The sequence below is a fragment of the Paenibacillus sp. ISL-20 genome (assembly GCF_018613005.1).
In the GTDB taxonomy this organism is placed as follows: Bacteria; Bacillota; Bacilli; order Paenibacillales; family Paenibacillaceae; genus Paenibacillus_AQ.
In genome coordinates, this window is sequence record NZ_JAGGRD010000006.1 from 57672 (window position 1) to 115342 (window position 57671).

Genomic DNA, 57671 nt, shown 5'->3' on the forward strand with positions numbered 1-57671 from the left:
ACCATAGTCCAGGTCCGATTGTTCAATTTCAGCGTTATTGTAAGCTTCCACCCAAGCATTAAACTGATTGGACGTCATCCATTTTCTATCGAGTTCATGTATAACTTTAAAATGTCTTACCAATCCAATTTTCATAGGGCTCCTTAGGTCGTTTATTCTCGACTAACCGTGCCAAAAGAAATCTTCATATTCGGTGCGTAAGCTAACCACGAATCGCTATCAAACACCTGAAACAGCTTAAGTTCGGCGGCATATTGGGCTTGTGCTTCTTCCACTGATAGACCTCTCTGTACCAACTGCTCCACTACCTTAACCGAATCCTCGAGTTCCTGCCCAATGCCTTCTTCCTTCAAGGACTGAAAAAGCCGATCTTTCTCTGCAGCCTCCATATTCTGGTCCAAAAAATTCACTTTGTCACTGACTCGGCACTCCACATTCCGTAATCCCAGTTGACTTAGGAATATCGGGAGCTTCATGCCGATGTTTCCGTCTTTTCCGCTATCTTTGGCGCTCTCTTCATACAATTTCTGTAATATGCCTAGAGGGACAACTTCAGAATGCTGGATTTCATCAAAGCCATAATTTGCCGTATTAGCAATCCAATGGGGCTCAAAACAAATGACTCGGCCACCGTCCAGTACACTATCGATCATTTTTTGAAGAATCATCCGAGGGTTTGCCATATGTAATAAAAATGCATGGCAGATCGCAACGTCATACTGACGATGCACAAACATGTCCTCAATATCTCCTTGAATGAATTCAGCGGAATAGGGCAGCTTATCAAACACCTCTCTTGCTTCCTTGATCAAATCTTCACCTTTGTCTATACCTGTATAGGTTGACCCTTCGGGTAATAGCGGGAGAAGCTTCACTCCAAGATACCCATAGCCACAACCATAATCCACAATGTTAACGGGGGCATTCAATTTCCAGACGTTCTTCACTAGAAACTCCAAATAATCATCGTTGTAATATAACCATCTGGTATTTCTCAAATATTCGATTTTAGAATCCCAGTAATATTCGGACATCATCTTTACTTCCTTCCAGCATCAAGATTCCTAACTAACTCCGTCCGTATCAAGCCTTGCCTTATGGATCACTTCACGAATGAAATCAGCCTTGCCGTTGGTATAGGCCACGCGGTCATGTTTATATTGACTCTCAAGAACTTTTTTTAAGGTAGAATACTGATCCCTTGTATCCGGATGGTTTTTTAAATACTCCCTGAATAAAATCTGGTCGTTCCACTGTTGGCCTTGATACTTGTAAACATGAAGATGATGGGTCCCCGCCCGCCATTGCCCTCTACGAAAGAAGAGTCGCTCCGGAAACTCCGGTTTAAACACATATTCATACCCGATCCTGGCCAGATTCTCTATATATTGTTCATTTACTAGAGTTAAACTCAAAACACCAGCCATCATATCAATGATCGGTTTCGATCCTAAACCCATCACAGACGTGCTCCCGATATGTTCGATATGGAAATCAAGTCCCTTCAGTGCTGACTCAATTTCAGCTTTTCCCCGTTCAAACTCGTCTTTCCAGTCCGGATTGTACGGTGTTACAATAACTTCTTCCATGTGAATATTCCTTTCGATACATGATAAACCATTACGCAGCCCTTATATATTCCGTCTCAGCTTAATTTCAAACTCCGGCTTCCACCTGCCCACTTGGAAAAACCCACCCGTTACGGTCCTTCACCAACAATATTTCACCGCGTTCATTCTCAACCACGCCGCCTACAGCGACATATGTGTTGGCATCATCATGACAACAGCCCCCGATAGATAAGATATACTTCAATTTTCACAAGACAAGGCCCCTTAGATTTCGTTATAATTCACAATGCTTCCGGGTTCAAAATCCTTGTCGATGATATGTAGCAGATGCGCCCCGATTTCCTCTGTAGATAGCAGCTGTCCAGACTCATGCGCATGGGCGAAGGCTTTGGCCATTTCAAACTCCTGCTCATTTTTCCCTCTGGCCATTCTTTGCATATCCGTGTCCACCATTCCAGGATTGACCGCAATGATCTCCACCGGGTTCTGCCGGTTCCTTTTCTCGGTCCCAACACTCTGCGTAAACATATTGATCCCGGCCTTCGCTGTGCAGTATACGCTCATCGTAGGTGCTGGATATGTTCCGGAGCCAGAAGAGATGTTGATGATTTTCTTTCGAATGGAGAGCCCCTCCGTTTTCTTGATGAAGCAGGACGTTAAGATCATCGGCGCAATCAGACTGATTTGCACATTCATATGAATATCTATCGCATCGCATAGTTCAATGGCCTTCAGTGGTTCAAGCATGGACGCATTATTGATAAGGCAGATCATATCCGCATGATCGGCATCAATCTCGTCAAACACTCTATCCACAAGCTCCTCCAGACCCAACGTATCGCTCAGATTATATACATGGTGACTGTATTTTGGATAGCTGCTCAATCTCTCGGACGTTCCTCTCGCGACCCCATGCACGACATGGCCCTTCTCTAGAAGCATGTGGGCCAACTGCTCGCCGATTCCTCTCGAGGTTCCCGTTATTATGAAATGACCTCCACTCAATGTTTTAACCTCCGTTATTCTAAAAAGATAGCTTCATAATATATTCTTCCACTTCTTCACCACGAGCATGGGCATAGCCCTTATCTTCCCCCCAGATGATGAAGCCGTTTTTTCCCAGGATCCGAATCGAGGCGATATGATCTTTAACTGCGCGTGCATACAATGGACGGGTTTTGATATCTCTGATAAATAACGAAAGGGCTCTCGTCGCTATGCCTTTCCCCCAATATTCGCGCCCTATCCAGTAGCTAACTTCGGGCTGACCCATATGTTCGAAGAATAAAATCTGCCCGGCTACTTGTCCCTCATATAAAACGGTTTTCTTGATGATGGTCTCATCGCCTAAGATTTTGGCCCAATTCGAATCAAAAGCTGCCTTATCCGAAGGATCTTTCGCTGTAAAAGCCGCCATGTAGTTTGCCTCCGGGTCTAGTTGTTGCTCAAAAAATATGGCAAGATCATCTTCGAACACATCTCGCAATAGCACCTCAATCATCACTAGTCACCCCAGTCGCCTATTGTTTTCTTCCATCGTCTATAACCTAATGGATTTCACATGAGACATCGGTTATCCTGCAACCATCGCACAATTTCCTAACTGCATTGTTATGTGAACCCATAAGAGGCAGGAAAAAATCGCAATCGGTGAGAAATCATAATAAGAAGGATATGATACGATTGCATTACATTCTATTACCTGTGATGAAGGAGTTGAAATTATGAAGAATAGGGTCCAAAAGATTTCGCCAAACTTGTGGTTTGATCACCAAGCCGAGGAAGCAGCCCAGCATTATGTCTCTATTTTTAAAAATTCGCAGATCGAACGAATCACGCGTTACGGTACAGAGAAGAATGACAATCATGAGTTTGCCGAAGGTGCGATCATGACTGTGGAATTCCTGCTGGAAGGCCAACATTTTGTTGCCTTAAATGGCGGTCCGCATTTCAAATTCAACGAAGCCATTTCATTTATTGTTCATTGCGAGACACAAGAAGAACTGGACTATTATTGGGAGATGCTAGCTGAAGGCGGTGACGAGAGAGCACAAGTATGCGGTTGGTTGAAAGACAAGTTTGGTGTATCGTGGCAGATCGTCCCGGCTAACTTAAGCGAAATGATAACCGACCCCGATCCGGCAAAATCGGAACGAGTCATGAAGGCTTTGCTTCAAACGAAATCAAAAATCGATATGCAGACGTTGCAACAAGCATACGAGGGGTAAGGAAGGCTGCCTTTAGGGTAGCCTTTCCTAACCGTTGAAAGCTCTCTATCAGATCGAGGCGGGACATTAGTGATTACATCATAACTCAAGTTCATGCGTGACTAGTTCATCATCCGCATTTTCCTTAAAACCTAAATTCTTATAAAATTCAGCTGCCTTGGGATTGTCCGTTTTCAAGACGAGTTTAGTATAATGGCTGCTCGCCATATGAATTACCGCTTTGACCAACTTTCTCCCGGCTCCATGACGCCGAAATTCCTTTAACACATACAGTCTGCGGATCCTGCCGATGCTTCCGTCAGAATGCGGATCACGATTTAACCCGCAAATGCCAATGACTCTATGACCAACTCGACATTCAAACAAGGCTTCAGCTTCATGCTGAAACGTATTGATACCCTCTTTATATTCATTCACTAGCCTATGGATATTCCTGAATCCTTCTTCCTTGCTTTCAGTCAGGAGCTCGGTGATGTCTACTGCACCCAGGTCGGAAACTTCGTGAACGATCATGTTGTTCATGGTATGTCATTATCCCCTGTTTCCCTGCAATTTTTATTATTTGTGTAGAGTCTAGTATTTAAAAAAAGTATTTAGAATGCCAATCGCTCGTAATTGATAATCCTTGTTATCTTCCGTATATATTTGTTCGACTCCCATATAAATGGCAGCATGTTTTATATGCCCTGACTTAAACCGGATGTCCTTCCCGGATTTACTACATTTATTATCTATCCCTGTGTTTACGCACATAATTCCATATTCCTTCGACAACCATCTGTTGTAATCGGCCTCATTGGGGCAGGTAACTGCTAAAATGATGAGAACCAGTACCAATATTGCAACCATTCTTCTGATTACTTTGTTCATAACCCTTATCGTTTCTGCCCAATATACAATAAATGAGATGAGACCCCCAAAATGCTTGGGTTCTCCGCTTCCTGGTAGATCAGGTTCATGACTTCTTGGAATTCCTCTTCCCCACGGGACCGCCAATAATCGAACTGCTCTGCCTTGAAGGAACCTGCTATACTTGACGAACCTATCAATTTGATCGTCTCGAAGCCATGCGATTCCATGAACGGCTTAACGTCCTCCAAGTTATAATAATACGCACCGGTAAATCTTCCTTCATCGTTATGATTGAATATCCCGGTCCTAACAAATTCCTTAATGCTGCTGATATTATCATTCGGTTTCCATTGTTCCGGAAATGATAATGATGTCATCAGATGCCGAATTCGAGTCATGAATGCCACAAATACATAACCGCCTGCTCGGGTAACACGATTCAATTCTCGGACAGCCGTAGACCGATCCGATTCTGTCTGTAAATGGTATAACGGTCCCATCATAAGTGCACCGTCAAACAACTCATCTTGAAATAGGCTAAGATCGTTGGCATTGGCACGGTGAAACCCCTTGAACTGGCCTGTTAACTTGAATTCTTCGGCTTTAGCAGCCGCAATCTCGACTAATCTTGGCGTAAGGTCTGTTAAGGTCACATCGTAACCGTTCTTCGCTAATTCCATCGAATACTTCCCAGGTCCCGCACCGTTATCCAGCACATGACCTTTCTCAGGCAGCATACTCAAGATATGATGCAAATTGACGATAAATTCAATGGGCTCCCTATCCAAGCGCCCCCATTCATCGAAGGCATTATAATAATCTATCACTTTGTTCAACTGATTCACCCCTTCACTTACCTGATTAACCCTTACTCGTCACTTCAATCCATCTAACGATGACTTCTTTTAATTGTTCTTTCTTCTCCTCCAGATCGTTTAAATTATAAATCTTCACGATTGCCCGATCATTAGAGGCCCATTCCAATAGAGTATCCTCAGGCATGGCTCCCTTGATGTCATGAGTTTGAACTTTTGGCCCACAATGAAAAATGATGCGAAAGAAGCCTTTCCCTTGTAAATTTAAAGTGATCCGGTCTTCGCCCTGAACGCAGAAGCTGGGTGCATTCCATTTGATCTGCTCGGTTATCTGATCATCGACGCTTAATATGAAGCTTCTTACTTCCTCAATTTCAGCCTTTAATGGATGCTCAAGATGGTGAAGATACTCCACGACTTGTTCGTGACCTGTTAATTTTGCCATCCATAACTCCTCCTCATATACTAAGGCAATTGAAGGAACTCATTTTACCCAGGTGGAATTCATTCATAATTTCCTTGCCGTCAAGATCGGCTGATAGAAACCCGATTCCGAAGGCATATGCCATCTGATATCGGTGAATCCCGCTTCCTCCAATATTGCACTTAATTCCGTTCTCAATAAAGCTCTATAGGATGTGCTGTTGACTTGAGTCTTCCATGACCCATCAAGCTCTTGCATAATAAATTGGTTGGTTATATAGTGATTGCCAGCTTCAGCCCAATCCCAGACTTGAAAAACGATACGTTTTCCTTCATCCATAACTCGGGGCAACGTGGAGCGCTGTCGATTCTGCAGAATCTCGTCATAGTCCCTCATCGATATAATCAGTAGCCCCTTGTCTCTAAGCTTCTCATAGAAGTTCCGGCAAGCCACGCTTAATTCTTGGTCGTCCAGTAGGTGGGGAACAGCATTGTCAGCAGACAAAACGACATCGAATTGTCCAGGAACATCCTTATCCAGCGTCCTGAAATCCGCGACTCCAAAACGAACATGTACCCCAAACTTGTCAGCTTCCCTCTTCGCTCGCTCAACCGAATTGGGGCTAATATCTGTTGCCGTTACAGTAAAATCATGCTGCGCTAATCCCAAAGCCTGTGTTCCTATCCCACATGATGCATCCAGGAGATCGATCGGACCCTCATGGCCCTCTGCGTATAACGAACGAATAAACTTATCGAAGAAAGCCCCCTGCCATTGAACCGTTTCAGGCCAATTCTTAAATATCAGGTGATATGTTTCCGATAGCTCATTGTAAAAATACAAGCTTGTGTCCTTCAACCTTATCCCCTCCTATGAACAATGCATGTTTTTATGCGAGTATTTATAACCCAATTCTAGATAGAAAAATTTTCCTTCCCCCTATAATAGATGATATGTGCCCAGGAGGGAACCAAAAAAACCTCCAATTAGGAGGTTCTCTTGTGTAAATACGACTGGTTCATATGAATTCTCGTTATTCCGGAACCATTCTTCGTATCGATCACCCGAATCTTCCGGATGGCTTCGTATTATTCGCTCATAACTTCGATATGATCCACGCGCAGCTCAACACTTTCCACACTTGAAACCTCTCCTGAAGCTTCTGCGCGAATGAGTATGATTAGGATTCTGCGATTATAGGCATAAGCACAGTAATCAACAGAGTCATCAATAGAAAGGAAACGGAAAATATATGATACCCCAATTTCTTTCGAAGGCAAATCACCCCGATCAAAACGGCTATTAGGGGCAAGCCGAGTAAAAAGTGCAAGATGTATTTCAAAGTAAAGCCGCCAGCCAGATGGTTCATGTAGAATATAATTCCGATAGGCAGCCAGATCACTGCCAGTAAGAGTCCAAAGGATATGGGGACTAACGCCTTTTCAATAAATTTGCCCATTATGCTGATAATCTCCTTGGATTTCAGAATCCTTAACCAAGCTTCGTCTGACTTAAGGCCCCTTACAAATATGCTCCACACGGTAGATGAACTCCCCTGCAAGTTCCAATTGTGAACAGGCGAATTCCATATCCCCATGACCTGCAATGGCGTAATCCACGTTGCCAAGTGTAGACATTAATATGCGGGCGGACAGTGCAAATCCAAAGGCATCCCGGTCTGCCACAATGTCGGGACGGCTTATCATAAACCGGAATGTTGGCTCCTGCTCCCCTTTAAATAAAGCCAGATTTGCCACAAATGAAGCCAGATCCCAGTAACGAGGCATCAAGGATACATCTTCAAAATCCGTCCAGAGCCAACCTCTGGGGCTCGGCATTAAATTGCGGGCATGCGCATCACCATGACTGGGGATTAACAGCAGGGATTCTGAACGCATCTCTTGATCTACTTCATAAAACTTGTGGAGTAATCGTTGTATCTGATCATCTGGGTGATCGCTTAATCGCGTAACCGATTGTTGGGTCCTGTCCCATACACCCAGAATAGGGAGTTCTCCGGTATATTGTCCCATGGCAAGGGTCAATGTATTTACTATGTTGACCGCTTCGCTCGGTGAAGGGAAAGGAAGTGCTGTTTGAGGGACGTACTCCCAGAACGTCATCCAGTACCCCTCCAGCTCAACTGGACCTTCTTGCGAGAGATGCACAGGCAGCAGCACTGGAACTCCCTCCTCGTGAAGATGAGAAGCTACGCGCAGCTCTTGTTCTAGTTTCTTGCCGATATGGGGATCTTGGTCGGGTGTGAACGCAGCAACCCGAGCAACGATCGGATGAGGGGCCAAATGAATGATGATATTTCCTCCACGGCTTAAGATCTTTGGCATAACTTCAGTCAGGCCGAAATTCGCTGCAGCAGTTTGCAAGTGGGAACAAAGACTGTCCATGGCTGACAAGGCAGCACCTCCTTTAAACGGTAATAGCATCATCTTAAAGTTCTCATCGTCTACTTCATTCTAATACTTCTACGACAATGATTATTGGGGTAACAACCTTTTTCAATCCGTTCAACACCTTTAGGATTCTATTTCACTCTGCCAGTGAGTTCCAGAGCTCCTCATACTGAAAGCAAAACCCGGCCTAAGATATTTCCTATCTAAGTCGGGTCATGTGGTGTTTGAGTATTTTTTTCTAATGAGATTAAATCGTAACTCCCTCTTCCCGATACGGCTTCAACAACGCCTCCCTCATCGCTTCATCCGTTTCAATCAAGGCACTGATCTGAATCGGGGTTTGTTCGACAAGCTTACCGTCCTTATATGTACAGCGATGATCATAGCAATTGGGATCATGCAAGATAAGTTCGAGCGAACCCGGTATATTGGCTGCAATTCCAACATTCGCATCGTTCGTTATCCATTTAACGGGTTTCCAATCCAATATGCCTTCAGCTGTCGTGATTGGAGTATGGTAGATGTAATCCTCAGATACCTCTGCTAGATATAAATACATCCCACCCGTAATAGAACCGTTGACAGACCAAGTTACTACGCCTTTAAAAGTTAGACTATAGTCTTGTAGATGTGTCTCTTCTTCCATTTCACGTAACATCGAGTCTCGTGGGGTTTCGTTCGCCTCCAGCTTGCCTCCCACGCCATTCCAGCACCCCATCCAGGGCGGGGATTTACGATTCAACAATAAAACCTCATCACCGCGCTGAACAAAACAAATATTGTATTTAATCATTTGAAATGGATCCCCCTTCTGCATCGGTTGCTCTTATGTTAAGCTTCTGGTCTTATCTTCGATTGGCTTCTGTTCATCTTCATGTCAGTTTACTTTGACAAAACTCCATTTCCTGTTCGAGTAAGTTAACCAAATCTGGTACTCAGTGATTTCATCTCTAAATTCATATACCTTATCCATATCCAAGTAATGCCCTACGGCAGTAACAGGTACGCTTATACTCGCTTTGCTTTTAACGATTTTCGAGAAATCGATGAATAAGCCTTCCTTAGTCGATTCCAGAAGCATGGCGGCTATGTCATCTGGAAGGTCTTCCATTTTCCGACGTGTTAATCTATGTAATTTGGACACGATGACCCTAGACAACAGAGTCTTATAATCCTCAAGGTCAGATACATACAGCTTATTGAACCATCCATCATCATGCGCGTAGTAAGCAAACCTAGCTTTCGGTATTTCATGTAAGGGCTCGGCAAAATGAGCGAAGGTTAATAATTCCGCAATTTGTAGTTTGGTTAATTTGACCAGATCTTCTTCCCTATCAAAATCAACCCAGCAAAAATCTCCATAATCGTATACGCTATCTTCCACTAATCCATCAAGTTCTTGAGATGTCACATAATCTAATCTGGAATGGATACTCCACTGGGCATCTTCGAACTTGTGTTTAAGAAGAATCAAATTCTCCGGTCGGTTACTTACACATGACATAAATTCATAAAATTCAATGCCGTAGGAATAAAAGTACAGGTTATGTTGTTCCTTCCCATTCACATAGATCAAATCTCTAAGACTTTGTTTAGACATGATGACCTCTCTCTAATGCTATCAATGTATAGTCACTCCAAGCAACTACTCCCTCGAGTACAAGAGCGCACCACCAGACCCCAGAATAACGAAATGTTGACCGGACGGGGAAAAACCGCATTTTATTTTCCCATCCAGCCGGTTCAAATCGATTATCGCGGCATGTTTGAGATATTCATAGTTAGGGACAAACACCCGATCCAAGACTACGGAAGCCCTTGGCCACCAGGGGTAAATGACTTCCAGCAACCAGCCATCGTTCGTAATATGAATCCCGTCTCCAGACTCAAATCCAAATATAGAAATGTCCTGTTCGTTCTGCGGAATACGAAAACTCAAGTAATTATCGCTAATATGATCATCCGTTACATTAGGATCCTGGTCTCTGTGCAGTCGGTTCCCGGACCTGGCCTGTGTAATGCTGTAACCGGAGCTGCTGATCAGAACAAGGTTCTCATCGGCATCCCATCCGTACGCAATGCACCCCGCAGCCGGAATAATAACCTCGTGACGCCAAGGATGGGGTGGTTTCGTAGGTTCTTTGGCTTGTGCCTGGTGCAGCAAATCGATCTCAAACTTCGTTCTGATTTCTTTTTTTGAATGTTTAAAAGGGTTCATCTCATACTCCCACATTGATCTGAATTAAGGCGAATACGCACATTCCTTCTCTGCTGGTTAGCAAGACTATCCTCGCTCATTAAAAACAATATCACGGTTTAGGATGATGAGTCATCTCCTGTAGTCTTATGTTAAGCTCATCCAGTGATCGCTGCATGCGCTCCATCCTTCTCAGAGCAGAATACTGATTGCTAATAATCCCGGCCAAGCCGACTATCATAACGATAATAATCAAACCGATCATATGTAGAATGCATCCTTTCCGTTCTTAGATTGATCTCTAATAATATTTGTTATCGGGTAACATCGATGCATACGTCCCCGGTTTATCAATTAAGGAAAATAAAAAATTATCCCGATAGCATCGTCTTGCTATGCGAAGGCGGATCACTACCCAACTCCCTGCGATGAAGAATAGGATTCATTTCACTTTGATCGATGTGTAATGTTCCATCAGCTTGTTCTGCCTCATGATTAAATACCAAATACCCACCAATAATTCCATTACCTGACTCCAGTATATATCCAACAATCTGATTGTACGTCATTGTTTTTTCTTGCAGAATATATCCTGTTTCGATAACCTCTTTATCCAAAAATGGTGTCAAGTCCACATGACCCAATTCTTTAATATCTTTCACATGCGACTTAAAGGATTGTAAAGTATGAGCAGCGTATTTTGTTTCGGACCCAAATCTATCAATGTTCCATCCGTACTCATCCAAATATTTAATATGCTGTTCTTTATGAATTTCTATGACGACCCCACCATCCTCTTTATTACAACCAACAAGGATAGCTAACATTAGAATGAATAATAACTTTAATTTCAATTTTCCGGTCCTTTCCTGCATCAGGATTATGTATCCGAATGTGAAGCCTTTAATTCCTCCTATATAAAACGGCTACGAGTATCCCATATATGCGGGTCCAATTTTACCGCTTGCGTAAAAGTTGTCGTCAATGCGTACCGCCCACCGGATTCCGCAGATTGATAGGCACCGAACAGAATCTCGTGCACGTGCAGCTGCTGTTTCGCAGATTGGACGGGCTGTTCACCCGTACGAAGGCAGCGAACAAAATGGGCAATAACACTCTCATCACGTTGTTCCGCAATTTGACGATACGGCACATAACAGTTATCATTCCCCCGCCAATTAACTGGCTCCGCAACTGGAACAGCGTCTCCCAATGTGTGAACTACCAAAGGATATCCACCGTCATTCATAGCTATAGTGCCTTTTCGTCCGTAGATCAGCGTATTATTCTGCTTGATGGACATTCCCCATAACGAGCGAATAACGGCATGCTGCCCACCTGCAAATTGAAGGATAAGGGTTGCATTATCATCCACATCGCTGTTCACCTTCTTACCATCGCCAACGATGCGATTGGGAATCAGCGTGTTGACTTCAGCCATCACACTTGTAGCGGGGCCTAACAAACCGATCAGACGGCTAACAGGATAAGCCAGGCAATCCAGTACCGCACCTCCATGCGCTACGGATTTATCATAATACCAGTTATCACGCCATGGACCGGGAAGGGAGAGTTGTGCTTCCGCACCTGTGATTTTTCCAATGTATCGCTCATCAATGAAATCGGCAGCAGCTAGAAAGATGGGGTTCAAGTCAAAAGGCAGGCTCATGAAAATCAGCCCCTTCTCCTCTGCCAGCGTAACCATACGCTTACAGTCTTCAAATGTGGTCGCCATCGGTTTCTCGTTCAGAACAGGCAATCCCCGTTCCAGCGCAGCCAACACGGGCTCAGCATGCATGGAATGAGGAGTCGTAACCACTACACCATCCAAATCTTCTCGTTCCAGCATGAGTCGATAATCATCATACCACCCCGGAATTCCATATGCCGCAGCCTTCTTCTCCGCATTCTCCAAATGTCTGGAGTATGTTGCTACAATCTGCACACCTTTAAGCATTGCCGCCTGTTCAAAATAACGATTGCTGACATGGCCGCTACCGATCATGCCAAGCTTAATCTTTTTCATGGAAATATAACCCCAAACACTCGTAAAATGTTTCATTAAACATGGTCTGATCTTCACTATAATTCTCCGTATATTTGTTCAACATCCGAACCCCTACTGCATTGAACTCAGGGATAACTACGCAATGACAGCCGGCGGCTCCGGAAGCATAAAACCATTTTTCTTGAAAATACCATCCAAATATCCGGTGTTGATCTTGTGTGTCAGATCTTAATCGGTTAATCAAACGAAATACTTCACTGGATATGAGTTGTTGGTTATGAACGGCTCCCTGATGTAAATGCAGGTATCCCCACATCGCCAAATCTTTGGCGCTGGCATACAAATTCCGATCGTGGCCTTCATCGGCTTCTATTCGAATGGATGCATACCCATCCGCAGCCTGAAAATCACATACTAAATTGGCGTACGGCACAGACACCCACTCCGAATGGTTCAGCTCCAGTGGTTTAAATACGCGTTCTGTTATTAATTGAGAGATCGTCTTGCCTGTTATCGCTTTTATTAGTTTTCCTGCAACTTCCTCGCGTTCGATTCGCTGGGGACCAAAGTACTTGACATTGGTTTTGGTTGCTAAATCGCGGATGGTCACTCCTTTTAAATCGCTTGTTGGCATATCCTTAACGATATCAGAGACAACCGTATCGATGGAGATGCTCCCTTCTGTAACCGCAATGGCCGTTGCCATGCCAACGTATGACTTTCTGATGGAATATAGATTAAACATAGAATCCCCGGTTACCGGCAATGCACCGCTCTTAAAATGATGCTGTCCAGAATACCATTCCGTTACGGCATGACCATCTTGAATGATGAACAAAGCGGAGGCAGAAGCACCATACTTTTCCTGAGAGACTTGAGTATATGAAACTAGGTTCTGGAACGGATCACTCATAGAAAGTCCCTTTCAAACGACATAACCCGTCCTTTAGACCATGCTCTTCTCAGGTCGGGTCAAACGTCGTCTTATTATTTTATTTCGTTGCATAAATCGATAGCCACTGAGGATGCGTTGTAGGGTGAAATGCGGATCCCGGTTGTTTAATGATGTTGGCTATGACCTCTTCGGTTCGAAATCCTACATACCACGAGTCTGACCATTCATCCCAGGATCTTTTAATGATATCCACATGTTCCTTCATCTTGCAACCTCCTTGCCTGCCAAACACAAGCGTTTCATAATTAAACATTTATATCGGCTATTATGCTACAACCCAGCCTGACAGGATATGGAGAATTTATATGTAATTGAACTCTACCGACAAATTTAGGAAACGGGTAAACTAATGAATGCAAGATAGATGTCACTACACGTAAGAACATGAATTGTTCAGAGAAGGAAATAAAACCGTCCAATAGGCCGTTTTTTGATTATGGCTTTATGAATGTGCAACTTGCCGTTACTTGTGATACGGTTCCCCGAATTGTATCTAAACACAAAGTACAGTTTGACCATAAAATATATCAGTATATAAAGACAAAGCCACTCCTGACAATGGAGTGGGTTTCTTTGGATAGAACTTCTCTTTTATTGATGTTTAATCTTGCTATACTCACTTTCTATTTCATCAAATTCTTCTCTTGTTATCCCCAACAAAATATTATCATAAAATTTTCCATCCATATAAATAATTCTTCTTCTTCGTCCCTCTTCAATGAATCCAAGATTTTTATGGAATTTAAGTGATGCTTCGTTTATTTCAACACAGCTGGAATTGCATTTCTGCATCCGTAATTCATAGAAGCCATATCGCATAATAATTCTTGTTGCTTCTGATGCGTATCCATTGTTCCTATAACCTCTATGCACTCCCAAGCCAAAACTAAACACTCCATTTTTGTGGTCTAAAGAATTTAAGTTAATGAGTCCAACTAACTGATTATTTGATAGCGTTTCGATAGCAAACATCTTTCTATAATTGTCTTTGAAATTATCATACTTATCCGACACTTCGGCAACGTCTATATCATTCTTAGGAAGTTCGATACCCCATTCCATTAGCCGAATTGCTTCACTATCGGTGCTTTCCAATTTCCATTGTTCCCAATCACTTCTTTGAGTTGCCCTTAGTCTAATCTTAGTACCTTGCCAAAAATAACTTGATTCTATGATTGTCATTCATTTGTTCCCCCAACACATATTTGAATCAAATGGAACTTACATCCTTTTCCATTGTACCATATGTTGGACTTGTCAATTTGTCTTTTCGTATCATATTTTACTAATAGTCGGTCGATGGGTGTGCCTATAGCATATCTGAAAACAATAACCACGAAAAAGGTATAAATCATCCCTATCTACATGGAATTAATCTCTAGGCTAGCCAGAAGGACTTACGACTTTCTGTATTTGAGAAGGTATATAATGAATGGAAGGCAGGGCAAATCACTGCAAGGGGAGCTATGAGAAGACTTGATATGAAGCCTAATACTACTTCAATGGCTCCGATCGCCAACAGCCTGTTGAATCACTCTATTTTGCTCTCGTTTCCCGTCCATTTATGCAGCACAAGCGCGGCACTGAAGATGATGAAAATGGCAAGAATCCTTCCATATGCTAAGGCTGCTGCTCGCGTTCCATCACCTCAAGCGCCTCGAGTTTTTGCTTATACTGACGTATTAGATCTGGATCGGGCCCATCACGGTGCTTTTCGATGAACGCCTGAAGTGCCAAGCGGTATTCTGAAATGAATATCGGATTGGTGGGGCTTGTTGCAAGCTGGGCTTCGGCTTTTGCAACTGGTTTCAGGTCTTTATTGAGTACCCATTTCTTCCCATAATCTGACTTGTCGCTCATGATGAGGATATTACCCTCGAAACCTGGAACATATTTGGCAACGAAAACTTCACCCTTGGGCGGAATAAGAATGGCATTGCGCAGTGGATAGATGCTGGCAGACATGGTAGTAAAATTCGTCACCACATCTTCCCCCTCGGAGGTTTTAAGGACTGCTTCGTACTCCCAAACATATTGATCATTGTACAGGGAGTTTGTTTCCTCTGCATAAACAACAACTGCAGTACCTTCCGTGCCAACGGCGTTAAGAAATAATGCATTTAGGTGATGCGTGAAGAAGATGTTGAACATTGCTACCAGAAAGCCTAAAATCGGCAAGATAAAAAACCATTTTCCATGGTTACGCCATATCGACAGGAGGATACCCATGGCAAAGCTGAAGAACAAGATTATCAAAAATGACCAGATCGGGTGATGCGTGAGGAAATACAAGACGGCCGAGATCATATACATATATATCACTCACTTCCTCTCATGACGCTCCTTATATCTGGAACCTTTTGACCACGACCTCGTCCTTGAAATGATTGGGTAGAAAGCGAATCTCCACCAGTTGCCCTACCCCTCTATTTCTCTATAAATGCTCAGTGCCTTCTTCATCTTCTCTGTGTACTCCATGGATCGGCTCGAATTTAATAGCTTAACATCCTGACGCCCGCTGGAGCTGAGCAGATCCTTGTCACTTAATACCTGAATGAGTCTGTTCACGGTTCCATTACTGCCATCGATAATCCGAATGTGTTCCAGCAGCAGATCCGATAAGATCCTCTTGTAAAAAGGATAGTGGGTACAGCCCAAGACGATAGTGCCGTACTCATTCATATCGAAGGATTCGAATTGTTTGGTAAAGTAAGCATTCATGACCTTTTGATCGAAATTCAAAGCCTCACAGTGCTCTACCAGCTCCGGCAGAGGCAGAGAGTCCACGATATGCATGCTATCGACTCGTCGAACCAGATCCCTGTACTTCGATTCCTTTAAGGTCAGCGGCGTGGCAAGTACCAGGATTCGCTTCCCGCTGGAACGATTGATTTCGACGGCCGGCTTTACGGCCGGCTCCATCCCGATAACCGGGATCGGATAAGCCTTTCTCAGATCGGAAATCGCCATGCTTGTAGCCGTGTTGCATGCAACGACGATGGCTTTGACTTCTTCCTTCATGATCGTTTCCATCGCATGATGGATGTAAGATTTCACGTCTTCCTTGGCTTTGGTACCATATGGCACATGAAGGGTGTCCGCATAAAACAAAAAGTCTTCATGCGGCAGCTCCTTCATAGCCGCCGATAACACCGTTAAACCGCCTAAACCTGAATCAAAAAAAGCTATTCTCATGTTTTTCACCTATCGTTGTATGTTTTTCTGTCAGCATCCTTACGTAAATATCCTTATACATTATACTCCACTGCTGCAATCTTCGCAGGGCCATCTGTACGATTGGAATCGTAAGTGGATCAGGTTCAAAATACAGAACGACCCAGCCTTATTGTAATCTCAAAGGCCGGGTCGCGTGCGTCGTTTCTATGCAATTCTGAGAAAAACACGTAACTTCCTTCGCAAACATTAAGAAATGCGTGTTTTACTCAAAACATTTCAACAATGCCAAGGCCTCTTCATGATCGGGTTCCAGAACAAGCGCCTCACGCGTGTATTCCAGAGCCTCCTCGTCAAGACCAAGCTCATAGCAGCAGATCGCCAAGCAATATAAAACCGTTGGCACCGGCTCGTCTTCATCCGTCTCCACGGATTCCTTCAGGAAGAATCTCGCATCCTCGTACATATCCATCTCGAACAGCACCAGCCCCGCGTCCAATGCCAGATCATAACGCTGCTCCATCACATAGTACGATGACCACATCTTATATATGCCTGTTCGGATATCCAGCATTTCTTCGTCATTGGCATCCGGCAGCAGATTCGAGATACGCTTCGCGCTTTGAATGAAGAACTCGGCGTCATACCCGCCCAAACGCCAAAAAGACAAAATTTGCTGCATACCCATGCTCTCAATATTCCGGTCGATCCATTCCTTCATACTGAAGAATTCATCCGGTCCGAAGCGTTCGATAAATTGGCGGTAAGCGATCCGAGTATTGGCATAACTCGTCGGTGCTTCCAGCATGAGGATACAGCCAACGTTAATATTTTTATAATGCTGCGTGGGGAAAATCGCCTCTGCGCCCCTTTGCTCAAACACATGCTGAAACGCATGATAATTTGCTGTTAAAGAGAAGCTGCCATGGAAAATTAATTGCGGCGGTTCGGCGAACTTCCAATTATCGATATGATGATCTCCTTTATCCGCTGTGAGAAGCATGAAACCCGACGTTGATAACTGATTCAGACGCTCCATGCAGGTCAAACCCGCCTCTGGAAACAGGATATGCGAATCCTCCAGCTCTTGCTGGTAGTGGGCAATCACATCGCGGTACCGGTAGGTATCCTCCTCGTATCTGGGTTCACGGCGATGCTCGTATGCCAGTTTCATTCGTTCCAGCACTTCAGCTGGCTTGAGTTTGTTGTGCTGCTCCGGAAATTCGATGACAACATCACTATCGTAAATCTTGCCTTCCCCCACATAGATCAGTTCTTGCGGAATGCCGTCAAAAAAATAGTTAGCGACAACCAGCAGCGGCTGCTTCAAATCTCCAGGACGTATCGTTGTCTTCGATACCACCAGGTTCAATTCCGTGTCATGCACGGCATCGAACCTCGCGAAGTCCAGCAGTCCCTGTTCAATATAGGATTGCATGGCAGGATGTTGATTCCATGCTGTAACATTTTTAATCGGCAGATCGGTCATGACATAGCGGAAAGGGGGCAGTGCTATACCCGCAAAATCTCTCAGCTCGCACAGCTTGTGCAGCACATGATAACCAAGGCGCCCGGCTCCGGCTCCCAATTCCAGAATTGTTACAGTTTCGGTGAGATCACCTTTATCGGCGCGGTCCCGAAGGAATCCGAATATAATTTCGGCGTAAGCTGTAGCAATCATAGGGTTGCTCGTAATATACTGCGGAACCTGGTCATTATTCCAGGCTTTCATCCCCAGTTCTTCGTAATAAGTCCGCTGTAGTTCCCAAATGGGTGCTTCACTGTAACGGAAGCGTTGTTGAATATTGTCCGTCATTCTATATAACCCTGCTCTCTCTGTATCATTAAAGTACACTCTGATGATGTGCATGCCCATATGCACCGGTCGACCAAGAACGTCTATTGAATCGTACCATATAACTTGGTTCTACCCAAACCTTCTGATGATAAAATCCCGTGTATAAGCTTGAGCTTGATGGCGGATTCACTATTCTTAGGCGTATAGGCACCTTTCCTTCCACACCCTAATATAGTGTAGGAGAACAGAAGGGCGGGATGTGCATGGGTACGAGCATAGAACGAGAACAATGGGCCATTTTCTTGGCAGCGATCTGCGGACAGACCTATACACAATTCACCAATACGGACGGCTCATTTGTCCTTCCGCTAAATTATTCGCTCTATGACACCATTGAGGCGAACTCCTTAATCAGCGTGTCCGAGCGCTTTGGGTTTATTCTAGAGTCACCGGATGAAATTATTATCGCCTTTCGGGGCACCAGTTCAACGACAAACTGGATCTCAGATGCCATCGCCTCCCAAAAAAACTTCAAATATATTAAGGACTCTTCTCTCACACACCGCGGTTTCACTAACATCTACGCCTCTGCTCGCGGCCAGATTATGTCGGCACTTAACCAACTTCCTACCCACAAGACACTGTTCATTACCGGCCACAGCCTTGGAGGAGCGCTCGCAACCTTATGCGCAGTCGATGCAGCCGCTAACACGGACCACCAATCCCCTTATGTATTTACCTATGGGTCCCCTCGTGTGGGAGATCCCGATTTTGCCAAGGCCTTTGCCAAATATGTTCGAAGCAGCTGCCGCATTGCCAACCTGTTCGATGTCGTAACGCACGCCCCGCCTCATATCTACAAGATGCCAAAACGAGAGAAGAAATACTATTACAGCCATGTGCATACCCAGTGGCCCTTGACCTTCCAGAATGGGTCGGTGAGCGGAAACCATGTGATCGGAAGTTATTATACGGAGCTTGCCAAACTCCAGCCGCAATTTGCCGAACGCTTAAGTTCGACGAATCCCGGGTTCTGTCCGGTTGTAGAATCACCTTTGGAGAAGGTGTAAGCCTATTTTTCGGATCATAAAAGAAAGCGGATTTCTCCTGAACAGGGAATCCGCTCTTTTATTTCTTATCTAATCAAGAATAAATTACACATGAGTACACGTTTACATCGGGAACAAAATCTTCATTTCAGCTTCATTCGGTCTTCTGCCATAATCCGCGATTTCGAAAGGTTCTGCGTATTGTACGCTGGCTGCATGGTCTTGGCCATATTGCTTCGCAAGCGAGGGCAGCATTTCGTCCGAGACGCTCAGGAACCGATCCCAATACTTTAGAATAAAGTCCCGCTTCTCTTCCCAGGTATTCGGTACCGCATCCAAGAAGCCACCCTGCCAAGGTGCAAACTCATAGAATTGGGAAGCGTGGGCATCACAGGCCAGCAATTTCTTCTCGATCACGCTTCCTGCATCGATAACAATATCCGATTGATACGTCGCCCGTGCCGCATAATCCGGCATCAGCAGAAATATCGGCGATTTCTTCAATGACGGCACTTCAGGGACGGCATTAGGTACGTTCGCAACGAAATCTGCCGCATCCCGCACTATCTTCCCGACATTACGGTTATCCACATGACCGGGACCGTCCGGATGGAATGTAATGACGATATCCGCCTGCCAGTCACGGATTTGACGGATCACTTCCTTGCGTACTTCGGGCGTTGGCATCAATTCGCCATCGGGGATGGGCAGGACGACGTATTCCAGTACCCCTAGACGCTTTGCTGCCTCATGAGCTTCTTGAATCCGACGTTCGACCAGCTGCTGCCCGCTCATTTCATGATGACCACAGCATCCATCGGTTAGCGTTACGAACTTCACCCGATGACCCATCTCTGCATAAGCTGCCGAGATCGCGCCAGCATAGATTTCAGGTTCATCCGGATGCGCTGCAATGACAATCACATTGAGAATTTTAGACATCTGCTGCTTCCTCCTTGTAGTTTCTTGAATATACGATCGATAACATATACCGATTACTTCGTCCGTTTCATCAATGGATGATCTTCCTTCAACTCCAGTAAATCCCAGAGATTGCCGTATAAATCCTTAAATACCGCCACCATACCGTAATCCGCTTCTTTGGGCTCTCTTACAAACTCGATCCCCCGCGAAACCATTTCACGATAATCTCTCCAGAAATCGTCCGTATTCAAGAATAGGAACACCCTGCCGCCTGATTGGTTGCCTATAAATGGCTCTTGCTCCGGCTTGGACGCCTTCGCAAGTAGTATCGTCGTGCCGACCGAGCCGGGAGGCGCTACGACCACCCAACGTTTATCTTGTTCAGGCTGGTATGTATCTTCAATCAAGGTGAAATTCAGCTTTTCGGTATAAAATGCGATAGCCTCATCATAGTCCTTCACGACTAAGGCGATATGGACAATGGATTGTATCATGTTCTCTCCCCCTCCGATATGACTGTTCAATTCTTGTACGATCATCATGAAGTTCCCGTCCGGGAGCTGTACATCTCCCATAAGGACCGAATCCGAAAGGTACACTCAGAAGCCTCGTATACCACCATTCTACCGTTTTTTTCATATGGTTAACATGAATAAAAACGGAAGTTATCTTTTTCTGCTGTGTATCGATTCATACGCACAAATACGATATTTCCTACTCAACCTTCCAAGCATGTGCTAATTTTATGAGTTCTTCTTTCGCTTCTATTTCACTATCACCTATAACTTCTCCTTCAATATAATAAGTTCTAATTAATTCCTCCGACTTTCCTTTAACGGGTTTCTGAATGTATATCAAATAAAATATTTTATCTGGAGCTGGATAAACTGCCGAACCACCATGTAGAAATCTAATTAATGTAGCCTGACCAATTGGCAGGTGTACACTTTCTTTGTTCGTTATTTCCGAATGATTTCGAATGCTCACATGTTCTGTCGGACCATCTTGTTGTCCAACCATGAGCTTAATAAGATCTTTCCAAATAACTGAGTCTGTATGTTCATCTAATGTCAGGGTAACGGAGTTATTAGGGGCATTCGTTTCGTTGGATTTTTGTAGCAGAATTAAAATCATCAGAATTGAGATGAATAGAAAAATTATTAATAAGAAGGTCGTAGATTTCTTGGTCATTTTGTTACCTTTCCTTAACTGGATCCTATATGCTGCGCTCTATTGATCAACAGTATATTCTTTTATCTCTAGCATACACGCTTCATGCTGAGTCCTCTCGGGCTGATTCTGCTTCCTTTCGACCGATTTTATCGACAGCGAAAGAGCGATGTTACAAGTTAAGAACTTTTTTGCATACAACTCATCATCTACGTTTCATCAGAATTTACGCCATCCCAAGTTATGCAGTCCAATATAACGCCATTTGTATTTCCAATATCGAGCGTTGGAGTCAGCTTCACAGCTGCAAAGCCCTCCTCTGTTTCGATCAATTCCCCAACGAAATAGGCATGCCTTTTATATTCGGTCAGAAGTATCTTTTTATCATCACTTAAATTGAATTGAATAAGTGTTCCTGTTATTGTCTCGGTTCGGTACGACGATGACAAGTATGCATATGATCATGATAACGTGCCCTTTAATTCTCTCAGTCTTAACAAAATTTGAGCTGCATGCCCTTTCATACATACGCTGATAAATAACCCTTCGTTAAATCGATCCCCGCGAATATAACTGGTCATTAATTTTCTAAGGGTTTCCAGATCGGCGTTCATGATGCTGCTATCCATATAGTTATCTAAGTTCCTATAGATCTCGTTCTCCATTAACCAGTCGCTCCAGTTGAATACCATTAAGAAGCCGACATCATCTAACGCTTTACGAAAACTTCCAATTTTCTCACTTTCGCACATGTATCCATTTACTTCATGATAAAAAACGGACCCAGGATCCTGGAAATATTCGAGGTATTGGAGTAATCGATCCACGTCCGCGGAGGTTAAGTCTGCGTCATACGGCATGCAATCACCTCACTGATTCTAATTAATCCCTGCACAAGGCTCCCATGGCACCTATGGATAACCCCCCTGAGGGCACTAGTTCTACTAGCGCCCTATCGGAGATTTCCTAGCTTCGAATGTAATCATCTGATCCGCTGTAACAGGTTTATTCAACCATGCATAGTCAGCCGACTTCGTGATCTCCTCATAACCCTGCTTCTCTAGCATGAGTTCAAATTCGTGATGTCCATACCAACTTAGAGGAAACCGTTGCAGCTCGGTCTGAATCAGATTCCCTTCCTTCCACTTTTCATATTTCATAATCGACACAGTTTTCTGCTCCAGCAGATTTATTTCCGTGATTCTTTCTTCTAATATGATCACTTCATGATCAGAAGTTTCCCAAGTTCTAGTAGAGGCATGATTCGCTTCGATATCAGTAGGAATAAACAAATCCATAATTAATCTGCCACCAGGTTTCAAATGAGAATAAAAATGATGCAGTGCCGCGACTGCCTGCTCCCGACCCTCCACTAATTGAAAAGATCCGGCGGGAATGATAATGGCTTCATATGAATCCGTCAACGCAAAGTTATGCATTTCATCTTCATACAGTTTAGTTGCTAGGCTCAATTCCTCGACTCGTCTTCTGCAAGAATCCAGCATGGCTGCTGAGTTATCGACACCTTCCATATCGATCCCCGCTTGAAGCAGCGGGATTAACACCCTGCCTGATCCACAGCCGACTTCCAGCACCTTGCCTTTTACGTCTTTCAGGCGTTCTAAATAAAACTCCACGTCACCAAACGAGAAGCCTAATGGTTTACTCAGATCATACACTTCCGTACACAGCTCTCCATACAAACTATACATGGGATAAAACTCTCCATTCTATATGTATTCCTTCGCGTTATTGCCATCTAAAGCAGTATCATTACACTTCTCTTTTCTCATCCGGTCGATAGAGGATTCTTTGGTAATCCCAATCTTTAGTATCCATATCGCCTAGATACATTCTCTCATGCTCGGGTACTTGTTCATATTTCTCTCTCAGTTTTTCTCTGTAAAACTCGATGGGATTTTCTAAATATAAATAATAAGCATCCCTGCATTCTTCGAGCGCTGTTTTCTCTCCATTCAGTTTCTTGTGAAGATCCATGAATTCCTTATGTTTCTCCTCAATCTCTGCCGCATACAGCGGTTCAGATAATGTAACCTCTCCAAGTCCCACCATGCGAACAGGCAATTCCCTATCAAATGCAGTAAACAAAGTCCCGTCCTGAAACCAAGCACTTGCTTCGTCAAGATGGCACTGGACGTCTTGAGGCAGGTTGTAGATCATAACTTGACCGTCCTGGTAAACATTCAGATGAACTAAATAGTTTGCATTTTCGTATTTCATGAAAATGTTGAAGCCGTCACCCTCCACCGTCTGATAGAACAGTTCGCTTTTTACATAAAAATCAGTGGGACGGGGGGAATGGGCCACTCTTCTGGCTTCCCATTGCTTCTGCTCCCGCTCTGAAATTTCATATATATTCACGAATTCCGGATTCAAGAGCCGAATGGTCTGCTCAATGTGCTCATAGTAGCTTTCTTGATTAAATCTCCAGTTCGCTTCCTTCACTTGGAACGCACCCAGGCCATGTATAGACAGATTTTGGCCAACCGGTACGACAGGCGTCAGCCAGTTGGAGTCGATCTTGTTTTTTAAGCCCTTAAGGTCAACAAGCTCCCAGCAATTCGTCATGCCATCATCATAGATATCTACATCAATATAAAAGTACTGCCCTCCATTGCAAATCATCCCCGGGATGGTTGTACCTTCAACGATTTTGGATCTTCTAATTGTTTTCATAGCAATCACCTTTTCGATTATAGTTCATGATGCTTCCGTCTATTGCGAGCCTGGTGGCTAAACAGGATCGTAAAGTTTGAACCTGTAATCCGCATGTTAGGTGAAGCGATTAGAATCTATTTCTTTAGAGGCATTCCTTACATCATATAAGAGAGCCACAGGAAGAACTATACCATTTATATTTATAAATAATCTCTACTTAAAACGATTCCCAAGACACATTTAAGACCCTGGTGTTCTTCTTCGCATCGTAGCGAATGGAGTCATATTTAACGCTGGGTTTTTAATCGATAATGATTGATTGATCTATATGCCTAATATGCTAATGACCTTGTGATTCTGCAGTTGAAGCGCGATCCAGTCCACGAATTCCTGCATGAGCCGGATTAATTGATCCATATTCTCTTCCAGGGCCTCGATAAAATCCGTTTCAGACGAAGTAAATATGAAGCCAATATGCTCCTTCAACTCCTCCGCTTGGGGACGGCCTTTCAAAAAAATCAGGGTTTCTTCAAGTCTGTTCACGATCCGCCTCCATCTTTCTGCATCCAATTCATTGAATGCATAGTGGTCGTACGGTTCATATTCTTTTTCAACGGCGCTTTCCAGGTAACCGAAAGTCTCTTCATCCATATAGATCGAATCCACGTTCCAGCACCGATTCCGGTAAGGCCCCGGCAATACCTCTATGTAACATGAACCTTCCAGCTCATCCAGCCTGTATATTTTCATAATACCATCCTTCTTGTTCCTAGCATTCTCATTCTATTTTACATCCTAATTTCCGTTTGGTAAAAATAGCAAAAGGACTCCCCCGGCTCATGAATATCATGGCAACAGGAAGTCCCGCATTTTGGATGCAACGTTGGCGTTATACTCTTAAAAAGACAATGTAATCCGTTATGATCCCCTTGTGTCCCAAATGCCGAAGCATGGTCGTGATATTGCCTCTATGATATGTTCCATGATTTACGACCTGCTGGAGAATCTCCGAAATCGAATTTTGAAATGCTTCCCCCGCAGTGTTGTGATAAGTCACAACCTTCCCCATATCGTGAGCCGACGTTAAATATTCACGGTGCTCGGTTTGGAGCTGGCTCATGTATTGACGAGCTGCTTCCATATTTGCAAATGGTCTCGCGACAAGCGACGGAGGACTTTCCTCCTTGATTCGGGCAAACCAAACTTCCTCCGCAGCTGCAAGGTGACCGAGGACTTCCGCGATGGAGTTGAAGCCCAGATTCACTTCCTGGAGAAACACGCCTTCCGGCAAGGATTGCAAATGATTCAAAACTCTTTCGTTCGCCCAAATGTGATAGTCGTACAATTGAAGATACGGTTTGTTCATTCTGCTCTCTCCTTACTTATTCCTTATATCGGTGCTAAGAAATCGCGATGCAAGATACAACATCGATCCCATCGAATAAGCCTGCCGACTCTTCTTCCGAAGAGCGTAGCAATCGGCCCTGTATAAGCGTATTCTCCATTGGATTCGGTTATCCTTTTTTCAACGCGTTCAGAACCCCATCCACCTCTCATTCGGCAGGTTGGTGGTGCTGCAGGCTTCCCCTCCGTCGAAGCCGCCAAGAGAGTCTGCGGTCGAGGGGCTGGTTGGGAAGCCCCTTGGGAAGCCCCATGGGACCTTGTGATTCTTAGCCTTTCACCTGCAAACTCGCGATCGCTCCTCTTGTCGAGTCGGGGCCGACCTGAATGCGGAACTCGCCGGGCTCCACCACCGGCTTCAGGTCAAGGCTGATCAATTCCAGCTGCTCGCTGCCGAATGTGAACGTCACTTCCTGCGTCTCCCCTGCCTTCAAGAATACTTTTCGGAACCCTTTCAGAGCCTTCTCCGGCCGGGTCACGGAGGCGGACAAATCCGAGACGTACAACTGAACGACTTCCACGCCGTCCCGAGCTCCGGCGTTGGTCACGTCGATCCGGACCGTGGCTTCGCCACCTATTGGCATAACCTCCGGCTCGACCGTCAGGTGGCCGTAACGGAATTCCGTATAACTTAACCCGTAGCCGAACGGATATTGGGGCTCCAAATCCGTCTCCAGGTAACGCTTGCCCCGGGTCCGTCTTGCATTATAAGGAATCGGCAGCTGACCGACCTCCTTCGGAATGGACAGCGGCAGCCGACCGGACGGATTGACGTCGCCGAACAGTACGTCCGCGATCGCGTTGCCTCCCTCCTGGCCGGGATACCAAGCTTCTACGATAGCCGGAATAAACTCGTCGATCCATGGCTCAGTAATCGGCCGTCCGTTGATATAGACGACGACCACCGGCTTGCCGAGCTTTTGGAGCTCCTGCAACAGCTCCAACTGCACGCCCATCAGCGTCAGGGTCGAGCGGTCAATCCCTTCCCCGCATTCCATATCGCTCTTTGCATGCCCGCTCACGACCGAGGCACCGGTTCTGAGATCAATGGTGCCCTCCCCGAAATCCCGTGCGCTGGAGCCGCCAAGCACCATCACGATGACATCGGCTTGCTCGGCGCACGCCAGCGCCCGAGGAAAGCCTTCCCTTGAGTCGCCTAGAATGCGGCAGCCCGGGGCATACAGAACGCGTTGGTCTCCCAGCCGTCGGCGGATGCCATCCAATACCGTTACGATCTGCCCCGGCGGCTGAGGGGAGGTATAATCACCAAGCTGATGGTACGGCGCATGGGCGTTGGGGCCAATGACGGCAATGGTTCCGCAACTCGAATCCAGAGGCAGCAGGTCCCCCTCGTTCTTCAGGAGCACGATGCCTTCAGCCGCAGCCTGGTAGGCCAGTGCGATATGCTCTTTGCAGCCTATGACCTGCTCTGCCCAGGCTGGATCCACATAAGGCCGATCAAAGAGACCCAGACGAAACTTCAGTTCCAACACGCGACCGGCTGCCTGATTCAGATCGTTTTCGGTGATCAGCCCTTGCTCCAGCGTTTGGTGAAGATGTGCCCGGAACATGGTCCCAGACATCTCCATGTCGACACCAGCCTTCAACGACTGGGCTGCCGCTTCCACGCCCGATCCGGCCGTATTGTGACCGCATGCCAACATATGGATAGCGCCGCAATCGGTAATGACGAAGCCGTTGAATCCCCACGCCTCGCGAAGAACATCTTGCAGCAGGTACCGGCTGGACGTGCAAGGTACTCCGTCGATTTCGTTATAGGCCGTCATGACCGACAAGGCACCCGCTTCAACGGCCTTGCGGAACGGCAGCAGATCGACTTCGTGAAGCTCCCGAAGGCCCATATGAACGGGGGCCCCGTTGCGTCCCCCTTCGGAAGCGCCGTAGCCTGCGAAATGCTTCAGCGTAGCCAGAAGGCTGGTATGCGAATCAAGGCGCTCTCCTTGCAGTCCCTGCACGGCGGCAACCGCGAATTCGGCCACCAAATGGGGGTCCTCGCCGAAGGTTTCTTCGGTACGGCCCCAGCGGGGATCCCGTACCACATCCAGCACCGGCGAATAGGTGGCCGCTCCCCCCTGAGCTCTTGTCTCGGCAGCAACGGCTCGGCACATACTCCGGAACAGCTCCGTGTTCCAGGTGCTCCCGATCGTGAGCGGTACGGGGAACACCGTCGCCCCGATCGCCATATGTCCGTGGGAGCATTCCTCCCCGAACAGAATCGGAATCCCCAGCCGGGAGTGCTCCATCGCGTAACGCTGAATCGCATTAACCGCTTCCGCCCCTTCCCGCGGGGACAGTCCGTTTACCAGCGTCACCCCGGTCCAGGGATCGGCCCGCAGCGTACCGTACAAAGAACCGATTCCTCCCTCCGCAAGCTGCGACTTGGATTCCTCGGTAAGCTTGATCGTACCGTCGTCGTTCCTTATGTAAGCTTTCCAGCCGAACGGCTGGATCAGCTGTCCGATTTTCTCCGCCGCCGTCATCCGCTCCAGCAAGTCCTCGACCCGCCGCGAAACTGGCCATGCAGCGTCCTTGTAGTCCATGGCGCACACCCTTTCTTTTTCCAGTTAAAATCGTTCAAAATGTGATTACATACAACCGTTCGTTGAATGTTCCCCCATCCTATAGGGGTTCGGGTTTAAGCTCTTTCCCATCGGATTCAACGCCACACCGCCCAAGCAGCAGCCCTTCCGACGTTCCCAATTGAAGAAAAAGGCCCTCCGGCACGATCCGCTCGACCGGAGAACCTCCCTCTATGTATATCGTGCAGAAGGCCGCGCCGTGACTATCCAGATCAACAGAAAGAACCCTCTTCCCACCGTTTAAGGGGCGAGTACGCCTCAAGATGGTTGGCTCTGCCGGATCCGTACCTCCTCCGGCCGGTATACGGTCCGCACTTGTCCCCCGGCATCGGTCATGAACATCACGGTCCGCTCCCGTTCCAATTCGAAGGCATAAACCGCTTCGGTTACCGGATCCCTTACCTCAACTTCTGCGCTTGCCCCATGCTCGGAGACGAAGACGTACAAGCTTCCATGCCCGAATGCCAGCTTGCGGCCGTAGATTCCGAGCAGCTCGCCTCCCTTCAGCCATTCCAGCTCAGGAGAAACGGCTGCGGAGCGGATAGCTTCCGCGTACAACGCCTGGATCGGCTCCCAGCGCTCGTTCATCTCGACCGGGAGCGGGCACCAGATGAACCGTCCCGCTCCCAAGATAACCGTGATGGGCTCTAGCGTCCCATCCAACTGGCCCGCCGGACGATCCACCGCCAGCGCGTTAATCTTACGTTCGCCGAACGAAACGGCGAAATGCTCTCCCGCCAGCTCCAGCGTTTCTTCCCGAAGAACGTTGGCATTGACGGTTTCGCCGATCTCCTGCTGCAGGCGGTGCTGCGCCGGCCCCCAATACGCATCAGTGCGAAGCGGACCTGTCCACAGGACCGTGCTCCCTTCCCTTGCCAGGTCGAGGAGCTGATCAAACGCGGTATCATCGAAATTGTGCGCGCTCGGCACAATGATCAGCTTGGCCGGATAGCGCTTCAGGTCCTCCAACTGGTATTCGCCGATGCCTCGCGGATGGACGTTCATGCCGAACGTCAACGCGCGCATGGCCCTCGTCGTCGCTTCATAGACCAGCTTGCGGCTGGAAAAATCATTCGAATATGGGTAAACGACGGCGATGTCCTCAAGCTGCCGTTCATCGTCGAACAGACTGGCTGCTTCCTTCATGAAGCGGCCGAAATCATAGGACACATCCGCTTCGGGCTTCTGCGTTCCGTCCGCCCGAAGCGCCCCGATGTTGGATTCGTTGGCGTTATCCATGAAGTAGTTAATATTCCAAATCCACTGCACGGCCCCCGCGCCTCCTGTCGAAAACGCATAGGCATACTTGCGCTCCAGAATGCTGCGCAACTCTTCCTCCGTCCGCTTGGCGATGCCGTCCGGACGTTGCACGTGCATGATGCCGGTCTCCTGGATCAGATTCGGCTTGTCCGGCGTTTTCGTAAATATACCGTCCCAAGCCAGGTGATCGTTCTGCCACCAGGAGTGGACCGTCGTATAATCGACGGCGGGGCCGTAGAACGAAGGCGACGGGCGCTGGGAGCAGATGCCCTCGTCCTGCCCGACCGTTACCAGCTGGCGGGGATCGGAGCGGCGAATGGTGCCGATGAGCTCGGATGCCCACCGATTGTGCATATCCATGGTGAACAGCGTGAAATCGATCCACGGTCCCCACTTCTTCGGCTGCAGCACGCTGTTGAACAGCTTGTCGTCCGGACTCGGCGCCGGCGCCGAGTCGAAGGACGGAAGCTCGCCAGGCGTCATGTTCCAGCGCTCCTGAAGCAGCGCGAGATCATCCCTGTGGCGCTCCCGGAGCCACTCGGACCAAGCTTGCCGCTCGAACCGGTCCCCTATCGATACCGGCCCCTCGAAGATTCGCTTCGGATCGAACAGCGAAGGCTCATTGATCAGGTCCCAATGCACGTTGGTCGTGCCCCTGTGACGTCCCACGATGGAGGCGACAAAGCGCTTTTGCGCCTCCATCGATCGCGGATCCAGGTACGGGTTCACGCCTTCCCAGGCTTCGGGCGCAAACGAGAAGAACGTAAACGTCACTTCCAGCTCATGCCGCTTGGCCGTCAGGATAAAGGCATCGATCGCCCGCATAACGTCCTCGGCAGCATGACCGTCGGCGTACATGATCATCCGGTATCCTGTCCATATACCCGTCCGAATCAGGTTGATCCCCGCCCGCTTCATCTCCGCCATATCCGCATCCCATCGCTGCACGTTCGGCAGATGGAGAAATTTGCGTGCGACGTCGGAGGTCATGTACGTCATGCCAACAATCGGAACCGTCCGCCCGCCGCGGTGGAAGTAATCTCGCCCGCATTCCAGCCGTTCCCCTGCCTGCAGCAGTGGACGGTTGACGCCCCAAACCGCCTGGATCAGTTTGCGGCGCTCCCCGAACTCGGACTCGGCTTCGCAAACGATCCGGTACATGCCCGCTTCCAGCCGTATCGGCACCGACAAGCGAAGCTGCTGCAGATCCCGCTGCTCCATGCCGGCTTCCGACTTCGCATGCCCGGTCCAGACGGTCTCACGATCGTCTTCCTTTATGACGCTCACGGCAAAATGCCATGTCTGCGCCGGGACGGATGTCCGGGACAGGGCCTGCAGCTGAATCGTCAACTGCATCTGCTCGCCCGGCTCGTAGGAGGCATAATTCGGCTTCAGCCACAACTCCGTTACGCCCGTGCCCGCGTATTCTGTCAACTTCTTCAGGACATCAATCCCTTCCGTCTCCCAGAATGATGCCCGCAGCTGCTGGTTGATCAGAATCCAGCGCCCCCCGGCGTAATCGCCCTTATGCTGCTCCAGCATGACGACCGGAGCGGACCGCTCGCGTCGATCACGATCCACGCCGATCAGCAGCGGCGAGATGACGGCGTCCATCGGACCGCACGCCCCCATCTCGGCCGGGATGTCGCTCGCTTTGGTCGGGTGCAGCGTTAAGCCCCAGGTCGGCTCCATGCCGAACAGCTCCTCGCGCCCCTGCAGGATCGGGTATTCGGCGGAGGCCTTCAGGTCCCGGACGCGCGACACGTCGACCGCCAGCGCATCATGGATATCCATTCGCTGATGATAAGCCAGCTGCTCACGTTCGGCATGCCAGCTTCCGTTCAGCTCGCGGACCGGCCTGCGGAAAGGCACTCCTCCTGTATGTACCAGGCCGCCGCCGTCCTTCAGGTGGTCTTCGATGGCCGTCCAAGCCGCCTTCGGGAAGTACGGTCCATGCAGGTGAATCAGGGCATTCCAGCCCCCTTCCGCCAATCGCTCGACCACATCCGCAGCACCGGCGACCTCCGCCCATTCCCGCACTCGCTCCAGTGACTTGGTAGACGGGCGTTCGCCTTCATAAGGAAAATGTTCGTCGTAAAAAACCAGTATTCTCATCGCTTACTCCTTTCTCGCGCGCGGCTGGCCGTCGACGTATACGGATGTTCCGCGCGTCCGGGCCCAGTCGGCGATCCGGGAAGGATCACCGGTCCAGAGGCGCTCCAATCCCCATTGATTGGTCTGCGGTCGTCCCTCGCATTCGATGCGAATGACCGGAAACAGCTCGGTCGGACGTTCCCGCGGCAGCCCTTCGATCCACAGCACGTCGTCTTCCTGCCGGAACGACAGCTCCTGCCCCGTTGTCAACAGCGTCACCCGCGACACCGGTGTGACCAGATCCGCCAGTCTCAGCATCGGCCGTCCATCCCAGAAGCGAATGATGAGGTACAGCTGGTTGCCCTTCATCGTCTGTCGCCCGTAGGTGATGAACTCCGTGAGGTTCCCGCCGTCAGAGCCGTAAATGGCCTCGCCATGAACCTCTAGCCATTCCCCGATCTTCAGAGCACGCTCCACGAAGGCCGGGGGAAGCTGCCCGTCAGGCTGCGGCCCAACATTAAGCAGCAAATTCCCGCCCACGGTGCCCCCTTTCTCCGCACACTCGCACAGCATATCGAGCAGGACGTCGGCCGGACGCCATCGTTCGCCGTTCGTATATCCCCACAATCGCCACGTCGTCACCTGGCTGGATTCCCACAGCCGCTTCTGGTCCGGAACGATAACATGCTCCGGTGAGCCGAAATCGCCCAGCACCTCGGAATCGCCCGAGCCGCCACCGCCGTCCGCATGCAGCTTCTCCTCCTCGGACAGCCCTAGACGGTTGTTGACCAGAATATCCGGCTGAAGCGACTTCATACGCTCCACCAGCTTAATACTGTCCAGGTCCTCCGCAGTTCTCGGCCAGACACCGTCAAAAAAGAAATGATCGATGCGCCCGTATTTCGTGACCAGCTCCTCCACCTGGGCATGCAAGTACCGCTTCATGTCCTCCCAGCCCTCCGGATCCTTCTCCGGTCCGTCGAAGTAAGCCGGAATCCGCCAATCGATCCAGGAATAATATAAGCCAACCCGAAGTCCTTGGGCCCGGAACGCATCGGTAAACTCGCGCACCAGATCCCTGCCGGGCGCCTGCTTCGCGCTGGAGTAATCCGTCGTGGCCGTATCCCACAAGCAATATCCGTCATGATGCCGCGTCGTCAAGCAGGCATATTTCATGCCCGCCTTGCGCGCCGTGTGCGCCCACAGCTCGGCGTCAAAGAACACCGGATTCCACTCGCAAGCTTTCCGCGCGTATTCGGCCTGGTCCAAATGCTCCCGGAACAGAACCTGTTCGCCTCGTCCGTATTGGGCATAAGGCCCGAAATGAATAAACATGCCGTACCGGCTTTCCGTAAACCATTGCCAACCTTCTCGGATGGCTTGTGCTTGCTTGTTCATTGAATAACGTCCTCCTTATGCTGCTCCGCTCTTGTTGTGCGGTCAGTCTTAATTGTAATTTTTCGCTTCTTGCTCCATGAGAAGCCTCAAGGCTTCGTATGACCTTTACTCTAGCCCGGGAATCCCTGTCTTGAACACTTTACTTTTGAGAGAAAACTTTGAATTTAGCCAATATCGGAGAATTGAAGCCGTAAGGCGGCGCCCATGATCACTCCCGAATCCCCTTAGACTCGACTCGAAATTTCTCACGGCCTGCTTCATGGCTCATGCACGAAAAAAGCAATTCCTCCCCGGTACTAGCCGGAAGGAATTGCCCTGTTTAAACATCATGTTCATTGCCGCCGATCGCGTCTGCACTTACGACTGACCGGCTCTCCACTCATCGAATTGCCGTTTATATTCCTCCACGACTTCATCGAGACCGGCGGACTTCATCGCGGCCAGCATTTTATCGTAGGCGTCCTCGTATTTCACGACCCCATGCATGACCGGATAGACGCTGGTCTTCAGCTCGGCGATGCAATTGGCATACTGGGAAGCGACGTTTGCCGGATCGAAGGTGAAGCCGATCGTGATGCTGTTCACGGCATCGTCGGCAACCGTCGTGCGGCGTTCCAGCCGCGCAGGGTCCGTATTCGTTGGATAACGGTTCATCTCGACGTGGCCGAGCAGCCAGTACGGAAGCTCATAAGCCGGGGAACCGTTTTCGTTCTTGGCCAGATAGTCTTTCGTATTCTTGCCGGAATCCTTCCAATGCACGTCCTTCACGCCGCTTTGAACAAGATCCATGTTCTCCTGGCTACTGTATACCCAGTTCAAAAACTGAATGCCGGCCTCCGGGTGCGGAGACGTGGCCGAGATCCCGTTGGAATTGCGGATCGCGTAGGATCTGAATTTAGGCTGGTCGGCCAAATAATATATATCCAGCTTCGCATCCGGGAACGTCTGACGAATGGTGTCGCTCAAACCGACGTCGCCCGGTCGATACAGATAACGCCCGGCCAGCTCCTCCTGATTGATGACCTCCGTCGGCGTCGTAAGCAGATCACTCATGATCAGCCCGCGCTTGTATGCCTCGTTCATGTACAACACGTCTTTTTTGAACTCCTCGGTTTCAAACCAGGACTTCACGTTCCCCTGCTGATCGATGTATATCATGTTGTCCGCCACGGTAAACGGATAGGTGTCGTACGTCGTATGCAGGAAGTAGGCAGGCTCCTCCAGCATCTTGATATACACGTTCTTGTTGTCCTGCGGCCAGTTCTTCTGCAGCGTCTCCGCCGCATCCAGCAGCTCCCCCGGCGATGTCGGTGGCTTCAGACCGTTTTTCTCGAGCAGATCGGTGCGGATCGTGAACATGCCATCGTTATAAGCCGTATCCGCCCAGAAATTCGGCACGTACGTGATCTTGCCGTTGATTTTCGACGACTCCCAGATCCAGTCCGGCATGGAAGCTTTCAGCTCGCTGCCATACTGATCCAGCAGATCATCGATCGGAATGATTCCGCCGCTGCCGGCAAGCACCGTCGGTCCTTTTGTATCGTGCATGATGGCAATCAGCTCGAACTCCTCGCCCGTCGACATCATGAGGTTGGTCTTCTGATCCCATACGTCCCACGCGATGTAAGTCGGTTCATACGTGAGGTTCAGACCGTCGGCCTCCAGCTTCTCGTTGATCGCTTTAACCGCCGTTTCCAAATCCTGCGGCGCGGAGCCCGGAAGCAGATACCGGACCGGCAGCTTGTCCCCTCCGCCGTTCTCGCCGCTCGCCGATCCGTTCTCGCCGCCGGCATCACCCCCGCCGGAGCAGCCTGCGATTACGGATACCATAAATATCGCGGCTAGCCATAGTGTTAGCGCTTTCCTTTTTTTCATGTGTGTCTCCCCCTGTCTTCATTTGGTTTGGTCATGCGGTACGATTCCTATCTTAAGGAGACATTAGGGATGACGTATACTTCAAAAAGATGGTTTTCGCCATTTTAAAACGCTAGAGGTTGTTCAGAAAGTCAACTTTTGATCACGAAGCAGGTCAGGAAGCGGTCTCGACGTCGAATCTTGAATTCAGCCGGGCCTTCCGTTGCTCACGTAGGTTTGCAAGCTTATGCTTCCGAAGCCGTTTTCTCATGAAAACGTTCAGCTCCGCTACCCAGTCCCTAGCTTCATCCAACCTAAAGCGTTTTGCAAAAACGCACATCGGAAGCAAAGACTTCGGTGCTGAAAAGTCGACCTTTTAAACCCGCGCTTTATCGGCCCGTCACTGCGCCTTTTTCGTCTCGATCGCATGCTGGCTTCGGAACTGTGCCGGCGAGATCTGGTAGTGCTTTTTAAACAGCGTATAGAAATAGGTCGTATTCAGAATGCCCACCTGCTCGCTGATCGATTGAACCGACTCCTCGGTGCTTGCGAGGAGCTCCCGGGCCTTTTCCAGTCGAACGGCATTCAGGTAATCGTTGAACGACAGCTCGCAATGCGCCTTGAAGAGCTTGCCGACATAGCTGCGGGACAGCTTCACCTCGCCCGCGACCTGCTCGAGCGACATATCCGGCCTTGCATAATGCTTGCGTACGTACATCTGGATAAAATCAACCACCTCCGCATGCCGGACCGCTCCCGATTCCTCGGACAGGCTGCAGAGCCTAAGGGCAAGATCCTTCAGGGCATCCGCGGTTTCCTGCAGCGTCTGAAAACGGGTAATCCGCCGGGTAAAGTCAAGGAAGAGATCCGCGCTTTCCCGATTTTTCACCGTATGGACATTGAGCTGCTTGTACAGGCCGCCGATGAACTGGTTGATGAAAAACATGACTTCATGATAGTTGTAATCGCGAATTTCCTTAATCCACTGATCGATTTCCTTCTCCAATTTATCCCGCTGCTGCAGCTTGATGGCCTCGATGATGCGCTTCTCCCGCTTGTCCGGATACTGCGCCTCAGTATGCTCCGACTCCGCGGCGATGACCGGATCGCCATGGAACATCCTGCCCTTGCCTGCGAAGAAGCGCTGCTGGAAGCAGGACTGCGCGCAATCGAACGATTCGCGCAGCTCCTCGTACGTCTGCGCGGCAGTTCCGATGCCGACAGTGACGGACACGCGGAGCGTGCGGAGCATCTTGCCCTGCAGCTCCTCCAGCATGCCCAATACATGGAGCGGAAGCCGGCTCTGCTTCATGGGGAGAATGATCGCAATGGTCCCATCCCCCACCGTTGCCACGCTCGCTCCCTCCGGTTCCAGCATCTGCTGGGCCGCCTGGGCGACGGCTGCGCAGGTATAGGACTGCAGCTCCTCGTCCTCGCCCCCGGGCGAGCCGTCTAAGCTGTCGAGCAAAAGGACAGCCGCCAAGAAATAGGGCCCCTTGCCTTCCCGGGCCAAACGGCGGAATGCCGTCTCGTCGCCGCCTTTCAGCAGCTGCAGCACGTGCGCCTGCCTGGCGACGGAAGCCTCGGACTCCATCGACTTCATTTTCTCCGTCATTTCGGCGTAGGTTGTATCCAATATGGCAAATTCGTTGATTTGCCGCCGGTTTTCCTTCATTTTCGGTATGGCGCTCATTTTCTCCAGCAGGTGGCGGATCGGGTTGTACGCATGATGCGTCAGCCAGATCGACAAGAACATGCTGACGACGAAGCATGCCAAAGCGAGAACCAGCGCCGACGTTCGGAGGGCCTGCATGTTGAACAACAGATTTTGATATTGGCTTACGCTGATAAACGTCCAGTTCATATCCCTGGATTTGACGTAGGTAACGAGGCTTTTGCGGCCGTCGATGGAGCGGGTGAAGTAACCGCTTTCCGCGTCCGTTCCCAGAATGGACTGGACATAGGATTCCTGCGATACATCCTCCATGAACCGGGACCGATCCGAATGGGTGATGATGGTTCCCTTGTCGTCAATGACGTGCAGCGAATCCACCGCTTCGTTGCGGTAGCCTCCGATCAGATCCTGGATCGTGTCGGTGCTCATATTGATCACGATCGCGCCCTTGGAGCTTAACGGCGAATAATAGCTCGGAAGGAGAACGAAAGTAAGGACATCTTCGCTCCGGTTCGCCAAAGTGGCGGAAGAAATCTTGCGCGGGAACAGGTGAAAATAAGATGTATTCTTGCTGTTGATCTCCTCCAGCAGCGCCTTCTCCTGCTCCTTGGTAATCCCCTTCGTATTCAGATACGTGTTATTCGAGCCGTTATAGATCCCGATCGAATGGATGAACGGATAGGTGGACTGAACTCGGTTAAGGGTGCCGAACACTCCATACTGTTTCACCGGATCGGCCTCTTTGTCCAAAAGGGCGTTCACGATCTCCTTGTCGCTGAGCAAAAGGTTGCCCACGTTATACACTTGGTCGCGGATGACGCTGGATACGGCGCTGTTCTGCTTCAGCATCGACTCGGATATTTTCCCTACCTCCTTCGCGGTGCTCCAGGAGAACATCATGTACAGGACGACGGTTACGAGGGCAATCATGGCTGCCGTGAGCAAAACAAAGCTGAGAAACATATTTCGGTACACTGCATAACGGAATAATCGCTGCCGGATCATATTCTCCCTCCTTATCATTCGGTCTGTATTGTAAACTGAGATCTTCATCGCTCATGAATATTACTAACATTATATGTAATATACATGTTAATTTAATGGAGTTGCCTAGCAATCCGATCACTTGGAACGGGTCGATATTTTACTTTCATCTTACATTTGCTCAGGGCATACATCAATATGAAAACGCATTCTTTATTTTCCTCCCTAAACTTCCCTTCATAGACTTCATCGGCTAAACCCCTTATAAAACAAAGCCTTTCCGGTCATTATTCAATCCTGGCGACGCTGTGCGAAATACTCAAATTTAAAGTTTTTGCCGTTTTTTAAAGCAGTCGTTCCCCCCTTCAATCCGCTCAAACTCCATTTTCATAGTTTACTGCACGCGGCAACTCTCTTTACACTCGAATCAGAACTGCTAGTCTTGCAGCCCCCATCACTTTCGAAAGGACGTGCCTACTCATGAAAAAAAGCCGCTCCGGCTTCCTGCGTGAAATCCGCTCGAACGGATCCGCCTACCTGCTCGTCGTACCGGCTGCCATCTATACGCTGGTCTTCGGTTATTTCACGCTTCCGTACATGCTCATTGCGTTTCAGAAATTCAACTTCAAGACAGGACTCTTCAACTCCGCCTGGGTCGGCTTTGACAATTTCAAGTTCTTCTTCTCGTCACCCCGGGCGTGGGAGGTCACCTTCAACACCTTGAAGCTCAATTTTCTATTCATCATCGTCGGCACGCTCGGAGCCATGGCGCTGGCCATTCTGTTCAATGAACTGCGCAGCCGCTGGTTCTCGAGGGTGACGCAATCCACCATTCTTTTCCCGCATTTCTTGTCCTGGGTCATCGTCAGCTACATCATCTACAGCTTGCTGTCGACCGACTACGGTATCCTCAACCGGATTCTGGCGTTCTTCCACATCGACCCCGTCAACTGGTACGCCTCTCCGCAATACTGGACGTGGATTCTTACGACCGCGGCCGTTTGGAAGGACCTTGGAATGAACCTCGTCATCTATCTGGCGGCCATTACCGGGATTGATGACAGTTACTATGAAGCCGGCCGGATCGACGGCGCTACCCGGTGGCAGCTCATCCGCCATATCACCATTCCGCTCATGCTGCCGACCATATCCATCCTGACCCTGCTGGCCTTGGGCAAAATCATGTACGGCAGCTTCGACATGATCTATGCCATCGTGAAGGACAACGGGCTGCTGTATCCGACGGTTGACGTTATCGATACGTATGTGTTCCGTTCCCTCCGCACCATCGGGAATCCGGCACAGGCCATGGCCGTCGGACTGTATCAATCCGTGGTCGGCTTTATTCTCGTATGGGGCAGCAACAAAATCGTGAAAAAGGTGAATCCGGACCATGCCTTGTTCTAAAGCGTGCCGGAACCACTCGGAAAGGAGCCTAACTTAGATGACGTCCAGACCCAAATTTTTCGACGCCGTAAACACCGCCCTGATTGGCATCATCTCCATTCTTTGCATCCTGCCGATGCTGCTTGTACTCATGGTGTCCTTTACCGACGAAGCCAGCATTAAGCAATTCGGCTATCAGCTCTTTCCGAGCGAGCTGTCGCTGGATGCCTACAAGCTGCTCCTGTTCGGCAGCACGCCGCTTTACCGAAGTTATATGATCTCGATCCTCGTGACGGTGGTCGGCACGATCCTTGCGGTCACCATTACGTCCATGGCCGGATATACGCTGGCCGCCAAGCATATTCGTTACCGCAACGGGCTCGGACTGTTCTTTTTCATTACGATGGTGTTTAACACGGGCCTGGTGCCATGGTATCTGATCAACCTCAATCTCGGCATGAACAACACGATCTGGGCCCTGATCATTCCGTCCTTGGTGTTTAACCCGTTCAACCTGTTTCTCGTGCGCAACTACATGTCCCAAATTCCGCCATCCCTTACGGAGGCGGCCAAGATCGACGGCGCGAGCGATTTCTATATCGCGTTCCGGATCTACTTCCCGCTGTGCATGCCCGTCCTTGCCACGATCACGCTGTTCTACGGCATTGCCTACTGGAACAACTGGTTCAACGCCATCATGCTGGTGGACAACGAGAAGCTGTATCCCCTTCAGTACCTGCTGTTTAAGCTGAACTCCGAGATCAGCATGATCCAGCAGATGCAGAGCAGCGGAGCCATTCTCGGCAGCCAGACGCTCCCTCAGGAATCGGTGAAGATGGCTACCGCCATTCTGACGATCGGCCCGGTGGTGCTGTTCTATCCGTTCCTGCAGCGATATTTTATTAAAGGGCTGTTGATTGGCTCTTTGAAGGAGTAGGGATAACGCGCCTTGTTTGCACTCGTGAGGATGGAATCGGAGAATACAAACTAAATTGAAGCAAAAAAGCTAACCGTATCGCGGTTAGCTTTTTTGATATTGTTTCATGAATTCATAAACTCGTTAGAGACATATCTTCAAAGATGCTTCTCCATCGATATTCATCGGCAACTCCATTCAGTCTATCCTGGGATGAGCTGGTTTCAGTAACATTTCAGGCCGCTCGGTGGTCCACTCCATCTCTTAACGACAAGGGGTTCGAGCGCACCGCATCTCATGTTGCCTTATCGTCAGGACAGCCGCTCACTTGCGGGTTGCTGGCCAACCACACCTCATTCGCTGCCTGCAGCTTTTCTTGGTACTGGCGGTATGAGGTGCTCAAACGCATTAGATTCGGAATGAAAACATCATAATAGCCGCTATTTTGCTGAAATTTGACCAGCAAAGACTTTAACCGATAAGCAGGACTAGATATATACATTTCCGATTGCTGATAGGCAGCATACTTCTCCAGCACATCCTGCTTCGACTTCATAAAATGCTCCATGTCATTCAGTGCTGTATCGATGGCTCCCTCCATCTTCTCGATATCGCTGTCTGTCCAGGATTCAAGCGCTTCGGTAATCCATGACTGCACGTCCTCCGGGAATTCGAGTTCAGTCAATTGGTCCAGGAAATCGACGATGGCATGGTAGGCTTCGATTTTCTCCTTACTGTCGAGAGGCTCATTCAAGTATTTTCCGAAATGCATCGCCAAGTACATGCCATAGCTACCCGGAAATGCCAGCTGCAGCTTCTCCTTGATGGTCATGCCGACATCCAGACGATGGTCCAGCTCTTCAAAGGCTTGTTCGATCGTGGGACGATGCTCGAGCAGATATGCCAAATAACGGTCCTGTGCCTGCAATTGCATCATATGCAGCTGTTTCCTCAAGCGGTAATTGCATAAAGCCAGGTGTTTATCCTCGCTCTCTAAGACCTGGCGAATCTCCGCCACATTCATGCCGAGCTTTCTCAGAATCGTAATTTCTTTCAACCGAATCAAATCCTGCTCCGTGTAATACCGGTACCCGCTGCCGTTATATTTCACGTCAAGGAGTCCCTGCTGCTCATAGTATCCAATCGCCTTCTTCGTTATGCCGCATCTCTTGGCCGCCTCACTGATCAGCATCTCTATCACCTCTTGGCTAGTATTGTAAACCAATCCCCAAGGGCATGGTCAATGACTGTTCATGCGTTGCAGCCTAGATGCTCCATTGGGCTAACGCAAGCGATCCTCCATTTCCTCCAGCACAATCCCCCACCATGAGGAGGAACGGGCGAAAGCAGGATCAATGTCTTTCAGCTCCCGCTTCATGCGTCCGAAGGCTGCCTTCCACTCGCGCTGAGCCTGCATATCCCCAAACTTCCATGAGCACGTCTCGTTCATGCTTGCTTGAAGGCAGAATATCCTTCCATCGCTTCTCCAAGTGACGTGGGCTTTCTTGTTCGGTACAGTCTTCAACGGCTTCAATCAGGCCCCGCAGGATGCCGATATCTTCATCACCCACCGTTAAGGTCTCCTCATGGCTCAACAGCTCCAGATCGAGCCAGCAGTAGAGCAGATGATTCAAGCGGACGCCGCCCCATTTGACCCGTTCGAAATTCAGCACGTTCAAGTCGAGCTGCGCATAATCACGATCCGACTGAATCCCTGCGTGATTGCAATCCCCGCAAGCTGCCTGTAATTCGGCACGGCCGAGCACCGTTCTTCGTACGTATGAAGTGGCAGCCGCGAGGTCAGCGCCCAGCTAGAGAGCGCGCTTCGCATATGCACCTGTTTCGTAGACAAGCTGTGCAGAAAAGCAGCCGAAGCCTTTTCTTTTGTAACGCTCTGATGCTGGCTTTGCAGCCGCTGGATGACCAGAACGTTTGTAATAATATCTTTTTTGCCTTTTTGTCCACAGCTTCTCACTTCCCATTTTTTCTTGCTCCTATCATATCAAAATAAGCAAAAAATTTATTTGAATCCTTCGATAATTTCATTTATTTGTTTAATATGTCTTTGTTCATGCAAGTACAGTGATTTAACCCATTCAATTAATAACATCTCTTTAAAGACAGGGTGGGTGAAATGTCTTCTGCTTAGCACGGAAGGGTCTTCTAATGAATGGAGCAGTTCCGTTAGCTTCTCTCTAGAATGATGCAGTTTCTCGACAATTTCTTGATATTCTATAATTTCATCGGTTGGTTTAGCAATGTCAGGAGCTTCTAACTTTCTACTTCTGTCAAGCAGAAATTCCAAAGGTTTATTCTCAATAATTGAATCTTCCTTGCCCTTCAATCCTCTTTTAATAGCAACCACATACAATTCTTCTGTCTTATATAGATGTTGACATACCTGACTGATACTCCAACTGTTTGAATCATGCCGCCTGTTCAGCTGATCTCCGTTCAATCCATTGAGGATTGTAAGCAATACATCCCTTGTTTCCTTTAATCTCTGATTGATTTCTTGAAGTTCCAGGGTAAACACTCCCTTCCAATGGTTTTTAAGATGCCGTTCCTTTTCCGGATTGCTGACGATCTTCATTTCTAAAATAGTCAATAAAAAATGCCCCAGCCCTAGATAGCTGTTATCTTAGGCTGGGGCATTATCTGTCTGCTACTTCCATGATTATACATCTGATAGCCGAGGCGTGTAAGCCCTGCGTGCAAATATGGTAACAAAAAAATTGTTTCTTCCCGCTGCAAATCCATTATAGGAGGTCTTTCAGTTTTACAAAAAAAAACGGTTGGAAGGGCATTTGGGAACAACGAATCAAGCACGGGAAGCCTGCGGCACATTACCTTGCGCTAGGCTGGCTTCCGATTTACGAAGGAACATATTTTATTTTGAGCAAAATCGAAGCCAGGGCAAGGATCGCAAACACGATTCCGCTCCAGATTAACTGATGGATACCCGCAACGGCTATCAACCAGCCCCCTACCGTGGTGCCCAGTGTAATGCCCAGGTTGGAAAACGATACAAACAAGCTGTTGCCAAACTCCGGTGCATCTTCCGTCACCGTTGTCAGCCATGTTTGGCTGACAATTAATCCTCCGGAATGGACCATCCCCCATAAAACCACAACGATCATGGCCGGAATCCAGTATGGTGCCAGACTATACAGCAGTACATAAACCGCAATATACAGGATAGGGAACAGCAATACGGTCACCCGAATGTTTTTTTGCAGCATGGCCCCAAAAACGAAATTACCGAAAATCATGATGATTCCAAAACCCATCAGCATCACACTGATCGCCGATCCGTTCATAGGTGTAACCTGGCCGAGGTATTCCGCAAAATAACTGTACACCGAAAACATCGCTGCAAAAATAAAAATTACCGACGTTATATTTAACCACAATGCGGGTTTCCGCAATATCCTCAACTGTTTGCCGAATGACATTTTGTTCTTAACCGGCATGGACGGGAGCCAGGCCAATATACCTGCAAAGGCAATCGCACTAACAGCCGCTCCAAACAAAAATGCGGTTTCCAGTGAAACCTTTTCCCCGAGGTAAGATGTCAAAGGCACACCAAATGCAAATCCGACCGTAATCCCGGCAAATACCTTCGTGACCGCTTTACTGCTCTTCTCGGGTGGAACCAGCTGGGCCGCAGTGACCAAAGCCACGGAAAAAAAGACCGGATGAAAGCAGGCCGGAATGATCCGGAACGCCAGCATCACTTCGAATTTCGATGTCATGGCGTACACGATATTGGACACCGCAAACATGAATACTGCGATAAGAAGAATCACTTTCCGGTTGATACCGGATGCCAATAATGTCAGAAAGGGGCCCGAGATGGCGACCACAAGGGCAAACACACTGACGAGCGTACCCGCCTGCGATGCCGTGATATTAAATTTCCGGGCCACTTGGGGCAGAACGCCAACGATACCCATTTCCGTCGTAATAATGCCAAAAACACCTAAAGCCAACATGATAATAAGTAAAGGGTTCACTTGTTTCTGTCTCAAAGAAATGATGCTCCTATTCTGTCATTTGTATTTTCATATCTGTATATGTAGATATGTTAGTCCGCAGTTTCACTGTCTATATTCAATTATATATCTATATATCTAGATGGATATAAACAAAAAAACACCTCCTTATAGTTTGTTTTGAATATACTCGGAAAATTCCTTGATGGTCTGTTCATTCCGGCGATAATAGGTCCACTTTCCGATACGCTCGGACTCAAGCAGTCCCGCTCTTTGAAGTGTCAGCAGATAATTGGAAATGACGGATTGCGCCAGCCCGCTCTTCTTTTGAATATCGGCTACACAAATTCCGGTCCGGAAGCTGATGCCGTATTCCATATATTTTTTCTCCTCAAAATGATGCTCCGGGTTTTTCAGCCAATCCATGATTTGACAACGGGTCTCATTGGATAACGCTTTGTAAATTAAAATAGGTTCCATAGAGATCATTATATCTATTTATATAGATTTGTAAATGTTTTTTTGAATACTGGTCACTGGATTAAATAGATAATCTAGAGTAAAAGACTTTCTATATAAACTGAACTTTTGATTTACAGACGGATGCAAAGGCGGTCAATAGTCTCCATCCGGTGGATATTGACTCGTCTCATAAACGCAGCGATGTTAACTCGAATATGATAAAACTTCTTGTAAAATACATTGTGAACCACGTCGCTCTTCAGCCATTTCCAAAGTCCCTCCACAAGATTGAGCTCGGGCGAGTATTTGGGTAAGAAGACAAAATCCAGGCGAGAATGCTGGTGCAAGTACCTCTGGACCTGCTTCGCGTGGTGAATTTTCCCATTGTCTAAGATCATAACAATCTTGCCGGTCGGATACGCCTTTAGAACGGTATCAAGAAACTGAATGAATGCGGGCGCATCATAACGCTCACCGTCACGATACAGAATTTCTCCGGTTTCATAATTCAATACGCCGAATAACTTTGCACCTTGATGCCGACCGTAGGTTGGAATCTTACGCTGATGGCCTTTGGGAAACCAGTTGTATTGCAAGGATTGATAGGCACGAATCATAGACTCATCCTCGAACAGCAAGTGATCGATTTGGTTGTCTATAAGCTTTTTTTTAGCGCAGGGAAGGTTTTGTTGCGAAAGGTTTCTTGTTCATCTGGATCAGCTGATTCCAGTGTGTACGTGGCTTTCGTGTAACTAAACCCCAACCGATGAAGCAATTTGGACATCCCTCTCTCTGTAAACATTTTCCGGAATTCACGTTCAACAAAGAGCATAGCCAGCTTTAGCGTCCAGTTATATTTGGCCTCGATGCCCACGTCAACTGGTCGCTTAGTGGCAATGGTTTCAGCTAATATTTGTTCCTGTTCATCGCTTAATCTATGCGGCTTTCCGGGGGAGTGGCCAAGCGCCAGCGCATTGATACCGCCTTCATGGTAACTGCGAATATAGCCACTGATGGTTTTCTCCGTGCGCTTGATATCATCCTTGCGATTTCTCGGTTCGTATGGCCTTCTAGATGATGAAGGACAGCAAGATAGCGTTCGTACATTCGTTTGTCTGAGGTCTCTCGAAGAGCCGTTTCCAACATTTTGACTTTGTTTGATTTTGTCTTCATTCCTGATCACGTCCTAATGGTTGATCTTTCTTCTATTACCCAATTCAGGATGTTTTGTAAAGATGATTTGTAGTTCTTAAGTTCAGCCTATATAGCTTTAAAATGTTTTATTCTATTTAGAGTTTAACGGAATTTCATCTATTAATTCGGAACCTCTTACTTGGCAAGAAGAATTGCATTGTCAGATATTTTGAATCCATTTTTAATATAAAATTTTTCTGATGGGAATCCCTTGGAAGTTGTTAACACGATAGTATTTATATCCTGCTTTTTAATGTCAGATTCGATAAGCTCTAGAAACTTGCTACCTGCTCCTTGTCCTTGGAATTTTTCACTTAAACAAAATTGATCAATGAAATATTCCATTCCTTTTAAACATGGCTTTTTTGTACCTATGCTCAATCCAACAAGTTCATCGCCTATTTTTAGAACGCAACCAATAAAATAATTGTTTTTCATGTAATTCTCAAAAAAATCTACAACTTGTTTTCTTGACTCATAAACATCATTCCAAGGTTCTTTTGAGAAAATGTCAATGAATAAATCAACACAGTCATCAAGCATGTCATATTTCAACGAATATAGATCAGCCTCTAATCCCATATATAATTACCTCCATCTAACCTGATCCCAATTTTACTATACACTTATTGAACTCTACTGCTCGTTTGTAAGATTTATCCACCTGCTTTGAGCAGGTGATCGTTTAATCCCCAAAAATCGTTAAGTCAAGTTGCTCAAGGTGTGCAGAGTTGGAGATCAAGTCTACCTCGGCGATTTTTCCATCTTTCATTGTGAACTGAATCACGTAAAGTAACTTCCCGCCTGGAGCCGCAATCGCCCCGATGCATCCATCCACAAGGGCCACTTGTGCGGCTTTGGCGCGTCCTACTACCTTCTGCGCTAGGGCAGTGGCTCCCCGAGTTTCGATTCGGGCGCCTGTTTCACGATCATCTCGAAGCACCACATCCGGATCTAGCACCGATACCAGCGAATCGAAATCTCCAGCGTATGCTGCAGCCAGGAAAGCGTCAACGAGTTTACGCTGACTCTCCAAATCGGTTTGTGAACTCGTCTCTTTTCCTTTCACTTTTCGGCGCGCCCGGCTCGCAAGCTTTCTAGCGGCGAGTTCGGATTTTCCCACAATGGGTGCAATTTCGCTGAATGGCATGGCAAAGATATCATGCAGCACAAAGGCAATCCGTTCCGCTGGAATTAGTTTGTCTAACACGACAAGCAGTGCAAGTCCGACTGAATCGGCCAACAGTGCTTCTTGTTCAGGATTGTATTGATCTTCAGAGTTAGAGAAAATTTCGGGCAAATGTTCGTCCATGAATTCCTCACGCCTGGCTTTTCTCGAGCGCAACATGTCGAGACAAATCCGCGATATGACTGTGGTCAGCCATCCTCCTAAATTCTTAATCTCGCTTCTATCTGAACGATGAAGACGTAACCACGATTCTTGCACGGCATCCTCCGCTTCTGTCAATGATCCGAGCATGCGGTAGGCCATGGCCTGCAGATGATTTCGGTACGATTCGAATTGCTCTTCCATACGACTGAGTTCTCCCTCATCACAATGTCTTTTACATCAATGTTAATCATTAGAATTGCTTTATTATATTGACGAATTATATTCAGCCAATGTGACAAAAGCCAATCATCTGTGTTGGTCACACTCTCTCCGTTTGACACGTCATTATAGTTAGAGGCCGAATTTAGGCTTCTATCATATCAACAAAGGAGTGTTTCCTATGCAATCCAGAATGAAAAACCCTGTTATAATTTTGCCCGAAGTGGGCCAATCCTTGCAGGCATTGGGCAAAGGCATATTTGCGTCAGCCGAGAAAAACGGTGTACCGGCTCGTACTCTCTTCCTTGCCTACTTTCGTATCAGCCAAATCAACGGAGATAGCGTCTGCGTTGATCTTCATTCCCGTAATGCTATGGCTGCAGGCGAGTCGGCTGAGCGACTTCTAGCCGTATCCGCTTGGCGCGAAACGTCAAATTTCACAGACGCGGAACGTGCTGCTCTTGCGCTCAGTGAGTCGATGACTCGACTGCATGACAATACCGATCCGGTGCCAGACGAAGTGTACAAGGAAGCGGCCCTTCACTATGATGAAGCGGCACTGGCTACGCTCATTACCGGGATCGCCACGGCTAACCTTTACAACCGGCTTAACGTCTCAACGCGTCAAATAGTAGACGTTTTGCCCCGCAATTAAATCGGCAGTCGTCACATCGAAAAGGGAGGCTTTTCTTCACTATGGCAACAGTACTTTATATCACAGCTCACCCGCGCGATGATGAGCAATCCTATTCCTTGGCAGTAGGAAAAGAATTTGTGCAAGCTTACCGTTCAGCTCATCCACAGGATGAGCTGATCCATCTCGATTTGTATAAAATGAATATCCCGCAACTGGACGCCGATGTTTTAAACGGGTGGGACAAGCTTAAAAGTGGTACTGCTTTCGAACAATTGACGCTTGCGGAGCAAACGAAAATCGGACGTATCAATGAACTTGCCGATCAATTTGTGGCCGCAGATAAATATATCTTTGTCACTCCTATATGGAATTACTCCTATCCCCCAGTGATGAAATCATATATTGACTCCTTCTGCATCGTAGGAAAGACATTCAAATATCTTCCTGACGTTGGCAGAGTCGGCTTGCTCGGCGATAAAAAAGTGGTTCACATTCAAGCTAGCGGAAGTGTAATTTCACAAGGCTCAAAAACGCCAACCGAAAGTTTTGAAATGGGGCACCGTCACCTAAAAGTCATTATGGATTTTGTGGGGATAACTGACGTTAAAGGCATCTTTGTTGAAGGGATGGCCGAGTATCCTGAACAAGCGCCGCAGTTTAAAGAAAAGGCAATCCGACTAGCGCACAAAATAGCAGGTAACTTCTAAGTAAAAAAATCCATAAGACGAGGGAAGCTGTTCGATCGGCTTCCCTGTTTTTGTAGTATTACAATTTTTTAGGTAATTATTTCGTTTCCTTTTGATGAATTTGAGCAAATTTTTGAAATCAGAGGTCTTCGCATTGTTTGTTCTGAATATGAACACTCAAGCGTCAAAGCGGGAGCGGTAGGGCTATGCCGAAATGGTTGGGCATATTTTCACGATAATTCGGATTTCCCGAGTCTGTAAAATAGTTTGTGTAAACTCCCGAATCTTTTAAAATGGAAAGTAATAGAAAGGTTGGGGAGAACACATTAAGGAGAATAAGCTGGTAACGGCTCAGGATGCGCAGAATGCCTTGAAAGAGCTGTTTGCAGAAACACTTCAGGAGATGCTGGAAGCAGAATTGGATACGCATTTGGGTTACGAGAAACATGAGGTCAAGGCCAAGATGACACCCAATAGCCGCAACGGCAAAAGCAAAAAGACCGTTGTCAGCGAGTACGGGGAGCAGGAGATCACGGTTCCACGGGATCGGCTGGGAGAGTTTGAGCCGGTCGTTGTACAGAAGCATCAAAAGAACGTAACGGGCATCGAAGATCAGATCATCGCTTTGTATGCCAAGGGCGTCAGTACCCGCGAGATCCAGGACCATTTGCAAAATCTGTACGGCATTGAAGTGTCACCCACCCTCATCTCCAATGTCACCAATAAAATTGTGCCGCTCATTAAAGAATGGCAGAACCGGCCGCTTCAGGGCGTGTATGCCGTCGTTTACATGGATGCCATTCACTTTAAAGTGAAGCAGGATGGGGCCATCGTGAACAAAGCAGCCTACATGTTCTTTAAATGAATTATAGCCTTTTTCAGCAAAGTAGCTTAAAGTTGCGAAATCGTCAAATTCCCTTGCAATATTTTTCTGAAGCATTAATTCCTTTTGAGATTCATTAAAATAATTCAATTCATTCGCGTATAAAATTATCTCTTCAACATTCAAGTACTCACAATCTTTATCGTTAATTAATCTGTAATCATGGGAAGCAGGGGTATGAATGTGGAATTCACATTTTCTAAGTTCACCATAACTTCTACGAACACTAATCATTTTTTTTAATTTTGTTTTAATGAAGCAGCCATTTGCACCTTCCAAAATATGATATTCTTTTTAATCTTACAACAACATTATAACTAAAATCGTTAGGTTGCAATGATATATATAAATTGTTATCTGCAGTTATATTATTGGTCAAACTACAGATTGGTAGTTTAATGCATCGAGCGTCCTTTTTGAAAGATGAGAAGATCTAATTAATCGATCCCTGTCATTAACGCTTTCCTCGTCATCCTATGGCTTCATTGAAGCATCTCGCTTAGCTGTTGTAAAAGGAACCTTGATGAGTATTTCATCACCTAAGTATTCAAAGTTCTTGTCTTCTTCGAGAAAGTACCAAATTCTTGTCATCCAGTTAGGATAAAAGTTTGGGTAATTAAAAAAAGATGCAGCTTTAAAAGTCTCTTTGTCGTCTGACATTTCAAAAACTGCAAATGACCCACCGCGCTCGTATCCAATTTAGGTTACACTATACAGTATGATTACGGGTTAAGTAACAGTATCATATCGCAAACACTGGTATCATCTATTCGCCTTATCGGAAGATAAGTTTTTGTCCTCAGATCTAGACAAAAACTTACATCGTTAAAACAAATGGCCTTAATTTCCGAGACTTTGTATTTGTATATATTCATACACTCCGACACTTTTCTCCTTGATAAGGCGCTTTTACTCATCACATAAAAGTAAAAGCCCCCTTAAATAAGGGAGCTTCAAAAAATATGCATACTAATGCATATTTATTCATTTCTCATTAATTATGACACCACACATTGGACTAATCTATAAATCGGTATATTTGTACATTACCTCATCACTTTGGCAAGCTCCGTGAAAATAACCCCGAGCGCGTGTGCGCCCGCATCCGGGTATCCGATGCTGCGTTCGCCTACCGTCCCCGCTCTTCCCATTCGGGCAACGATGTCTGCCGTCTTCTGCGCTCCGAGCACCGCCGCTTCAGCCGCCTTGATCGCTGCCGGCTTCATCTCTTCACCTTGCTCTGCGCTCTGCGTCCAGGCGTCCGCGAAAGGCACGAGCGCATCGATCAATGTCTTGTCACCGACGACAGCTCCTCTTCCGAACGATCTTTCGCCCGTACCCTGGATTCCTTTCACAACGGCCTGCATCATATCCGCGACCTCTTGAACGGACAATTCTTGCTTCTGACCGGCAGATTTACTCGCTGCACGGAATGCGGATCCCCAGATCGGTCCGGAAGCCCCGCCGCAATGCTCCATGATGATCATCGAGCAGGCGTCGAGGAAATCGCCGATATCGCTGAGATGGTGGGTCAGAATATCGTCCCACTCCGCCTTGAGCTGCTTGAAGCCCTTGGCGACGCTCATGCCGAAATCGCCGTCTCCGGCATGGGCGTCGAGCTCGCAGAACGGCACCTCGTTCTCGATGATGACCTCACTCATTTGATCGATCAGATATACGATATTTTGCAAGGATAACCGGTTGTTTTTAATCACCGCAGCGTCAGCATCCGTATTGTTTTTATACGAAACTGTGCTCTCTGACTTCTCTTCTTGAATAACCTCGGTATAGTTCACGGGCTCAAAAGATCCCTTAACCGACAGTGCCGGCGTATCGCACGGCGCAGACAGCCACTTCTTAAGCGTCTCGTCCAGCTTCATGATTGTCACCGATGCGCCTGCCATATCGATGCTGGTCATATAGTTGCCGACGAATACTTTGAATACCCGCTTGTTCCGGGACGCCAATTCGCGCATCACCGAATTGTTCAGCAAGTACAGCTCCTGCAGCGGCGTGCCGCCAAACCCATTGATTAATACGGCAACTTCGTTCTCTGCAGAATCATTCATCTGCAAGTTGTCCAGCAAAGATGTGACCATCCGCTGCGCCAGCTCATCTGCAGGAACAACGTTCTCCCTGCGGATTCCCGGTTCGCCGTGAATACCGACGCCGTATTCCATCTCGTTATCTTCGATATGAAACGTCGGAGTTCCCTTGGCGGGCACGGTGCAAGAGGTAAACGCGAAGCCGATGCTGCGAACATGGTTAATCGCATGCTGCGCTGCTTCTTTCACTTCCGGCAGGGACAGTCCCGCTTCTGCGGCTGCTCCGGCTACCTTATGAACGAGCACCGTTCCGGCAACCCCTCTTCTCCCTACCGTATAGAGACTGTCTTCAACGGCGATGTCATCGTCGACCTTCACATAATCCACTTGGATACCGTCCTCGCTCGCAAGGTGGGCCGCATTTTTGAAGTTCATGATGTCGCCGCTGTAATTTTTGATAATAAGCAGCGTTCCCTTATTACTCGCAGAGCTGCGGATCGCTTGATACACCTGGATTTGGGACGGGGAAGCAAACACATCGCCGCACACGGCCGCATCCAGCATACCACTTCCAACGAATCCGGCATGAGCTGGTTCGTGGCCACTTCCGCCGCCGCTGATCAGCGTAACTTTATCTTGGTTGATCTCTTTTTTGGAAATCACTTTGAATTTAGGGCTGAACGCTAACTCAGGATGCGCCAGCACAAGCCCATTGCACATTTCCCGAACCAAGGTTTCCGGTTTATTCATGATTTTCTTCATCTTATATCTCCTTACTTGATTTGTATTGACGACCCAATTGATCAGCGGCCATAATCGCAGATGCTACCGCTTCCTCCGAAATCGGGAATGGCATCGAGTGGATGGATTCCTCGGCAATACATGCCTTCTTGGCCACTTCAAGCAGCTCCTCGTAGGTCACACGCTCTACGCCGATATCCTCCAGGCATACAGGAAGACCGATCGACAGACAGAAGTCCAGCACTTCCTTCATTTCGTCCCGGTCGGCATTCTCAAGCACCAATTGAGCAATCGTACTAAAGGCGACCTTCTCGCCGTGATAATAATGATGCGTTCCTTCAAGAGCCGTCAAGCCATTGTGAATGGCGTGAATCGCTGCCAAACCGCCACTCTCGAAGCCTAGTCCCGATAACAGAATATTCGTCTCGATGATATTCTCCAAGGCTGGCGTCACAATATTTTGATCACAGGCCAGTTTTGCTCTGTACCCGTTCTCAAGCAGTGTTTCATAACATAGCTTTGCAAGTCCCAGCGCTGTGATCGTCCCTTTGGCGTCACCGCATGCGCCTTCGCGAACACCGCACGGCAAACCGGCATTGACATTGGAGTACGATTGAGTCGTCGCTCTTGCTTCGAAATAGGTAGAGAGCGCATCCCCCATTCCAGCAACTAGGAATCTAGTCGGCGCTTTGGCAATAACCGTCGTATCAATCATGACGACACTAGGACTTTGTTTGAAATAAGCATAATCATCGAATTCGCCTTCCGGAGTATAGAGTACCGCCGAATGGCTTGTCGGTGCATCGGTTGCCGCAATTGTCGGGACAACAATCAGGGCCTCACCTTCGGCTACGCATTTTGCCGTATCAATCGCTTTGCCCCCGCCGAGGCCAATCGTGCAGGCACATTGATGTTCCTTCGCCAAAGCTTGCAATCTGGCAACCTCCTGCCGGGAGCATTCCCCACGGAAGCCGCTTTCAACTAGCGTTATATTAAATTTCAGTTTCGTTGACTCCAGCTTGTCTTTTACCCGTGCAACATCATCGGGATGGGCAATCAGCAGAGCGGATTCTCCGAATGTCTTTACAAAATAACCTAAATTCAACAGTTCGTTCTCACCCTGCACATATTTTGTCGGACTGATAAACGCTCTTCTCATGTTCATTCCTCCTAAGTAAACTATACTTATTATTATAGGTTGTACTTAATCGGGAAGCATGAAACAATGAGATCGGAATAAAGCGTTTTCTTATCGTGTTTTTTTGTCGTCTCTATGGAAAATTGTATTATCTTGTTCTTCAGTAGAAGCATCCGCTATAATATTCAGTAGAGTTTCTATAACTGTTCATAGGAGAATGTTGTCATGTCCAAATCCCGATATGATTTAGAAGAAATCATTGATTTGGAGAAATGGGAGAGGCTGCAGGATTCCTTATCGCTCGTGACCCAAATGGCGATCCTTACGGTCGATTACAAGGGCGTTCCCGTCACCAAGCACAGCTACTGTCAGCCTTTCTGCCAAGGCGTGCGCCAGGATTCCCATCTCTCTCCATATTGTCAAAAATGCGACGCGCGTGCCGGAATTGAAGCGGTTCGCCAAAACAAGCCATACATCTATTTATGTCATTTCAACATTATCGATATCGCCATCCCGATCATTATTGATAACCAATATCTTGGTGCGATTATGGCGGGACAGCTCAAGCTCCGAGAATCTGACGCTCCGATGCTGGAGCAGATCGTATCTCGGCCGCCCAATGTGGAGTCAAACCGAAAGTTTAAGGAACTCGAAGGGGATTATGATGCACTGCCCGTCTTATCCTATGATGAGGTGACGAAATGCGTGGATCTGCTGCTGCAATTAAGCACCTATATCGTGGAGGAAGCGATTCAGAAGCATACCACGATCGATTTATACAAAAAAGTGCTCACTTCCAACATGGATGCGCCAGCTTCCATGGAAGGTTATAACGAGTCGGATCGTGCGGTCCGCAGCATCCAATCCATGCAGCAAGAGCTCTCAGGAGCACTTATCGATACCAAATTGAAGAATGGCGCTGGGCGGTTCGTCTCATCGAATGCCGTGCTTCAGCCTGCGTTTGACTACATTTTTACGCACAAGCATGAGAATTTCACCCTGAAGGAAATGGCCAAGCTTTGCCATATTAGTCCCAGCTATTTCAGCCGCATATTTACGAAAGAAACGGGAGAGAATTTCTCCGTCTTCATCGCCCGACTCAAGATTGAATGGGCCAAGCAGCTGTTGGAGTCCACCGATTCGCCGATCCATCAAGTGAGTGATGATTTGGGCTTCTGCGATACGGGCTATTTTATCAAAACATTTAAAAAGTTCGAGCACCTCACCCCGGCCGTGTACCGGAACATGTATGCCGGGCTATCGGCTAAGTGATCGGTTTACCAACCGATCATTACAAGTAAACCCCTTCGTTCATGAACGAAAGGGTTTTTGCACATCATCCATAATAATTGAATACAATTTTAAATCTTCATGTGACCCTTTAACCCAAATCGCTTTTCTTAATAAACCTTCATAGGACATGCCGGCCTTTTCCATCACTCTGGCTGACCCTACGTTTAATGGGTGACAACTGGCTTCGATTCTGACTAATCCCATTCTTTCAAATCCAAAAGAGATGATGGTCCTGATCACTTCGGTCATGTAACCACGATTCCAATAATCCTTGGAGAGGGCATATCCCAACTCCGCCTTAGCATGTCGGACATTCCAAGCCATAAATCCTGAAGTTCCAATGACCTTTCCGTTTTTTTTGTCTACAATTCCCCAGGGGGCCACTGCATGTTGGCTGTATTTATGCAGGACCCTCGTTAAATAGAGGCGGGTATCTTCAATCGTTTGATGCGTCGGCCAGACCGTATATCTCGATACGTCATCATCCGAGCCGTAATGAAATATATCCTGTTCGTCTTCGCTCCTCAGTTTTCTTAATATCGTTCTGTCTGTTTCTAACGTGGGGAGATCCGAAAAGACATCTTCGATCCGCATATCATTCACCCTCCAAAGCTTCAACGATTGATTTGAAAAGAGGCAGAGAACATCTGCATCAACCCTTAATTATGTATGATATAGTTCCTTTGCACTTAAGTAAACTTCCGAGAGATAGTTCTTGTTTGGAACGAATCTTCTCATAATGGCTCTCTATCCTTTCAACTATTTATTCTTCTGCTTTGCAACTTGCATACCGCCGATGATAAGCATGATAATCCCAATTACTGCTAGAATAATCCGAACTAAGAATGGACTCAATGAAAACACAGTTTCACCTTGCCAGTGCAATTCGAACAACCTTTCATTCAGCCCCACAATCGCCAATAATGGCTTAAGAAACAAACTCAGCGCTAATAATACTATCCCCCAAATAATATTGCTATTCATTGATTCAAAACCTCTTTTCCAATTAAGATAATGAAGATGAGCCCCGCTAATTCTTGTACGGAAGAGTGCGTAAAAATATCACTTAGCCCCGGTCCTCCTAATAAAGCCGTCATTGAAGAAAACAGGATAAAGCAATCAGGTGTCTCTCCTCTCGTCAGAGCGTCCAATACTACCGTACCATAATACTACCGTACCATTAATCTTTGGTCTTATGACATCACGAAATGTATTTATATTTTTGTTAAACAGAAATCCATTATTAATTTATATTCCGATCTCCTGCATTTTCACCATAACTTTCTTGACCCTGCCATCCATATCCGTTCCTGCAAACTTTGGAAGCTTGAGTTCGCCGACCATCTTCCCATCGCGCATAAACATAATGCGCTCGGTCCGTGCCGCAACTTGTGCATCGTGAGTGACGAGCATGATCGCAGTACCGTCTGCATTGATTTCAGAGAATATGTCCATCATTTCCTGAGCGGATATGGAGTTGAGTGCGCCCGTAGGCTCATCGCCGAAAATAATGCTCGGGCTGTTCATCAGCGCCCGGCATATTCCCGCACGCTGAAGCTGACCACCCGAAACCTGGGTGATGCTCCGTTTTTCAAGCTCTGCGATGCCTACCCTTTTCATAAGCTCCCTCGCCTTCACCGAAATGTTCGTAGCGTTTTTTCGGTTATCCCGCATGGATGGAAGAATGATGTTGTCGAGAATATTCAAATTTTTCAGCATCGTCGGCTGTTGGAATACAAAACCCATTTTGGTTCTGCGCAGATCTGCAAGCTCATTCTCCCCAAGCGTCGATAAGTCCTTACCTTCAAAAACGACTTTTCCGCCATTCACACCATCCGTCCCGCTCAGTGCAAACATTAGCGTTGATTTTCCCGAGCCGGATGGTCCCATAACAGCTACGAACTCGCCCTCGTGAATATAGGCGGACACCCCGTCCAGAACATTGCGCTGTTCGCCGCCTTCGCCGAAAGATTTTACGATATCATCGCCGATAATCATCTTTTTCATCTGCCTACTCCTTTATATTTTCGGATATTGTTATTTGTCCTGTGCCCGATGTGCCGATCATAGTTGCGATAAGTATCAAGGTTATCATCATAAGCGGGCTATACAGATACGCCGAAAGCGGATTGACCGCAAAATGAAACGCCGACGCTCCAAACGAAGAGATAACCGCACCCGCAAGCATTTCACCGAGCGTGTTTGCCAGAAGGGTTCCGAGGACAATGCCGACAATCAGAACAAATACAGAACGCGAAGCATATTGCACCTTTATGTCCAAATTCGTAAAACCGAGGGCTTTCATAACGGCAATGGAATATCGGTCCTTAGCAACAAGCATTTTCTTAAACAACAGGGTAATCAGTACCGATATTATCAGTGCAACAGCCATTGCGGCGTGTGAGGCCTTCTTGACGGAATTTATCGTTGAGCCGAATGTCTGTGCAACAAATTCATCAATGTCTGAAATCTTGGCAAAATCAAACCTGTCCGCGTAGTCCGAAATCCTGGCGTTGACCAAAGATTTATCCGAAAGTTCAGCGAAGATCATGCTCCACATCATATCCGCCGAATTGTCGGTGAATACCGCCTTTGCGGTCTTGCCGCCGTTGGTAATATCGGAGTATATTCCGCTTACCGTTAGTTCCTTCTCCTGTCCCTCCATCACCAGCGTAATGCCATCACCGACCTTCTTGCTCAGCTCATCCGCGTTCAAAACCGACAGTGCAATTTCATTCTCTGCGGCGGGTGCTCTGCCTTTGGAATAGGCAATTGGGAATATGGAATGGTCGCCGAGTTCGATTTTTATGTTTTCCTCAGAACCGTCTTCTGTTTTGATGTTAAATGCTTTTGTTGTAAGGACGGCAACCTTGGCATGGTCGCTGCTCATCGCGTTTCGTAGTTCAGCCGTTTTCTCTGAAATGTTATCGGTTTGCTGTATGTCAGCACGTATATCATAGTTTCCGATTCCCATATATTGGATGAAGCTTGTAGAGGAGATGGTGTTGTACAAATTCTGTGGAACAATCATGATAAAAGCTGCAATCACCAACACCGTTAGGCTTGTAGCATAAAGCCTTTTCCTTGCGAGAACATCTTGGATACCGAGGAAAACATTCGTATTCAACAGCCTGTTTCCACTTAGATTAAAACGTTTGGCGCCTGTGTTGTTCTCCTGCGAAGTACCAAAGCGTATGGCTTCTGCAGCGGATATGTTCCGAA

General features: G+C 47.6%; 57 protein-coding genes and 2 pseudogenes (2 of these 59 cut by a window edge). 8 read left to right on the top strand and 51 right to left on the bottom strand.

Annotation, left to right across the window (positions count from 1 at the left end; all coding sequences use genetic code 11):
- The 5 genes from J7E85_RS04500 to J7E85_RS04525 form a co-directional block, all read right to left on the bottom strand.
- Positions 1-78, bottom strand: partial view of a histidine phosphatase family protein gene (locus J7E85_RS04500; protein ID WP_251035471.1) — the beginning only. Its footprint begins 360 nt before the window's first position; the window shows 78 of its 438 coding nt (coding positions 1-78); it begins with the start codon at positions 76-78; its stop codon lies off the left edge, out of view.
- Between the two features lie 74 nt (positions 79-152).
- Positions 153-1034, bottom strand: a complete 882-nt coding sequence (locus tag J7E85_RS04505; RefSeq protein WP_215155640.1) for a class I SAM-dependent methyltransferase — start codon at positions 1032-1034, stop codon at positions 153-155.
- A 30-nt stretch (positions 1035-1064) separates the two neighbouring features.
- A complete protein-coding gene (locus tag J7E85_RS04510; RefSeq protein WP_215155434.1) occupies positions 1065-1589 on the bottom strand; it encodes a GrpB family protein in 525 nt (174 codons plus the stop codon).
- Between the two features lie 246 nt (positions 1590-1835).
- Positions 1836-2576, bottom strand: a complete 741-nt coding sequence (locus J7E85_RS04520; protein WP_215155441.1) for an SDR family NAD(P)-dependent oxidoreductase — start codon at positions 2574-2576, stop codon at positions 1836-1838.
- A gap of 19 nt (positions 2577-2595) precedes the next feature.
- Entirely contained in the window at positions 2596-3072 is a 477-nt protein-coding gene (locus tag J7E85_RS04525; RefSeq protein ID WP_215155442.1) for a GNAT family N-acetyltransferase, read from the bottom strand.
- A 223-nt stretch (positions 3073-3295) separates the two neighbouring features.
- On the opposite strand from J7E85_RS04525, the gene J7E85_RS04530 reads away from it, so the two are divergent.
- Complete coding sequence (locus J7E85_RS04530) at positions 3296-3799, top strand: VOC family protein (RefSeq protein ID WP_215155445.1); 504 nt, start codon at positions 3296-3298, stop codon at positions 3797-3799.
- 78 nt (positions 3800-3877) lie between these two features.
- On the opposite strand, the gene J7E85_RS04535 is transcribed toward J7E85_RS04530, so the two are convergent.
- From J7E85_RS04535 to J7E85_RS04615, 17 genes are all read right to left on the bottom strand, one after another.
- Entirely contained in the window at positions 3878-4321 is a 444-nt protein-coding gene (locus J7E85_RS04535; protein ID WP_251035472.1) for a GNAT family N-acetyltransferase, read from the bottom strand.
- Positions 4322-4674: 353 nt separating this feature from the next.
- Complete coding sequence (locus J7E85_RS04540; protein WP_215155446.1) at positions 4675-5487, bottom strand: class I SAM-dependent methyltransferase; 813 nt, start codon at positions 5485-5487, stop codon at positions 4675-4677.
- A 25-nt stretch (positions 5488-5512) separates the two neighbouring features.
- Complete coding sequence (locus tag J7E85_RS04545) at positions 5513-5911, bottom strand: DUF1801 domain-containing protein (RefSeq protein WP_076325220.1); 399 nt, start codon at positions 5909-5911, stop codon at positions 5513-5515.
- A gap of 63 nt (positions 5912-5974) precedes the next feature.
- On the bottom strand, positions 5975-6748 hold the full coding sequence (locus J7E85_RS04550) for a class I SAM-dependent methyltransferase (protein WP_215155448.1): 774 nt from the start codon (positions 6746-6748) through the stop codon (positions 5975-5977).
- 653 nt (positions 6749-7401) lie between these two features.
- Positions 7402-8295, bottom strand: a complete 894-nt coding sequence (locus J7E85_RS04555) for a phosphotransferase (protein ID WP_215155644.1) — start codon at positions 8293-8295, stop codon at positions 7402-7404.
- Between the two features lie 253 nt (positions 8296-8548).
- A complete protein-coding gene (locus J7E85_RS04560; protein ID WP_215155450.1) occupies positions 8549-9094 on the bottom strand; it encodes an NUDIX hydrolase in 546 nt (181 codons plus the stop codon).
- An 84-nt stretch (positions 9095-9178) separates the two neighbouring features.
- Positions 9179-9901: a hypothetical protein gene (locus J7E85_RS04565; protein ID WP_215155452.1), complete on the bottom strand. Its 723-nt coding sequence runs from the start codon at positions 9899-9901 to the stop codon at positions 9179-9181.
- A 45-nt stretch (positions 9902-9946) separates the two neighbouring features.
- Entirely contained in the window at positions 9947-10519 is a 573-nt protein-coding gene (locus tag J7E85_RS04570) for a hypothetical protein (protein ID WP_215155454.1), read from the bottom strand.
- A gap of 91 nt (positions 10520-10610) precedes the next feature.
- A complete protein-coding gene (locus J7E85_RS04575) occupies positions 10611-10763 on the bottom strand; it encodes a hypothetical protein (protein ID WP_215155462.1) in 153 nt (50 codons plus the stop codon).
- Between the two features lie 106 nt (positions 10764-10869).
- The gene (locus tag J7E85_RS04580) at positions 10870-11373 is read right to left on the bottom strand and encodes a DUF4830 domain-containing protein (RefSeq protein ID WP_251035473.1); all 504 of its coding nucleotides are present in this window, start codon (positions 11371-11373) and stop codon (positions 10870-10872) included.
- Positions 11374-11411: 38 nt separating this feature from the next.
- Positions 11412-12524 carry a Gfo/Idh/MocA family protein gene (locus tag J7E85_RS04585; protein WP_215155464.1) on the bottom strand — a complete coding sequence of 371 codons (1113 nt, stop codon included), beginning with the start codon at positions 12522-12524 and terminating at the stop codon, positions 11412-11414.
- A complete protein-coding gene (locus J7E85_RS04590; RefSeq protein ID WP_215155466.1) occupies positions 12511-13419 on the bottom strand; it encodes a serine hydrolase domain-containing protein in 909 nt (302 codons plus the stop codon). The genes J7E85_RS04585 and J7E85_RS04590 overlap by 14 nt, the downstream gene beginning before the upstream one ends.
- 79 nt (positions 13420-13498) lie before the next feature.
- The gene (locus J7E85_RS04595; protein ID WP_215155468.1) at positions 13499-13666 is read right to left on the bottom strand and encodes a hypothetical protein; all 168 of its coding nucleotides are present in this window, start codon (positions 13664-13666) and stop codon (positions 13499-13501) included.
- A gap of 386 nt (positions 13667-14052) precedes the next feature.
- The gene (locus J7E85_RS04600) at positions 14053-14643 is read right to left on the bottom strand and encodes a GNAT family N-acetyltransferase (RefSeq protein WP_215155470.1); all 591 of its coding nucleotides are present in this window, start codon (positions 14641-14643) and stop codon (positions 14053-14055) included.
- A gap of 438 nt (positions 14644-15081) precedes the next feature.
- Positions 15082-15774 carry a hypothetical protein gene (locus J7E85_RS04605; protein WP_215155472.1) on the bottom strand — a complete coding sequence of 231 codons (693 nt, stop codon included), beginning with the start codon at positions 15772-15774 and terminating at the stop codon, positions 15082-15084.
- Between the two features lie 105 nt (positions 15775-15879).
- On the bottom strand, positions 15880-16656 hold the full coding sequence (gene murI / locus J7E85_RS04610) for a glutamate racemase (RefSeq protein ID WP_215155474.1): 777 nt from the start codon (positions 16654-16656) through the stop codon (positions 15880-15882).
- A 244-nt stretch (positions 16657-16900) separates the two neighbouring features.
- Positions 16901-18451 carry a tetratricopeptide repeat protein gene (locus J7E85_RS04615; RefSeq protein WP_215155476.1) on the bottom strand — a complete coding sequence of 517 codons (1551 nt, stop codon included), beginning with the start codon at positions 18449-18451 and terminating at the stop codon, positions 16901-16903.
- A 245-nt stretch (positions 18452-18696) separates the two neighbouring features.
- On the opposite strand from J7E85_RS04615, the gene J7E85_RS04620 reads away from it, so the two are divergent.
- A complete protein-coding gene (locus J7E85_RS04620) occupies positions 18697-19503 on the top strand; it encodes a lipase family protein (protein WP_215155478.1) in 807 nt (268 codons plus the stop codon).
- Positions 19504-19605: 102 nt separating this feature from the next.
- Here the strand turns inward: J7E85_RS04620 and J7E85_RS04625 are convergent, their stop codons facing one another.
- The 13 genes from J7E85_RS04625 to J7E85_RS04685 all read right to left on the bottom strand — a co-directional run bounded on the left by J7E85_RS04625 (position 19606) and on the right by J7E85_RS04685 (position 37542).
- On the bottom strand, positions 19606-20424 hold the full coding sequence (locus J7E85_RS04625; protein ID WP_215155479.1) for a PIG-L deacetylase family protein: 819 nt from the start codon (positions 20422-20424) through the stop codon (positions 19606-19608).
- 53 nt (positions 20425-20477) lie between these two features.
- Positions 20478-20900, bottom strand: coding sequence for a VOC family protein (locus J7E85_RS04630; RefSeq protein WP_071219842.1), 423 nt, complete (start codon positions 20898-20900; stop codon positions 20478-20480).
- Positions 20901-21120: 220 nt separating this feature from the next.
- On the bottom strand, positions 21121-21597 hold the full coding sequence (locus J7E85_RS04635) for a hypothetical protein (RefSeq protein ID WP_215155481.1): 477 nt from the start codon (positions 21595-21597) through the stop codon (positions 21121-21123).
- Positions 21598-22037: 440 nt separating this feature from the next.
- Positions 22038-22436 carry a DUF6508 domain-containing protein gene (locus J7E85_RS04640; RefSeq protein ID WP_215155483.1) on the bottom strand — a complete coding sequence of 133 codons (399 nt, stop codon included), beginning with the start codon at positions 22434-22436 and terminating at the stop codon, positions 22038-22040.
- A gap of 84 nt (positions 22437-22520) precedes the next feature.
- On the bottom strand, positions 22521-23288 hold the full coding sequence (locus J7E85_RS04645; RefSeq protein WP_215155485.1) for a class I SAM-dependent methyltransferase: 768 nt from the start codon (positions 23286-23288) through the stop codon (positions 22521-22523).
- Positions 23289-23349: 61 nt separating this feature from the next.
- The gene (locus J7E85_RS04650; RefSeq protein WP_215155487.1) at positions 23350-24273 is read right to left on the bottom strand and encodes a DUF7638 domain-containing protein; all 924 of its coding nucleotides are present in this window, start codon (positions 24271-24273) and stop codon (positions 23350-23352) included.
- A gap of 306 nt (positions 24274-24579) precedes the next feature.
- Positions 24580-25005, bottom strand: a complete 426-nt coding sequence (locus J7E85_RS04655) for a hypothetical protein (RefSeq protein ID WP_215155489.1) — start codon at positions 25003-25005, stop codon at positions 24580-24582.
- Positions 25006-25144: 139 nt separating this feature from the next.
- Positions 25145-25621 (bottom strand): DinB family protein, encoded by a 477-nt coding sequence (locus J7E85_RS04660; protein WP_215155491.1) that lies wholly within the window; start codon positions 25619-25621, stop codon positions 25145-25147.
- 304 nt (positions 25622-25925) lie between these two features.
- Positions 25926-28217, bottom strand: coding sequence for a glycoside hydrolase family 3 N-terminal domain-containing protein (locus tag J7E85_RS04665; RefSeq protein ID WP_215155493.1), 2292 nt, complete (start codon positions 28215-28217; stop codon positions 25926-25928).
- Between the two features lie 297 nt (positions 28218-28514).
- The gene (locus tag J7E85_RS04670) at positions 28515-31631 is read right to left on the bottom strand and encodes a glycoside hydrolase 5 family protein (protein ID WP_215155495.1); all 3117 of its coding nucleotides are present in this window, start codon (positions 31629-31631) and stop codon (positions 28515-28517) included.
- A 3-nt stretch (positions 31632-31634) separates the two neighbouring features.
- Entirely contained in the window at positions 31635-33008 is a 1374-nt protein-coding gene (locus tag J7E85_RS04675) for an alpha-L-fucosidase (protein WP_215155503.1), read from the bottom strand.
- A 357-nt stretch (positions 33009-33365) separates the two neighbouring features.
- Positions 33366-34883 carry a DUF3502 domain-containing protein gene (locus J7E85_RS04680; protein WP_215155505.1) on the bottom strand — a complete coding sequence of 506 codons (1518 nt, stop codon included), beginning with the start codon at positions 34881-34883 and terminating at the stop codon, positions 33366-33368.
- A gap of 379 nt (positions 34884-35262) precedes the next feature.
- Entirely contained in the window at positions 35263-37542 is a 2280-nt protein-coding gene (locus J7E85_RS04685) for a helix-turn-helix domain-containing protein (RefSeq protein WP_215155507.1), read from the bottom strand.
- A 459-nt stretch (positions 37543-38001) separates the two neighbouring features.
- On the opposite strand from J7E85_RS04685, the gene J7E85_RS04690 reads away from it, so the two are divergent.
- Positions 38002-38928, top strand: a complete 927-nt coding sequence (locus J7E85_RS04690; RefSeq protein ID WP_215155509.1) for an ABC transporter permease — start codon at positions 38002-38004, stop codon at positions 38926-38928.
- Positions 38929-38965: 37 nt separating this feature from the next.
- On the top strand, positions 38966-39844 hold the full coding sequence (locus tag J7E85_RS04695; RefSeq protein ID WP_215155510.1) for a carbohydrate ABC transporter permease: 879 nt from the start codon (positions 38966-38968) through the stop codon (positions 39842-39844).
- A 274-nt stretch (positions 39845-40118) separates the two neighbouring features.
- Here J7E85_RS04695 and J7E85_RS04700 read toward each other — a convergent pair whose 3' ends face one another.
- The 9 genes and pseudogenes from J7E85_RS04700 to J7E85_RS04735 form a co-directional block, all read right to left on the bottom strand.
- A complete protein-coding gene (locus J7E85_RS04700; RefSeq protein WP_215155511.1) occupies positions 40119-41015 on the bottom strand; it encodes a MerR family transcriptional regulator in 897 nt (298 codons plus the stop codon).
- Between the two features lie 160 nt (positions 41016-41175).
- The gene (locus J7E85_RS35080; RefSeq protein ID WP_483311296.1) at positions 41176-41502 is read right to left on the bottom strand and encodes a hypothetical protein; all 327 of its coding nucleotides are present in this window, start codon (positions 41500-41502) and stop codon (positions 41176-41178) included.
- On the bottom strand, positions 41499-41798 hold the full coding sequence (locus J7E85_RS35085; RefSeq protein WP_483311297.1) for a hypothetical protein: 300 nt from the start codon (positions 41796-41798) through the stop codon (positions 41499-41501). Before J7E85_RS35085 ends, J7E85_RS35080 begins: the two co-directional genes overlap by 4 nt.
- Positions 41799-41843: 45 nt before the next feature.
- Complete coding sequence (locus J7E85_RS04710; RefSeq protein WP_215155652.1) at positions 41844-42350, bottom strand: DinB family protein; 507 nt, start codon at positions 42348-42350, stop codon at positions 41844-41846.
- A 346-nt stretch (positions 42351-42696) separates the two neighbouring features.
- Complete coding sequence (locus tag J7E85_RS04715; protein WP_215155654.1) at positions 42697-43818, bottom strand: MFS transporter; 1122 nt, start codon at positions 43816-43818, stop codon at positions 42697-42699.
- A 168-nt stretch (positions 43819-43986) separates the two neighbouring features.
- Positions 43987-44298: an ArsR/SmtB family transcription factor gene (locus J7E85_RS04720; protein WP_076325855.1), complete on the bottom strand. Its 312-nt coding sequence runs from the start codon at positions 44296-44298 to the stop codon at positions 43987-43989.
- A 113-nt stretch (positions 44299-44411) separates the two neighbouring features.
- Positions 44412-45453: pseudogene (locus tag J7E85_RS04725) on the bottom strand (IS630 family transposase).
- Between the two features lie 156 nt (positions 45454-45609).
- Positions 45610-46056 (bottom strand): GNAT family N-acetyltransferase, encoded by a 447-nt coding sequence (locus J7E85_RS04730; protein WP_215155512.1) that lies wholly within the window; start codon positions 46054-46056, stop codon positions 45610-45612.
- Positions 46057-46159: 103 nt separating this feature from the next.
- Positions 46160-47008, bottom strand: coding sequence for a sigma-70 family RNA polymerase sigma factor (locus J7E85_RS04735; protein ID WP_215155513.1), 849 nt, complete (start codon positions 47006-47008; stop codon positions 46160-46162).
- Positions 47009-47207: 199 nt separating this feature from the next.
- Here J7E85_RS04735 and J7E85_RS04740 point away from each other — a divergent pair, with 199 nt between their 5' ends.
- The 3 genes and pseudogenes from J7E85_RS04740 to J7E85_RS04750 all read left to right on the top strand — a co-directional run.
- Entirely contained in the window at positions 47208-47681 is a 474-nt protein-coding gene (locus tag J7E85_RS04740) for a carboxymuconolactone decarboxylase family protein (RefSeq protein ID WP_215155514.1), read from the top strand.
- Positions 47682-47722: 41 nt separating this feature from the next.
- Positions 47723-48370 carry an FMN-dependent NADH-azoreductase gene (locus J7E85_RS04745; RefSeq protein ID WP_215155515.1) on the top strand — a complete coding sequence of 216 codons (648 nt, stop codon included), beginning with the start codon at positions 47723-47725 and terminating at the stop codon, positions 48368-48370.
- Between the two features lie 304 nt (positions 48371-48674).
- Positions 48675-49202: pseudogene (locus J7E85_RS04750) on the top strand (IS256 family transposase); the annotation flags it as partial.
- A gap of 504 nt (positions 49203-49706) precedes the next feature.
- Here the strand turns inward: J7E85_RS04750 and J7E85_RS04755 are convergent.
- From J7E85_RS04755 to J7E85_RS04765, 3 genes are all read right to left on the bottom strand, one after another.
- Positions 49707-49892, bottom strand: a complete 186-nt coding sequence (locus J7E85_RS04755; protein ID WP_215155516.1) for a hypothetical protein — start codon at positions 49890-49892, stop codon at positions 49707-49709.
- A gap of 386 nt (positions 49893-50278) precedes the next feature.
- Positions 50279-52039: a dihydroxyacetone kinase subunit DhaK gene (dhaK, locus tag J7E85_RS04760; protein ID WP_215155518.1), complete on the bottom strand. Its 1761-nt coding sequence runs from the start codon at positions 52037-52039 to the stop codon at positions 50279-50281.
- A 1-nt stretch (position 52040) separates the two neighbouring features.
- The gene (locus J7E85_RS04765) at positions 52041-53177 is read right to left on the bottom strand and encodes a glycerol dehydrogenase (RefSeq protein WP_215155520.1); all 1137 of its coding nucleotides are present in this window, start codon (positions 53175-53177) and stop codon (positions 52041-52043) included.
- Between the two features lie 204 nt (positions 53178-53381).
- Between J7E85_RS04765 and J7E85_RS04770 the strand changes: the two genes are divergently transcribed.
- Positions 53382-54428, top strand: coding sequence for a PocR ligand-binding domain-containing protein (locus tag J7E85_RS04770; protein WP_215155522.1), 1047 nt, complete (start codon positions 53382-53384; stop codon positions 54426-54428).
- Positions 54429-54467: 39 nt separating this feature from the next.
- Here the strand turns inward: J7E85_RS04770 and J7E85_RS04775 are convergent, their stop codons facing one another.
- The 4 genes from J7E85_RS04775 to J7E85_RS04790 form a co-directional block, all read right to left on the bottom strand.
- The gene (locus tag J7E85_RS04775) at positions 54468-55043 is read right to left on the bottom strand and encodes a GNAT family N-acetyltransferase (RefSeq protein WP_215155524.1); all 576 of its coding nucleotides are present in this window, start codon (positions 55041-55043) and stop codon (positions 54468-54470) included.
- Positions 55044-55208: 165 nt separating this feature from the next.
- Entirely contained in the window at positions 55209-55433 is a 225-nt protein-coding gene (locus tag J7E85_RS04780) for a hypothetical protein (protein WP_215155526.1), read from the bottom strand.
- A gap of 264 nt (positions 55434-55697) precedes the next feature.
- Complete coding sequence (locus tag J7E85_RS04785; RefSeq protein WP_215155528.1) at positions 55698-56456, bottom strand: ABC transporter ATP-binding protein; 759 nt, start codon at positions 56454-56456, stop codon at positions 55698-55700.
- A gap of 4 nt (positions 56457-56460) precedes the next feature.
- Positions 56461-57671 carry the 3' portion of an ABC transporter permease gene (locus tag J7E85_RS04790; protein ID WP_215155530.1) on the bottom strand. 1102 nt of this gene lie beyond the right edge of the window, so only the last 1211 of its 2313 coding nucleotides appear in the window; its start codon lies off the right edge, out of view — the gene reads right to left on this strand; it ends in the stop codon at positions 56461-56463.

Bases quoted from the DNA above. Each gene is read 5' to 3' on its own strand.
- J7E85_RS04585 (WP_215155464.1), bottom strand. From the start codon at position 12,524: ATGAAAAAGATTAAGCTTGGCATGATCGGTAGCGGCCATGTCAGCAAT.
- J7E85_RS04510 (WP_215155434.1), bottom strand. From the start codon at position 1,589: ATGGAAGAAGTTATTGTAACACCGTACAATCCGGACTGGAAAGACGAG.
- J7E85_RS04730 (WP_215155512.1), bottom strand. From the start codon at position 46,056: ATGGGATTAGAGGCTGATCTATATTCGTTGAAATATGACATGCTTGAT.
- J7E85_RS04535 (WP_251035472.1), bottom strand. From the start codon at position 4,321: ATGAACAACATGATCGTTCACGAAGTTTCCGACCTGGGTGCAGTAGAC.
- J7E85_RS04770 (WP_215155522.1), top strand. From the start codon at position 53,382: ATGTCCAAATCCCGATATGATTTAGAAGAAATCATTGATTTGGAGAAA.
- J7E85_RS04780 (WP_215155526.1), bottom strand. From the start codon at position 55,433: ATGAATAGCAATATTATTTGGGGGATAGTATTATTAGCGCTGAGTTTG.
- J7E85_RS04715 (WP_215155654.1), bottom strand. From the start codon at position 43,818: ATGTTGGCTTTAGGTGTTTTTGGCATTATTACGACGGAAATGGGTATC.
- J7E85_RS04530 (WP_215155445.1), top strand. From the start codon at position 3,296: ATGAAGAATAGGGTCCAAAAGATTTCGCCAAACTTGTGGTTTGATCAC.
- J7E85_RS04785 (WP_215155528.1), bottom strand. From the start codon at position 56,456: ATGAAAAAGATGATTATCGGCGATGATATCGTAAAATCTTTCGGCGAA.
- J7E85_RS04660 (WP_215155491.1), bottom strand. From the start codon at position 25,621: ATGAACAAACCGTATCTTCAATTGTACGACTATCACATTTGGGCGAAC.
- J7E85_RS04680 (WP_215155505.1), bottom strand. From the start codon at position 34,883: ATGAAAAAAAGGAAAGCGCTAACACTATGGCTAGCCGCGATATTTATG.
- J7E85_RS04625 (WP_215155479.1), bottom strand. From the start codon at position 20,424: ATGTCTAAAATTCTCAATGTGATTGTCATTGCAGCGCATCCGGATGAA.
- J7E85_RS04580 (WP_251035473.1), bottom strand. From the start codon at position 11,373: ATGCAGGAAAGGACCGGAAAATTGAAATTAAAGTTATTATTCATTCTA.
- J7E85_RS04545 (WP_076325220.1), bottom strand. From the start codon at position 5,911: ATGGCAAAATTAACAGGTCACGAACAAGTCGTGGAGTATCTTCACCAT.
- J7E85_RS04735 (WP_215155513.1), bottom strand. From the start codon at position 47,008: ATGGAAGAGCAATTCGAATCGTACCGAAATCATCTGCAGGCCATGGCC.
- J7E85_RS04590 (WP_215155466.1), bottom strand. From the start codon at position 13,419: ATGAGTGATCCGTTCCAGAACCTAGTTTCATATACTCAAGTCTCTCAG.
- J7E85_RS04685 (WP_215155507.1), bottom strand. From the start codon at position 37,542: ATGATCCGGCAGCGATTATTCCGTTATGCAGTGTACCGAAATATGTTT.
- murI (WP_215155474.1), bottom strand. From the start codon at position 16,656: ATGAGAATAGCTTTTTTTGATTCAGGTTTAGGCGGTTTAACGGTGTTA.
- J7E85_RS04620 (WP_215155478.1), top strand. From the start codon at position 18,697: ATGGGTACGAGCATAGAACGAGAACAATGGGCCATTTTCTTGGCAGCG.
- J7E85_RS04565 (WP_215155452.1), bottom strand. From the start codon at position 9,901: ATGTCTAAACAAAGTCTTAGAGATTTGATCTATGTGAATGGGAAGGAA.
- J7E85_RS04720 (WP_076325855.1), bottom strand. From the start codon at position 44,298: ATGGAACCTATTTTAATTTACAAAGCGTTATCCAATGAGACCCGTTGT.
- J7E85_RS04560 (WP_215155450.1), bottom strand. From the start codon at position 9,094: ATGATTAAATACAATATTTGTTTTGTTCAGCGCGGTGATGAGGTTTTA.
- J7E85_RS04775 (WP_215155524.1), bottom strand. From the start codon at position 55,043: ATGCGGATCGAAGATGTCTTTTCGGATCTCCCCACGTTAGAAACAGAC.
- J7E85_RS04555 (WP_215155644.1), bottom strand. From the start codon at position 8,295: ATGGACAGTCTTTGTTCCCACTTGCAAACTGCTGCAGCGAATTTCGGC.
- J7E85_RS04615 (WP_215155476.1), bottom strand. From the start codon at position 18,451: ATGACGGACAATATTCAACAACGCTTCCGTTACAGTGAAGCACCCATT.
- J7E85_RS04645 (WP_215155485.1), bottom strand. From the start codon at position 23,288: ATGTATAGTTTGTATGGAGAGCTGTGTACGGAAGTGTATGATCTGAGT.
- J7E85_RS04650 (WP_215155487.1), bottom strand. From the start codon at position 24,273: ATGAAAACAATTAGAAGATCCAAAATCGTTGAAGGTACAACCATCCCG.
- J7E85_RS04745 (WP_215155515.1), top strand. From the start codon at position 47,723: ATGGCAACAGTACTTTATATCACAGCTCACCCGCGCGATGATGAGCAA.
- J7E85_RS04695 (WP_215155510.1), top strand. From the start codon at position 38,966: ATGACGTCCAGACCCAAATTTTTCGACGCCGTAAACACCGCCCTGATT.
- J7E85_RS04755 (WP_215155516.1), bottom strand. From the start codon at position 49,892: ATGTCAGACGACAAAGAGACTTTTAAAGCTGCATCTTTTTTTAATTAC.
- J7E85_RS04525 (WP_215155442.1), bottom strand. From the start codon at position 3,072: ATGATTGAGGTGCTATTGCGAGATGTGTTCGAAGATGATCTTGCCATA.
- J7E85_RS04575 (WP_215155462.1), bottom strand. From the start codon at position 10,763: ATGATCGGTTTGATTATTATCGTTATGATAGTCGGCTTGGCCGGGATT.
- J7E85_RS04635 (WP_215155481.1), bottom strand. From the start codon at position 21,597: ATGACCAAGAAATCTACGACCTTCTTATTAATAATTTTTCTATTCATC.
- J7E85_RS04765 (WP_215155520.1), bottom strand. From the start codon at position 53,177: ATGAGAAGAGCGTTTATCAGTCCGACAAAATATGTGCAGGGTGAGAAC.
- J7E85_RS04640 (WP_215155483.1), bottom strand. From the start codon at position 22,436: ATGCCGTATGACGCAGACTTAACCTCCGCGGACGTGGATCGATTACTC.
- J7E85_RS04700 (WP_215155511.1), bottom strand. From the start codon at position 41,015: ATGCTGATCAGTGAGGCGGCCAAGAGATGCGGCATAACGAAGAAGGCG.
- J7E85_RS04665 (WP_215155493.1), bottom strand. From the start codon at position 28,217: ATGGACTACAAGGACGCTGCATGGCCAGTTTCGCGGCGGGTCGAGGAC.
- J7E85_RS04600 (WP_215155470.1), bottom strand. From the start codon at position 14,643: ATGACAATCATAGAATCAAGTTATTTTTGGCAAGGTACTAAGATTAGA.
- J7E85_RS04670 (WP_215155495.1), bottom strand. From the start codon at position 31,631: ATGAGAATACTGGTTTTTTACGACGAACATTTTCCTTATGAAGGCGAA.
- J7E85_RS04595 (WP_215155468.1), bottom strand. From the start codon at position 13,666: ATGAAGGAACATGTGGATATCATTAAAAGATCCTGGGATGAATGGTCA.
- J7E85_RS04605 (WP_215155472.1), bottom strand. From the start codon at position 15,774: ATGTATATGATCTCGGCCGTCTTGTATTTCCTCACGCATCACCCGATC.
- dhaK (WP_215155518.1), bottom strand. From the start codon at position 52,039: ATGAAGAAAATCATGAATAAACCGGAAACCTTGGTTCGGGAAATGTGC.
- J7E85_RS04570 (WP_215155454.1), bottom strand. From the start codon at position 10,519: ATGAACCCTTTTAAACATTCAAAAAAAGAAATCAGAACGAAGTTTGAG.
- J7E85_RS04630 (WP_071219842.1), bottom strand. From the start codon at position 20,900: ATGATACAATCCATTGTCCATATCGCCTTAGTCGTGAAGGACTATGAT.
- J7E85_RS04655 (WP_215155489.1), bottom strand. From the start codon at position 25,005: ATGAAAATATACAGGCTGGATGAGCTGGAAGGTTCATGTTACATAGAG.
- J7E85_RS04740 (WP_215155514.1), top strand. From the start codon at position 47,208: ATGCAATCCAGAATGAAAAACCCTGTTATAATTTTGCCCGAAGTGGGC.
- J7E85_RS04505 (WP_215155640.1), bottom strand. From the start codon at position 1,034: ATGTCCGAATATTACTGGGATTCTAAAATCGAATATTTGAGAAATACC.
- J7E85_RS04675 (WP_215155503.1), bottom strand. From the start codon at position 33,008: ATGAACAAGCAAGCACAAGCCATCCGAGAAGGTTGGCAATGGTTTACG.
- J7E85_RS04690 (WP_215155509.1), top strand. From the start codon at position 38,002: ATGAAAAAAAGCCGCTCCGGCTTCCTGCGTGAAATCCGCTCGAACGGA.